We start from the raw sequence: 52999 nt of genomic DNA on the forward strand, positions 1-52999 counted from the left end.
AGGCGATCGAGTTGGGGCTCGATGAGCCGCGTGGGTGGCGCGTCGGGTCCGTGGGGGAGGCTGCCGAGCTTCTGGAGCGGGTGGTCGTTGACGGGCAGTTGCGGCCCTTGCGTGAGGTGATGCTGGGGTTCGTCAGCCTCGCGGACGGGCTGTTGTGGGGGAATGCCGCGTCGGCGCTGGCGGGGAGTCTGAACGTCGGGCCCGCGGGTGGGCGGGTTGCGCTGGTGCGGGAGTTGCTCGGGCGGGGGCCGCTCGCCGGTACGGGGGAGTTCGGGGACTGCGGGTTCATCCGGAACAACTGCTGCCTGTACTACCGCGTGCCGGGCGGGGGAATGTGCGGAGATTGCGGGCTTGCCCGGAATGTGAGATGAGAGCCCAAGCACTGAGACGTTTGCAGTAGAGTGCGCGCATGGCTTCGCGCAGCATTCGTCTGGCCGTCATCCCGGGAGACGGGATCGGCCCCGAGGTGGTCGCCGAGGGACTGAAGGTCCTCGACGCCGTGTCCGGCGACCTGACGTTCGAGCAGACCGTCTACGACCTGGGCGCCGCCCGCTGGCACCGGACGGGGGAGACGCTGCCCGACTCGGTCCTGGAGGAGCTGCGCGAGCAGGAGGTCATCCTGCTCGGCGCCGTCGGCGACCCCAGCGTGCCGAGCGGGACGCTGGAGCGCGGCCTGCTGCTGCGGGCGCGGTTCGAGCTGGACCACTACGTCAACCTGCGCCCGGTGAAGCTCTTCCCGGGGGTCGCGACGCCGCTGGCCGGGGTGACGACCGGCGACATCGACATGGTCGTGGTCCGGGAGGGCACCGAGGGCCCGTACACCGGCGTCGGCGGTGTGCTGCGGAAGGGCACGCCGCACGAGGTCGCCACGCAGGAGAGCGTCAACACCGCCTACGGCGTCGAGCGGGTCGTCCGGTACGCGTTCGATGTGGCCGCGTCCAGGCCCCGCAAGAAGCTCACGCTCGTCCACAAGGACAACGTCCTGACCTTCGCCGGTGACCTCTACCAGCGGACGCTCAAGCGGGTCGGCGCCGAGTATCCGCAGGTCACGACGGATTACGTGCATGTGGATGCGGCCACGATGTTCTTCGTCAGCCAGCCGCGGCGGTTCGACGTGGTCGTGACCGACAACCTGTTCGGCGACATCATCACCGACATCGGCGCGGCCATCGCGGGGGGCATCGGGCTCGCCGCGTCCGGCAACGTCAACCCCGACCGCACCGCGCCGTCGATGTTCGAGCCGGTGCACGGTAGCGCGCCCGACATCGCCGGGCAGGGCAAGGCCGACCCGACCGCCACGATCCTGTCCGTCGCCATGCTGCTCGACCACGTCGGCGAGGGCGAGGCCGCCCGCCGCGTCGAGCAGGCCGTCTCCGACGACCTGGCCGAGCGCGCCGCCCTGGGCGCCCGGACCACGTCCCAGATCGGCGACGCGATCGCGAAGCGAGTATCCGGCTAGGGGCACGCCGCCTCCGGCCAGACCGGGCGTGCCCTCGCGGCGCGCCCGGTCATCCGTATGCGCCGCGCACGGAGGAGCAGGTCTAGACGAAGTACGACAATAGGGACTAGGAAGCCGTAGCGGCGATGGGGCCGCCCCGGCGATCCGCGAGAGGACGAACCGCGATGAGCGACACCCTGGACTTCGAGATCACGCGTACCGAGCGGCCCGCGACCGCCGCCGAACGCGCGCGGATCCTGGCCGATCCCGGCTTCGGCCGGCACTTCACCGATCACATGATCACGATCAGGTACTCGGCGGAGCGGGGCTGGCACGACGCCCGACTCGAACCGTACGGGCCGATCCCGATGGACCCGGCCTCCCAGGTGTTCCACTACGCCCAGGAGCTCTTCGAGGGGCTCAAGGCCTACAAGCAGCCGGACGGCTCGATCGTCACCTTCAGGCCGTACATGAACGCGGCGCGGATGAACCGCTCGGCGAAGCGGATGGCGATGCCGGAGATCCCCGAGCAGCTGTTCGTCGACGCGATCGAGCTGCTCGTCCGGACCGACAAGGACTGGGTCCCCGACGCCGAGGGGCACAGCCTCTACCTGCGGCCCTTCATGTTCGCCACGACCCGCGCGCTCGGCGTCAACAGCCCGGCGAGCGAGTTCCTCTTCATGGTCATCGCCTCCCCGTCCGGCCTGTACTACCCGCGCGGCGTCAAGCCCGTCTCGGTCTGGCTGTCGCGGGACTACACCCGCGCCGCGCCCGGCGGCACCGGCGAGGCCAAGTTCGGCGGCAACTACGCCGCGTCCTTCGCCGGCCAGGCCGAGGCCGTCGCGGAGGGCTGCGACCAGGTCGTGTGGCTCGACGCGGTGGAGCACCGCTGGGTCGAGGAGGTCGGCTCGATGAACCTGATGTTCGTCTACGGGTCCGGCTCGCAGGCGCGCCTGCTCACGCCCGCGCTCACCGGCACGCTGCTCGCCGGCGTGACCCGCGACTCCATGCTCAAGCTGGCGCCCGACCTCGGCATCCCCGCCGAGGAGGGCAAGATCAGCATCGACGAGTGGCAGGCCGGCTGCGAGTCCGGCGAGATCACCGAGGTGTTCGGCTGCGGCACCGCCGCGATCATCAGCCCGGTCGGCCGGGTCAAGGGCCGGGACCGGGAGTGGACGATCGGGGACGGCGAGCCCGGCGAGGTGTCGATGCGGCTCCGCCAGGAGCTGGTCGGCATCCAGTACGGCACGCGTCCCGACCCGTACGGATGGGTCCACGCAATCGTCTGACCTGGGTGTTCGCGGGCCCCGGCGGCGTCCACGCCGGGGCCGCGCCGTCTCAGCATTCGAGACGGATGTCCCACATCCGCACACCGTGTGGCAGACTGTGCCCATCATGCGCCACAGCCTCGTGATTATCGGCTGGCGCGCCGGCAGCTAACGGGACATAGCCGGCGCGCAGACCTCTCACGTCCGTGAGGGGTCTTTTTTGTGCCCTGGCTGATCCCTCTGGGGGTTCCTCACATGCAAGGCGACGCTTTCCACGTCTACGACACCACTCTGCGCGACGGGTCGCAGCAGGAGGGGCTGAACCTCTCCGTGCCCGACAAGCTCGCCATCGCGCGGCACCTGGACGACCTGGGCATCGGCTTCATCGAGGGCGGCTGGCCGGGCGCCAACCCCAAGGACACCGAGTTCTTCAGGCGGGCTCGAACAGAGCTCGACCTGAGGCACGCGCAGCTCACCGCGTTCGGCGCGACCCGCCGGGCCGGAGTGAAGGCCGCCGACGACCCCCAGGTGGCCGCCCTGCGCGGCTCCGGCGCGCCCGTCGTGACCCTCGTCGCCAAGAGTCACGACAGGCACGTCGAGCTGGCCCTCCGCACGACGCTGGAGGAGAACCTCGCGATGATCCGCGACACGGTCTCCCACCTGCGTGCGGAGGGCCAACGAGTCTTCCTGGACGCCGAGCACTTCTTCGACGGCTACAAGGCCAACCGCGCCTACGCGCTGGAGGCCGTCCGCACCGCCGCCGAGGCCGGCGCGGACGTCGTCGCGCTCTGCGACACCAACGGCGGGATGCTGCCGGACGAGCTGGCCGAGGTCGTCCACGAGGTCGTCGGGTACGGGGTCCGGGTCGGGATCCACTGCCATGACGACTCCGGCTGCGCCGTCGCGAACACCCTCGCCGCGGTGAAGGCCGGGGCCACCCACGTCCAGGGCTGCGCGAACGGGTACGGCGAGCGCAGCGGCAACGCCAACCTGTTCACGGTCGTCGGGAACCTGCAGCTCAAGCGGGGCATGAGCCTGGTGTCGGACGCGCAGCTCGGCGAGATGACCCGCATCGCGCACGCCGTCTCGGAAGTCACCAACGTCGCGCCCGGCTCGCAGCAGCCGTACGTGGGGGTGTCGGCGTTCGCGCACAAGGCGGGGCTGCACGCGTCCGCCGTCAAGGTCGACCCGGACCTGTACCAGCACATCGACCCGTCCGCCGTCGGCAACGACATGCGGATGCTGGTGTCGAGCATGGCGGGGCGGGCGTCCGTGGAGCTGAAAGGCCGCGAGCTCGGCTACGACCTGTCCGGCGAGAAGGCCAGGACCGTCGTCGGCAAGGTGAAGGAGCTGGAGTCCACCGGCTACACCTTCGAGGCCGCGGACGCCTCCTTCGAGCTGCTGCTGCGCGAGGAGCTGACCGGCGTCCGGCAGCGGCACTTCGAGGTCGAGTCGTGGCGGTCGATCGTGGAGCGCCGTCCCGACGGGTCCATGGTCAGCGAGGCCACCGTCAAGCTGCACGCCAAGGGCGAGCGGATCATCGCGACCGGCGAGGGCAACGGCCCCGTCAACGCGCTCGACAACGCGCTGCGGATCGCGCTCGGCCGCCTCTACCCGGAGCTGGCGCGGCTGGAGCTGATCGACTACAAGGTCCGCATCCTGGAGGGGGCGCACGGCACCGACGCCCGGACGAGGGTGCTGGTCGAGTCCAGCGACGGCGAGCGCGAGTGGGGGACGGTCGGCGTCGAGGACAACGTCATCGCCGCGTCCTGGCAGGCCCTGGAGGAGGCCGTCACCTACGGCCTCCTGCGCGCCGGCTACGAGGCGGGCTGACCGGGAATCAACCGGGGCGGCCAGGCATTATCGGGGCATGAGCACCGAGATCACCGACAATGCCGGGAAGAGCCGCTACGAGATCAGGCTCGACGGGGAGCTCGCCGGGTTCGCCGTGTACGAGCGCGGCGAGGGCGCCGTCATCTTCACCCACACCGAGGTCGACCCCGCGTTCGAAGGCAAGGGCGTGGGCGGCTCCCTGGCCCGGGGCGCGCTGGACGACGTCCGCGCGAAGGGGCTGTCGGTCGTCCCGCTGTGTCCGTTCATCAAGAAGTGGATCGAAAGGCACCCCGACTACGAGGACCTCGTGCGGTCCTGACGGCTACACCGCCCTGAGCCGCGACTTGCCGCCCTCCAGCATCAGCCACGCCCACAGCGACGTCTCCTTCACCCGTACCCGGACCCGCGTGTAGCGGGCCGGGTCGACCAGGCCGGGCGCGGGCGTGATCACCGTGTCGAACACGAAGTCGGACGCGACGAAGGCCAGGTCGGCGTCGGTCTCGGCGACCCGCCGCTTCACCGCGGGCGCGTCCACCATCCGGCGCGTGGTGATGATGGCGCCGCCGGCCACGCCCTTCGGGCCGCGCCGCACGGGACCGACGTGCAGCGCGGCCCGCAGCTGGAGCCGCGTGGCGTCGGCGGCGCGCCGGTTGTGCCGCCGCAGCGCCGCCGCCAGATGCGCCAGCATCGGGTCCACGACCGCCTCCGTCGGTGTCGTCGCCGGGACGATCACGAGCGCCCCGTCGCCGCGGTCCTCCTGGTAGAGGCGTGACAGGTCGAGCGCGGAAGCCCCGAACGCCTCGCCCATCAGGTCGTACATGGCGTCCAGCACGTACCCGCGATCGGCGTCGGTGCGCACCGGCGAGCTGAACCCGGTGATGTCGGTGATGAGGATCGAGCAGTTTCCGAGCGCTCCCAGGGGCAGCTCCGGCGGGCCGTGCGGCTCGATCTGCCGCCGGTAGACCTGCTGTTCGAGGACGGCCCGGACCCGGGGGCTGCCCTCCAGGAGAGCCGCGAAGTCCCGCGCGCCGATCCGCAGCGCCTGGACGTCGCTCTCCGCCGTCACGGTGGCGGACCGGTCCCGCACGGTCAGCGCCGCCCGCTCGCCGACCAGCTCCCCGGCGCCCCGGAACGCGACGATCCGCTGCTCGGCGCCCTCCCGCACCCAGACCCGCGTCCAGCCGGACAGGATCACGATGACCTCGCCCGCCCGGCCGCCCTCCTGGCACAGGACCTCCTCCTTCCGGTACACGTGCCCGCGCGCCCGCGCGATGAGGGCGTGCCGCTCGTCGGCGGTCAGCGCGTCCCAGAACGTCTCCCCGCCGTCCGGCAGCACGTCGCGGGCGGGCATCACGGCGGGCAGCGTGGCCACCTGCGGGGGACCGGACGTCTCGTGCAGCGTCCCGGACCGCAGGTACTGGACGAGGGCGTTCGTCACGCTCACGGCGAGGCAGGACAGGAACGTCAGGAAGCCGGTGATCGCGGCGCTCACCGAGCCGCCCAGCGCGTATCCCAGCGCCACCGACAGGAGCGTCACGGGGACGGTGACGCGGGCGTCCATGGCGCCGGTGCCGGCGTGCGAGGCGGCCCGCCTCCGCGCCCGCGCCACCCAGCGGTTGGTGCTCACGGAGTCGTCCTTCCCCCGGGAGGCACGGCGATCTGCCGCCGTCCCGCTCCCGGCGTTGGTCATGCCCCACGTCTCCCCACTCCCAAGGTAGGACGATATACATCTAAAAGCCATACGAAGCCTGTATGAAAGCAGGTGACGGTTATGTAGCTTGATGGCGAGAATCATGCGATGCTGAGCATCGGAGGTTTCCGGGGAGCGAACCGAGGGAAACCTCACCCGTACCCCCTGTACGCGGGGCATGGGTTTGCCGACGGAGGACCGCACGATCGCCTGACCGGCCGATCCCGGCCGCACGGCGGACCGGGCTTCGCGCCCCCGGGATGGGAGAAAGCGCTCATGACGAACAACCGAGCAGCCTCCGACGCGCCGGGCACCGGCAAGGACGCGGCCGATCCGAGCCACCGCGCCGAGGCAGTTCCGCAGAACGAGCGCGTGACCATCAACCTGACCGGCAAGGCCGTCCAGGCCCTCCAGCGCCTCCAGGAGCAGACCGGCTACAACAAGACCGACTGCATCAACCGGGCCCTGATCATCGCCGGCGAGATCGAGAACATGTCCCGCGAACCCGGCGCCGTCTACTGGCGCAAGACCCCCGACGCCGACCTGATGCTCGTCCGCTTCGTCTGACCACTCCACCGGCGGACGGCCCGGAAGCCCGGCGCGCTCACCGAGTCAGGAACCGCGGTGCCAGACCTGGTCGGGCACGTCCCCGGCGATGAACCGGATTTTGTTTGTGCCGGGCTTGTAGACGGTGATGGAGCTCGTTGACGGCCTTCTTGATCGTGCTGGGCGACACCACCCGGCTCTCCGCCAGCTCCTTCTTCGTCGGTAACCGGGTGCCGGGGCCGAGCGTCCCGTTCTCGATCTTGGCTCTGAGGTCGGAGGCGATCTCGGAGTACTTGGAAACCCTGCCTGCCATGAAGTTCCTTCCTCGGCGGCGGGGGCGGGTGTCAGCGGAGGAGCGGTTCGATGATGCGATGGTGCCCTCTGCGTGCCACGGGAGCCAGGGGTTTCTGGAACAGGGCGCCTGACGGGGTGTTGTCGCTGGTCTCGCGGATCGCGACGTCCTGGAAGCCCTGGCGGCGGTAGTAGGCGTGGAGCTCGGTGTTGTCGGTCCAGACGTCGATCCTGATCAGTTCCGCGTTCGTCTGCTGGGACGCGCCCTTGCGCCCCGCCCACTCGATCAGCTCGGCGCCGAGGCCGAGGCCGGCGTAGTCGCGGCGGATGACCAGGCGGTGGAGGTAGACGGCCTCGGTCCGGCGTTCCTCCGGGGTCCAGAGCTCCTCGTGGCCGATCAGCCTGATGGAGACGGTGCCGATCGCGAGATCGCCGTCGAACAGGAGCCAGGTCTCCTTGTTGAGGAGGGCCTCGTACACGCGTTTCGTCCGGTCGTCCTCGCTCGGCCAGGGGATGGCCCACTGCGTGGTGTCCTTCTTCTCCCCCAGCCAGCGGGCGGCGTGGTCGATGAGGCCGAGGATGTCCTCCAGTTCGTCCGGACGGGCGAGGCGGATGTGGTAACCGGCGTGGCGGGCCCGGCTGCGCTGGCGGGCCATGGTTGGTGTGTCCACGTGCTTCTGATCCCGAGAAAAGAAACGAGCCCCCGCCTCCTAACTGCCGGGGGCCGAGGCTCCGAGCCTGTCGGGAAGGGGGGCGTGTGGGTAGGGGGTGAGACTGCCGCCATGGTCGGGCGGCGGCGATCTATCCGTTTCCGGCGCCGTCGTCCGGTGGGGATGCGTGCGGAGTGTCCTCGTTCGGCGCCAGACCGGGCTGCCTGAGGACGTCTTCGGGTACCTTTCCGTCGTTGTAGTGGAGCCGTGTCCGGTCGGCGGGCCAGACCGTCACGGTGAGGCGGAACGCCTTGCCGTCGGGGGAGTAGGCCGTCCGGACGGTCTCGAAGACGACGTCGGCCGCGGACTCGCCGAGGCCGAAGAACCGCTTCTCGTTGTCGTCCGGGACGCGGACCCTGATCTCGTCGTGGAAGCCGACCTCGCTGTAGCCGAGCTTCTCGCCCAGGTAGGCGACCGCGCCCTCGGGGATGTCGCGCGGCGAGAGGAGCCGGGACGCGCCGCTCGCGGCGAAATCGAGCGGGTAGAACGAGGTCTGCAGCGCCCACGGCCGGTCGTCGAGGAAGATCTCCTGGTGGCGGGAGATGAGCTCGGCGCCGGGGTCGGACTGGAGGTACCGGGCGATGACCTTGGTGCCCTCCTGGACCTCCACCTTGACCTGTGACACCGAGACGTCGCGGTGCACAGGGATGAAGGCGTCGCGGTTGTACCACTCGTCCGATCCGCTGCCCGGCGCGAGGCCCAGCGCCACCGCGGAGAGCGTCACGTGGACGATGTTGGGCCGGCCGACGACGAAGGTCCCCTTGCCCTGCTGGGACACGACGTATCCCTGCTGCTGCAGCCAGGACAGCGCGTCGCGGACGGTGTTGCGGGACGCCTTGTAGTGGGCTTCGAGCTCCTTCTCGGCGGGGAGGCGCCGCCGAGTCGTCCCCTCGCCGGGGGCGAGGTCGCCCGACTCGATGCGTCGGAGCAGGTCATCGGCGATGTCACGCCACCGGGCGGGTGTTCTGGCCATCGCTTTGATTCTCCCCCGAGGGAAGGCGGACGGTACCGGGGTAAACCCGGTCGGTCGTGGCCGCTCGTGGACGGCCACGACCGGAACTTCAGGCTCGGTAATTCCGCAGGGCGTCGAACAGACCGTCGCTCGCGTTCGCTTCACGGGTCGTCAGAGGCTTGGATGTGCCGCTTCCCACCATGGCGGCGAGGTCGAGCAGGGACAGCAGAACCCCACCGCCGAGGTGACGCGCGTCCTTGAGGACGGTGCGCTCGCCCTGGCGGCCGGACACGTAGGTGCCCACCCTCCAGCCGGTCCACTCATCCCACACGAGGGCGTTGTCGCCGAAGATGATGGTCGCGTCAACTGGCCCCATGGGGTCGAGGTGACTGCGATCCACTCGAATGCCCTGGCTCTGGAGGCTCGCCACCGCTTCGGTGATGTACCCGTGTGCGGTGTCCACCTGCTGGACCGGGTGGTGGGCTGGGTATGCGGAATCGGACATCTTGGTCCCTTGGGTGTGTGTTGATGGATGGACGAAGTCAGGAACCGCGTTCCCAGACCTCGTCGGGCACCTCGCCGGCGATGAACCGGATCTTATTGGTGCCGGGCTTGTAGACGGTGATGGTGAGACGGAAGGGCTCACCGTGTTGATCGTATGCGGTGCGTTTGTGCTCGATTACGGCGAGGCTGCCTCGGGAGAGCCCGAAGAATTTCAGCTCCTCCTCTTTCGGTGGGCGCGCGTTGAACTCGTCCTCGTAGCCGGTCTGCACATGGCCGCAGCTCTGCAGATAGGCCACGGTGCCCTCCTCGATGTCGACGGACTTGAGGAGCGCCTGTGCCTGGATCGCGAGATCGAGCTTGAAGTACGAGTGCTGGAGCGAGTTCGGCTTGCCGTCCACGAACCGCTCCTGGGACCGGCGGACCACCTGTGGCTTCTGCCGTGAGTCCGGTGGAACAGGCTCGATGCCGAGCGCCTTCATCTGCACGCTGTCGGCGTCCTCGACCTGGACTTCGGGCTTCGACGAATGCGCCCTGTGCTGCTGGCGTCGCGCCTCAGCGACGAAGGCCTTGCCCTCGCCACCGCCGAATCCGCGTCCGGGTGCGTTCTCCTCGCCCAGGTCCATGTGGTTCAGGGTGATGACGAAGGGCGGGGCGGGTTCGGCGACGAAGCTGCCCTTCTGCGGGAAGGTCTCGACGAGTCCTTCCTGGCGGAGCTCGTTGACGGCCTTTTTGATCGTGTTAGGCGACACGCCCCAGCTGTCCGCCAGCTCCTTCTCGGTCGGCAACTGGGCACCGGGGCCGAGCGCCCCGTTTTCGATCTTGGATCTGAGGTCGGAGGCGATCTCGGAGTACTTGGAGATCCTGCCTGCCATGATGGCCTCTCATTGCAATCAGAGTATCTAGTTGTGACGATCAGGTTTTGCCCTACTAGTTCCTGGCTACACCTCTAATAGGACGGAAGCCGAGAAAGCTGACGCAGAAGGTTCGAAGCACCTGATGCTACCGGGGCGATCACACTGTTTTCTAGGGATCGTCTCTGCCGAACAGCCTGATCGGGTTCACCCTCGGCACCCCAGCTGAGAGGAGCATGGCAATGATCAGTCCCCAGACCCTGCTGTGGATCTTGGGTCCCGCGGCACTGTTCCTGACTCTGGCGCTCTACGTCGCCCTGATGGGCTACCGCACGAGGGACCTGCAGTTCCGCAGCCGGATGGCGGCGCCGACCCCGGCGGTCGGAAGGCGGGGGCCCCTGGTGAACGTGGCGGTTCCGGCGGACCGGATGCCGCCGGCCGACCGTCCGGGGACCGCCTCTCGGGTCACCGCCGAGTAGGGCCGCTGACTCAAGGAGTCGATGTGGAGAACAGCCAGAAGGGCGCGGTGTGGAGTGCGCCGTCCACCTGTCCGTTCACGGGCGGAGAGGTGGACGGCCTCCAGGGGTCGGTCCCGTGCGATGTGCCGAGTCGCTTTGCCCACCCACGTCTCTTGCTCACCCCTGTTCCCGAGCCGCGCATGCCGCGCGAGCCTTGGCGGGGGACGCCGGGGATCCTGGTCACGGGCGTCGCCGTCATGGCGATCACGGCAGAGTTGGGCCGTCGCGCCGGGGCGCGGGCGAGGCTCACCGCGGTCTGCTCCGCCGGCGCCTGCGCGCTGGTGGTCGCTCCCCGGCTCGCTTCTCGCGCCGTTGCGGTAAGGCGGGGGTGTGCCGTTCGTTCGAATGAACGAGTAGGTTTCCGTACGTAGCGGCACTGTTACGGAGAAACTCCGCCAAAAGTGGCGAAACGGGTGGCGGATTTCTGGTGGAGGATCCACTATAAGGATCTGCACGGCACGTGCGAGGTTTCCGCGTGCCGCGTTCCGACGAACCGACCTGCCGGAGTGATCCTATGCCTGTCCGCCCCTGGAGTCCCGAGGATCTCGGGCGTCCGACGGACGGGACCTGGGCGGACATCGCCGTCGGCCTCGGGGAGATGTACGAGCGCGAGGACGACCTGGAGCAGGCCGCCGGCTGGTACCGGCGGGCCGCCGAGTCCGGCCGCGCCGACGCCGCGCTCCGCCTCGGCGCCGTGCTCGGCCGGATGGCCGACGCGGGCGCCGCCGCCGACTCCGCCGACGACCTGCTGGCCGAGGCCGCCCGCTGGCTCAGCGGCGCGCAGGCCGCCACCTCCCCGGACGCCATCGAGCTGATCACCGACATGCTCAACCGGCAGCTGCGGCAGGCCGCGCGCCGCGGGTTCGAACCGTCCCCGGCGGGATGACGCCTTCCGGCCGGGTGTGAACCGAACCGCCGCGCCCGTCGTCGGACTCCATGAGATCGACGACAGTGGAAGGTGGCCGAGTTGAGCGGCGAGGAGCCCGGGTACGTTCCCCCGGACCACAAGACGACCGCCGAGTTCCGCGTTCCCGGCAAATCGGGTGCGCCCGCGGACACGGCACCCGGAGCCGATTCGACCGTCGTCGACGGGCCCGTGGACGATCTCGCCGGCGTGGCCTTCCGGGAGCTCCCGTCCGACGACCCCGAGGACGATCCTGAGGAGACCTACCAGGACGAGCCGGTGGGGACCTATCCGGACGATCCGGTCGACGATCCCGAGGAGACCTTCCAGGACGCGCCCTACCAGGACCAGGACGCGACCTACCAGGACGTCCCGGCCGGTGGTGCGGAGGTGACGTTCGTCGAGGTGACGCCGGACGAGCCCGAGGAGGAGGCTCCCGTCACCGTGGCCGACGTCCCGGTGGAGCAGGCCGCCGTCCCGGCTCCGGGCGTCCCGATGGAGCAGCCCGCCGCGGCGGCTCCGGAGGCCCCGGTGGAGCAGGCCCCCGCGCACGCTCCGGACGTCCCGCTTCAGGGCGAGGCGGTGGCGTTCGAGTTCAGCTCCATCCCGGTGCCGGACTACGCGCAGGCGCCCGTCCCCGAGCAGGCGCCGGCGCCGGCACCCGCGGAGGCGCCCGTCCCCGACCAGATGGTCGCCCACGGGCAGCCGCCCGCCCCCGAGCAGCCGCCGGCCGAGCAGCCGGTGGCGCACGAGCAGCCGGCGCCCGCCGAGGCGCCCTGGACCGAGCAGTTCTCCTCGGAGGCGGAGCAGGCGAACTCCGGCGAGCAGAGCCCGGCGTTCGCCTACGCCATGCCCGGGACCCCGCCGGCCGGGCAGGGGACGCCCCCGCCGCCCCAGCCGCCCGCCCCGCCACTGCCGCCGCCCGCCGTCTCGCCGTCCGGCGGGCTGCCGGGCGGACCGCCCCGGTCCCGCTCCGGCCGCACGCTGATCGTGATCGCGCTGGTCGCCACGGTCGTGCTCCTCGCCATCGCCGCGGTCGCGGTGCTGATCGTCAACCGGGGCTCGGAGACCTCGGGGCAGGCCGAAGGGAAGACCTCCCCGGCGGCGAGCGCCCCGGCGACCGAGGGCGGCGGCACGGGCCCGGCGACGCCCGGCGGGCCCACGCCCAGCGGGTCGCCCGCGGCGCCGCCGAGCGGCGGACCGGCTTCGCAGCCGCCCGGCAGGCAGCCCGGGTCCCCGCAGCCCGGCTCGCCCCCGGTGACCACCGCACCGGTCGGCCCGCTGGTGAAGGGCAAGGGCATCACCTACCAGCTCGTCCAGCAGGACGAGGGGTACTTCGAGGGCAAGATGGTCATCACGAACCGCACCAGCAAGCCCATGAAGACGTGGAAGCTGACGTTCCAGGCGCCGCGGGGGAACGTGAAGAACATCTGGGGCGCGCGGCTCGTGCACGGCGGCTCGACCGTCGAGATCAAGAACCTGGAGGGCGCGCCCGCGATCCCGCCGGGCGGCACGTGGGACGTCCAGTTCGGCGCGGCCGGTCCCGCGTCCACCCCGAAGGGCTGCAAGCTGAACGGCAAGGCGTGCGGCTTCTGAGCGCCGTACTAGGCTCTCGACCATGCGTATCGCCAGGTTCTCCACCGACGAGGGCATGTCCTTCGGTGTGGTGGAGGAGAACACCATCGCCGTCATCGCGGCGCACCCGTTCGGTGAGCTGACCTTCACCGGGCAGCGCCTCCCGCTCGCCGACGTCCGGCTGCTCGCCCCGATCCTGCCCAGCAAGATCATCGCGATCGGGCGGAACTACGCCGACCACGTCCGCGAGATGGGCAACGAGCCGGCGGACGAGCCGGTGCTGTTCTCCAAGCCGTCCACCGCCGTGATCGGCCCGGGAGAGGCGATCACCTACCCGCGGAAGCTCACCGAGCGCGTCGACCACGAGGGCGAGCTCGCCGTCGTCATCGGCCGGATGTGCCGCGAGGTGCCGGCGGCCCGCGCCGCCGAGGTCATCCTCGGCTACACCTGCGCCAACGACGTCACCGCCCGCGACCTGCAGAAGAAGGACGGGCAGTGGACGCGGGCCAAGGGCTTCGACACCTTCTGCCCGATCGGCCCGTGGATCGAGACCGAGGCCGACCCCGGCGACCTGGCGATCACCACGACCGTCAACGGGGAGGTCCGCCAGGACGCCCGCACGTCCCTGCTGCTGCACGACGTCCCCGCGCTGGTCGAGTACGTCAGCCAGGTCATGACGCTCCTGCCGGGCGACGTCATCCTCACCGGCACCCCGGCCGGCGTCGGCCCGCTGGAGATCGGCGACGAGGTGACGGTCACCGTCGAGGGCATCGGCGACCTCACCAACCGGGTCATCGCCCGCGACTGAGGAGGCCAGGAGTGTCCGCCGGCTTCACCGACGAGGCGTTCTCGTTCTACGAGGGCCTGCAGGCCGACAACAGCAAGTCCTACTGGACGACCCACAAGGACGTCTACGAGCGGCACGTGCGCGAACCGCTGATCGAGCTGTGCGCCGTGCTGGAGGACGAGTTCGGCGCGGTCAAGCTGTTCCGTCCGTACCGGGACGTGCGGTTCAGCAAGGACAAGTCGCCGTACAAGACCCACCAGGGCGGCCACACCAGCGAGGGCTTCTACCTCCAGGTCGACGCGGACGGCCTCATGGTCGCCGGCGGCATGTACGCGCCGACCCCGGACCAGCTCCGCCGCTACCGCGAGGCCGCCGGCTCCGACACCCACGGCGCCGGGCTCCAGGCCATCGTGGACGACCTCCGCGACGCCGGGATGGAGATCGCGGGCGACCGGCTCAAGACCCGGCCCCGCGGCACGCCCCCGGACCATCCGCGGCTCGACCTGCTCCGGCACCGCTCCCTCTACGCCCACGAGGGCTGGCCCGCCGACCCCTGGATGGCCGACCCCGGCGAGGTGGCCGCCCGGGTGCGAACGTCCTGGCGGCGCCTGCGCCCCCTCGTCGACTGGGGCCGCGAGCACATCGGGCCGCCCGACTTCACACGGTGACCACGCCGCGCCGCCAATCGTTTTGGCCCTTCTCCCAAGGTCCTGTATTCTCATCGAGGCGCGAGCGACCAGGCCGGAGACGGCCCGGGAGCCCGTACCTCACTGGGGTATGGTGTAATCGGCAGCACGAGTGATTCTGGTTCACTTAGTCTAGGTTCGAGTCCTGGTACCCCAGCTGCGTCCGCCACTGGCGGACCACGCCCCCGTCGTCTAGTGGCCTAGGACGCCGCCCTCTCAAGGCGGTAACGGCGGTTCGAATCCGCTCGGGGGTACGGGGCGGGTCGGTGTGCTCATCGAGCTTCGCTCGATTTCGCCGAGCCCGCAGTGTCTTTCCAGGGGGCGACTCCCTGGAACCCCCGGGTGTTCGGGCTTCGCCCTCACGGGGGCTGGGGCGTACGCATAGAGGGTTTTCTTCTGCGACGTCCGAATATCGTTCTTCGTTTATTCGTTCCTGGCTTAAACCAGTTCGCTCGTGGGGTTCGTGTGTGCCTCGTGGGAATTGGGTCGAGGTGGTGGGGCGGGTCCGGTAAGGTGGGGGACGCCCGGGCGGGAGATCGCTGGGGTTCACAGTCCGGCCCCCGTCGTCTAGTGGCCCAGGACGCCGCCCTCTCAAGGCGGTAACGGCGGTTCGAATCCGCTCGGGGGTACCACGCGACCGCAGGCGCCGTCACCGGCGATCTGCGGTTTTTTCATGTTGCGGGCCCCCGCCGAGGTCGGCCTCGGCGGGGGCCACGCCGTGCTCAGTTGCCGGGAGCCAGGGAGATCACGGCCTTCGAGCCGTCGCTGGCGACCACCCGGAGGCTCAGGCCCTGCTCGGCCGTCGGGCCCGCCACCGAACCGGTGTAGGGCGGCTCCAGGAACTTCATGCTCCCGCTTCCGCCGTTCGGATAGGTGTACCGCCAGGTCAGGTCGGTGGGGGCGAAGGACAGGGTCTCAAGGCCGAAACGGCGGTCGAGCGGGATCTTCGTCCGCTTGGTGACCAGGATCTCGCACTTCCCATCACGGCAGGCGCTCGCCTTCGTCCCGTCCGCGGCCTTCGGGAAGCTCGGGGACGCGGCCGGGCTCTGCGCGGCGGCGGTGGTACCGGCAGGTGGTGACGTCGCCTCCGCGGAGTCACCGGACCCACCGCAGCCGGCGCAGGCCAGCGCGAGTGCGAGGCCGGCGGCGGTGGCCCGGGTTCGAGTGGGGTCAGGGGTCATGGGAGGTCAGTGTTCCAGCTTCGCGCGGGACCGGTCCCGGGAGCCGCCGGCGGTTGTGGGGAGTGCCGTACGGGTTCTGTGGGGCCACCAGAAGCGGTCGCCCGTGTCCAGGGCCAGGGCCGGGACGATGACCGAGCGGACGAAGAAGGTGTCCAGCAGGACGCCCAGGGAGACCAGGACGCCGATCTGCATCATCATCGTCACCGGCATGAGGCCGAGGACGCCGAACGTGGCGGCGAGGACGAGGCCCGCGCTGGAGATGACGCCGCCGGTCAGGCCCACGCCGCGCAGGACACCGGCATGGTGGCCCGCCTCGGCGACCTCCTCGCGGATGCGTGAGACGAGGAACAGGTTGTAGTCGACGCCGAGCGCCACCATGAACAGGAAGCCCATGAGGGCGACCTGGATGTCGACCGCGGGGAACCCGAACGCGTGCTGGAACAGCAGCCAGGACGCGCCGAGCGCCGCGAAGTAGGACGCGACGACCGTGCCGATCACCAGCAGGGGCGCGACGAGCGCGCGGAGCAGCGCGACCAGGATGAGCAGGACGACCCCCAGGATCAGCGGGATCACCACGCGGCGGTCATGCGACTGCGCGTCGGCGAGGTCGATCGCGCTGGCCGTGCTCGCCCCGATCGTCGCGTCCGGGATCGTGCGCCGGAGATCGCGGACGGTGCCCTTCGCCGCCTCGCTGTCGGGCGGAGAGGACAGGACGACGTCGAGCCTGGCCAGGCGGCCGTCGGTCGAGGGCTGCGGCGTCCCCACGCGGGCGACGCCGGGGTGCTGCCGGAGGGCGGCGGCCACGGGTGCCGGATCCTCCGCGATGACCTGGAGCGGGCGGCTCTGCCCGCCCGGGTAGTGCTCGGCGAGGACCCGTTCGCCGACCGACGAGGAGGGTGTCGTGGTCAGGAAGTGGGCGCGGTCCAGACCCGTGCTGATGCCGAGGCAGCCCGCGGAGAGGGCGGCGAGGACGGCCAGACCGCCGACCCAGACCAGGCGGGGACGGGCGGCGACGCGGTGGCCGATCCGGTCCCACAGGCCGCGGGTGGGGGCCGGGTCGCCATAGCGGGGGATGCGGGGCCAGAAGACCCACCGGCCGAGGACGACGAGCAGGGCCGGCAGCAGGGACATCACGACGACCAGGCCGCCGATGACGCCGAGGGCGCCGATCGGTCCCAGTGCGTAGTTGAACCCCATGCGGGCCGCGAGCAGGCACAGCAGGCCGAGCGACACCGTCGCGGCGGACGCGGTGATCGGGGCGGCGGCGCGGCGGAGGGCGACCGCCATCGCCCGGTGCCGGTCCTCGTGGCGGCGGAGCTCCTCCCTGTAGCGGGCGAGCAGGAGCAGCGCGTAGTCGGTGGAGATCCCGAAGACGAGCGCGTTGAGGATGGCGGACGTCCCGTCCGCGACGTAGAGCCCGGCGTGCTCACCGAGGAGGTAGACGGCGGCGCCGGTGACCTGGAGCGCGATCGCCGCGTTCACGATGGGCAGCAGCCACAGGACGGGGCTGCGGTAGGTGACCAGCAGGACGGCGGTGACCAGGACGATCGTGGCGAGCAGGACGCGCTTGTCGACCTTCTCGAACGCGTCCCCGACGTCCAGCGCGGCGCCGGCCCGTCCGGTCAGGTGGACGTCGAGGCCCGGCGGCGCGTCCACGCGTGACCGGTCGCGCAGCTCGGCCGCCTGGTCGGACAGCGTGTCGTCGTCCCGGAGCGGGACGGTCAGCATGAGCGCCTTGCCGTCGCCGGACGGGGCGGGCGCCGCGATCGGCCCGGCCGCGACCGCAGCGAGGGCCCGCCGGTCGGCGTCGGCCTTGGCGCGGTCGGCCGGGGTGATGCCGGACGGGCGGACGTAGGCGATGATGCCGGGCGCCAGCCCGCCGTCCGGGAACCGGGAGGCCAGCTCGTCGGCCCGCGTGGACTGGGCGCCGCGCGGCAGCTCCGCGGAGGAGTTCGCCTGGACGACGTCCGGCAGCCGGCTCGCGAGCGGGACGGCCACGGCCGTGACCGCGACCCAGAACAGCAGGACCGCCCATTTCAGCAGGCGTCGTTTGCGTGAGAGCAGCATGAGGTGCTCTCCTTTCCGTGGGGGTTCGCGTTGCGTGAGAACACGCCGTTCGGCGTGGTGATGCGGGCTTCCGCCCGCCCGGGCCGCGGAGGTGCAACTCGGCGGCCCGGGCTTCAGACCTCCGGGAACGCCAGGAATCTGGCGTGCAGGGTCCGCGCGTCCGGCGGCGGGTCGCCGTCGTCGCGCTTGTAGCGGTAGAGGAGCGCGATGTACTCCTCGAAGAAGGGGCGCACCTGCTCCGGCGTGAGCGTGACGGTGGAGACCGAGAAGAGCAGGGCGTCCGCCCAGGGGCCCATCCCGTCGCGTTCCCGCTGGTAGCGCGTGAGCATCTCCAGCTCGTTCGCGAACTCCAGCCGGGTCAGCTCCTCCACCGCCTCGCGCATGCCCGGCGACTGCTCGCTGTACGGGGGCAGCCGCCGGTCGCCGGGCACCGCCCGCCACCAGCGTTCCCGCCCGCGGGCCAGCTCCGGGACCTCCTCGACGAACCCGTACCTGGCGAGCTGCCGCAGGTGGTAGCTCGTCGAGCCGGTGCTCTCGCCCAGCTCGCGGGCGAGCGTGGTGGACGAGACGGGCCCGCGCCGCATGATCTCGGCGATCCGCTGCCGCAGCGGGTGCGCGAGCAGCCGCACCTGCTGCGGATCGGTGATCACCTCCGGGACCGGTTGCTCCTTCATAGGAGGGACGCTACGAGTTGCAAAGGGTCTTTGCAATGCCTCTTGGCATAGTTCACCGCAGGGGGTGAGGCGCCTGCGACCTGAGAGCGGGTCCCGGACTACCCCTGTGGTTCCGGCGCCACGGTTCTGTGTCCTTGGCTGACGAACGCGAATGTGGTCAACTTAAATCGCTGGTGACGGGGGAGGGAGCGGAATGCAGCGTCATGCCGAGGAAGTGCCGCCGGGGGCGTCGCTCGCCGAGAAGGTCGAGTGGCTGATCCGGAACCTGTGGCCGGCGGAGGCTCAGCCGCCGCGCAACAACGTCGAGACGGCCGCCGCCATCGCGCGGGCCACCGGCGAGGACATCTCGTCCACCACCGTGTGGAAGCTGCGTACCGGACGGCAGGAGAACCCGCAGCTGAAGACGCTGACGGCGCTCGCCACGTTCTTCGGCGTCCCGATCGGCTACTTCGGCTTCTCCAGCGAGTCCGACCCGATCGGCGACGATCTGACGCTGAAGGCGCTGCGCCGGGACGTCGAGCACGGCATCATCCGGCCCGAGGTGCTGCGCGCCCTCGTGGACCTGTCCCCGGAGGCGCGCTGGGTCGTGGACGAGATGATCCTCGCCGCCGCCGAGGCCGACCGCGAGCGGCACGCCTGACCGCGATGTTTCGATCACCGGCCGATCAGGTAGAGGCGGACTAGCGCCCGGTCCACCCGTACCCCGGAGGGGCAATGCCTCCGTACGCCGTCGTCCTCTCGGTCCTTGGGCTGGTGGGGGCCGTCGTGGCGGGGGTCTACGCCGTCTCCTTCGTGACGGCGCCCAGGGGGTTCGAGAGCGGGCCGTTCCTGTCGGGCGCGCGGCCGGCGGAGCACGCGCTGTCGCGGTACCACGTCCGCTGGTACACGGTGGCGATGCTCTTCCTCGCCTTCGACATGGAGATGGTCTTCATGTACCCGTGGGCGCTCGTCGTCGCGTCGATCGGCGTGAAGGCGGTCGTGGAGATGTTCGTCTTCCTGGCGCTGCTGCTGGTCGGCGTCCTGTACGCGTGGCGCGAGGGGGCACTGCGGTGGGCCTGAGCCGGTTCGCGGCCCCGCGGCCCCTCGTCGTGCAGGCGGCGGACGGGACGCGGGACCGGCTCGCGGCCGAACGGGCGATCCGGTCGCGGAGGCGGCGCCCCGCGCTGTCGCCGGGGGAGACGGGGATGCTCGTGGTGTGCGGGAACCCCGGCGACGCGCTGGCCGAGGCGATCGACGTCGTGTGGCGGGACATGCCCGAGCCGCGCGTCCTCGCCTCGCCGTCCGATCTGGAGGGGGTCGCCGGCGGCCCGCGGGAGGCCCTGGAACTGGACGCCGGGATGGCCGATCGGGCGGACGACCGGGACGGGTTACGGCTGGACGTCCTGCACGTCCCGCTCGGCCCCGTCCTGCCGTACTGGCCCGCGGGACTGCGGGTCGACCTGGAGTTGCAGGGGGACGTCGTCCAGGCCGCCGAGGCCACCCCGGTCGACACGGGCGGCGGGACGTTCTGGACGGAGGAGCGGCGGGCGGCCGGGCGCCTCGACAGCGTGTCGCGGCTGCTGCGCGTCGCGGGATGGGAGGCGGCCGCCGACCGCGCGGCCGTCCTGCGGGACGAGGCGTTGAGGGGCGCGCCCGGCGATGGGCTGACCAGGCGGTTCGCGGCGTTCGCGCGGACGGTCCGGCGCTCGTGGGCCCTGCGGTGGATGACGCGGGGCGTCGGCGACGTGCAGCGCCGGCTGGACGAATGGCTGCGGGAGACCGGCGCGTCCCTGGAAGGGAGCCCCTGCCCGCCTCGCGCTCCCTGGGGCGAGGTGCTGGAGGCCATGCCGTCGCTGCTGGAAGGGGCCGAGCTGGCGCAGGCACGGCTGATCGTCGCGAGCCTCGATCCGGATCTCGGGGCGGGCGCCGATGGCTGAGGTCCTCGCGCTGGGGGTGCTCGCGCTCGCGGCGGCCTCGCTGGACGGCGCGTTCGCGGGGCGTCCGGCCGAGCCGTTCCGCGAGGCCGCCCGCCTGCTGGCCTCGCAGCGGCGCGTGCCTGCTCGATCCGATGTGCCGCTGACCAGGATCGGGGTGATCTCGCTGCCGGTGGCGGCGGCGCTCGCGGCCCTCGTGGTGCCGCTCGGCGGGAGCGCGGCGGTCGGGACGAGCGTCGGCGTCGTCTGGTTCAACGCGATGGAGGTCGTGGCCTGGGCGTCGGTGTGGCTGGCGGGATGGGGCGTCAACTCGGCGTTCGGGCTCGTCGGCGGGTACCGGTTCCTCGCGCAGGGGCTCGCGTACGAGCTGCCGCACATGTTCGCGCTCATCACCGCGGCGCTCGCCGCCCACTCGCTGGACCTGCGGGTGATCGGCGGCGCGCAGGACGGGCTGTGGTTCGCGGTGTGGATGCCGGTCGCGTTCGCGATCTATCTGGTGTCGGCGTCGGCGATGGCGTTCTGGGGACCGTTCGACCACCCCACCGCCGGCGACGCGGCCGGGGGCGTCCTGGCCGAGCTGTCCGGACCCGACCGGCTCGTCTTCCTGGCGGGACGGTACGGGCTGCTGGCGGTGGCCGCGGCCGCCGCCGTCCCGCTGTTCCTCGGCGGCGGGGCCGGTCCGCTGCTGCCGGCGTGGCTGTGGTCGCTGCTGAAGGCGTGCGCCGTCCTGGCCCTCCTGGTGTGGACGCGCAGGCATCTGCCGGTGCTGCGCATGGACCGCGCGATGACCGCGGCCTGGACGGTCCTGATCCCCGCCGCCGTGCTGCAGATGCTCGTCGTCGCCATCGTCGTCGTGTGAGGAGGAGCCGTGGAGGCCGTCGCGTTCTGGGTGCTCGCCGTCGCCGCGGTGGGGTCCGGCGTCGCCGTGTTCGTCGTGGACTCGATGGCCCGCGCGACGTTCGCGCTGCTGGCGTCGTTCCTGTGCGCCGGGGGCGAGCTGCTGCTCATCGGCCTGCGCTATCTCGGCGTGCTGGTCGTCCTCATGATGATCATGGAGATGCTGGTGATGGCGGTCTTCATGATCATGTACATGATGAACCCGGCCGGGCTCATGCCGATGGCGATGCGGCACAACACGCGCGGCGCGCTCGCCATCGCCGGGACCGCGTTCGCGGCGCTGGCGGCCGGGATCCTCACGGTGCCGTGGCCCGAGCGGGAGGGACGGCCCCCGCCCGACCCCACCGTCGCGCTCGGCGAGGCGATCATGGGGCCGGCGATGCTCGTCATGATGGTGATCGGCGTCGCCATCCTGGCCACCATGATCGCGACCGTGGTGCTGGCCGCGCACCGGGGGCGGTACGGCGATGACGCTTGAGACGTTCCTGCTGCTCGCCGCGGCGCTGTTCTGCGTCGGGCTGTTCGGGGCGCTGTCCCAGCAGTCGATCGTGATGCTGATGATGGGCCTCGAACTCATGGTCAACGGCGTGCTGGTCGCGGCGGCCGGGTTCTGGTACTGGGTGTCGCCCGGCAGGGCGGACGGGCAGGTCCTGGTGCTCGTCGCGATCACGGTGATGGCCCTGGAGATGGCGATGGGCTTCGCGGTCGTCACCGCCCTCTTCCGCGCGCGTGATGTGGACATGACGGATGACGCTGGGGATCTCCGGGGGTAGATGTGCTTGCGGGGTGGCCGGGCGGCTTGGCGGTGGACGGGCTCTCCGCCGTGCTGCTGGTGACCCTGGCCGCCGTCCTGGCGGCGGTGCTCGTCCACGCGGCGGGGGAGAGGTTCGGCGCCCGGTTCCACCTGCTGATGCCGGCGTTCGCGGCGGCGATGGCGGTGACGGTCACCGCGACCGATCTGCTGCTGGTGCTGATGGGCTGGGAGGTCATGGGCGCGACGTCGTACGCGCTCATCGGCTACGCGTGGCCGGAGGCGGACCGGGTGCGGTCCGCGGACGTCGCCTTCCTGACCACGCGGGCCGCCGACCTCGGCCTCTACGCGGCGGCGGGGTTCGCCGTGGCCGGGGCGCATTCGCTGCGGTTCGACGACCTCGCCGGGGCCGAGGAGCCCTGGCGGGACCTCCTCGCGGCCGGTGTCGTCGTCGCCGCGCTGGGGAAGTCGGCGCAGCTGCCCTTCTCGTTCTGGCTGTCCCGGGCGATGGCGGGCCCGAGCCAGGTGTCGGCGCTGCTGCACTCGGCCACGATGGTCGCCGCCGGCGCGTACCTGCTGATGCGGCTGCATCCGCTGCTGGACGCGACCGGGTGGGCCGCCGGGCTGGTGAGCTGGGCGGGCGCGCTGACCGCGCTGGTCCTGGGGGCCGTCGCGGTGGCGCAGCGCGACCTCAAGCAGCTTCTCGCGGCGTCCACCTGCGCGCAGATCGGTTTCATGGTGCTGGCGGCCGGTGCCGGGGCCGTGGGGGCCGGCGCGGCCCAGCTCGTCGCGCACGCGGCCGTGAAGAGCCTGCTCTTCCTCTGCGCCGGTGTGTGGGCCCGGCGCGATCGGGTGGTCGATGTCGCGTTCGGCGTGGGGGCGCTCGCGCTGGCCGGCGTCCCGCCCCTGTCGCTGTGGGTGACGAAGGACGAGGTGCTGGGCGGCGCCATGGAGCGGTCGGGCGGTCTGCTCGCGGTCGGCCTCGCGGCGTCCGCGCTGTCGGCCGTGTACGCGGGCAAGGCCCTGGTGATGCTGCTGCGTCCGCCCGAGGGACCGCGGGTGCGGATCGTGGAACGGGTGCCGCTGGTGGCGCTGGCGGTCGCGGCGGCCTGCCTCGGCGTCCTCGGTGTTCCCGCCGTGGCGGACGGCTGGCGGCGCATGCTGGGGGCGGCGGGCGAGGCCGGACCTGAACCGTGGGTCCTCGTCCTCTCCGGTGCGCTCGCGGTGATGACGGTCGCCGGAGTGGTGGCGGCCCGGCGGGTTCCTGAGCCCGCATGGGCGCTGAACTGGCTGTACCTGGAGCGGGCCGTCACGGTGGGCGTGGTGCGTCCGGCGTTCGCGGCGGCGCGGGCGCTGGCCCGCTTCGACGACCGTGTCGTCGACGGCGCGGTGCGCGGTGCCGCGCGGGGCGGGCGGTCCCTGGCCGGGCTCGCGGGGCGCCGCGTCGAGTTCCGCGTGGACGGGCTGGTCGGTGCGGTCGGGTCCGCGGCCCGGACGCTGGCCGCGCTGGCGCGGCGACCCCAGACCGGGCAGGTCCACCTGTACTACGCCCAGGCCGCGGTGGTGCTCGCGGTGCTCGTCGTCGTCGCGCTCCTGGCCGGGTGAGCGGGATGCTGACACTCGTCATCTTCCTGCCGCTGGCGGTCGCGTGCGCGCTGCCCGCCGTCCCGCGACGCGCGGTGCCCGGGATCTGGATCGGCGCCTGCACCGTCGAGGTCGCGCTCGTCGCGGGCATGTGGGCCGTGCACGGGACGCGCGCCGGGGTCTCGTTCGAGACGGACGTGCGGTGGATCCCGTCCGTCCGGGCCGGCTACCACGTCGGCGTGGACGGCCTGTCGCTGCCGCTGCTGGCGCTCACCGCCGTCCTGTTCGCGGCCTGCGCGGTGTACTCGCTGCGTCAGCCGCACCGGGTGCGGGCGTTCGCGGCCCTCTTCCTGTTCCTGGAGACGGTGTGCCTGGGGTTGTTCGCGGCGCTCGACCTCCTGCTGTTCTTCGTCTTCTTCGACCTGTCGATCGCCGGCATGTACTTCGTGATCCTGCTGTGGGGGCACGGCGACCGGTCGCGGTCGGCGCTGAAGTTCTTCCTGTACACGTTCCTGGGCTCGCTCGTCCTGCTGCTGGGGTTCATCGGCCTCTACCTGGGCGCCGACCCCCACACGTTCGACATGGTCGAGCTGACCCGCACGCCGCCTCTGGAGGGGTCGCCGGGCCTGGCCGGCCTGACGCTCCTCGCCATCGGCATCGGGCTCGGGATCAAGACGCCGGTCGTCCCGTTCCACACCTGGCTGCCTCCCGCGCACACCGACGCGCCCGCCGCCGGGTCGGCGATCCTCGCGGGGGTCATGCTGAAGATGGGCACGTACGGGCTCGTCCGGATCGCCCTGCCGATGCTCCCGGACGCGTGGCGGCGCTACGCCCTCGTGGCGCTGGTCGTCGGCCTGGTGAGCGTCCTGTACGGGGCGCTGGTCGCGCTCGCGCAGGAGAACGTGAAGCGGCTCGTCGCGTACACGTCCGTGAACCACATGGGGTACATCGTCCTGGCCCTGGGCGCGGCGGGGTACGCGTCCGGCGGCGCGGACGCCCGGCGGCTCGCCGTGACCGGCGCGGTCACGCAGATGGTCAGCCACGGGCTCGTCACGGGCGCGCTGTTCCTGCTGTGCGGGGTGCTGTACGACCGCGCCGGAAGCTACGACCTCGGCCGGTTCGGCGGCATCGCCGGAAACGCTCCCGTATTCGCCTGGCTGACCGGGGTGGCCGCGTTCGCCTCGCTCGGGCTGCCGGGGCTGTCCGGGTTCATCGCCGAGTTCCAGATCTTCGCCGGGACGATCGGCGGCGGCGCGGCGGCGACGGCGGTCACCGGCGCCCTCGCCGTGCTCGGCATCCTGGTCACGGCCGCGCTGTTCCTGCGCGTCCTGCACCGGGCCGTGCTCGGGCCGCCCGGCGAGCTGACCCCGCTGGTCGGCGACGTGCGGTGGCCCGAGCTGGCGGCGCTCGCCCCGCTGCTGGCCCTCTCGGTGCTGATCGGCGTCGCGCCGCGCCCGCTGCTCGACACGATCGAGCCGCTGTCGGCGGCCGTCGTCGCGCTGGTGGGACGGTGATGAACGAGAACCCCGCCGACCTCGCCCCCGAGCTGTGCGTGCTCGCCGCCGCCGTTGTCGGGCTGGTCTACGGGATGTTCCTGCCCCGCGCCCGGCAGCGGCGCGTCGCGGTCGTCTGCGCGGCGGGACTGCTCGCGGGCCTGGCCGCCTCAGGGATCGCGGCGGCCGGCGACGACCTGATGGCCTTCGGCTCCTTCGCCGTCGACCCCATCACGCACGTCACCCGGATCGCCGTGCTCGGCGCGACACTGCCGGTCGTGGTGCTCGCGGCCGGGCGGGTGCACGGGCATCCGAGGGAGAGCGAGCACTACGTCCTGATCCTGCTGTCGGCGCTCGGGACGATGGTGCTCGGCGCCTCGGCCGACCTGCTCGTGGTGGTCGCCGCGTACCTGCTGGCGAGCCTGCCCGCCTATGCGCTCGCCGGGTTCGGCAAGGACGCCCCCGGGACCGAGGCCGCGCTCAAGTACTACCTGATGGGCGCGCTGCTGGGCGTGCTCATGCTCGGCGGGGTGACGCTGCTGTTCGGAGTGGGGCGCGGCACGGCGTACCCGGTGCTGCGGGCCGGGCTGGCGGAGGCGCCCCCGGCCGCCGTCGCGGCGGGTCTCGTCGCGCTGCTCGCGGGGCTGCTGTTCAAGGCGGGCGCCGTCCCCGGCCACTTCTGGGTGCCGGACGTCGCCGAGGGCGCCCCGCCGGCCGTCGCCGCCTACGTCACGACCGTCCCGAAGATCGGCGCGCTGGCCGCCCTCTACCGGTTCGGGACCGAGACGATGCCGGACGGCTGGCCCGTGCTGCTCGCGGTCGTCGCCGCGGCCACGATGACGCTCGGCAACCTCGCCGCCTTCGCGCAGGACAACGTCCGGCGGCTGCTGGCGTACTCGACCGTCGCCCAGGCGGGCTACCTCCTCGTCCCGGTCGCCATGGCGGACCGGAGCGACCTGGCCCAGCCCGCGCTGCTCTACTACGTCGCCGCCTACGCGGTGACGAACGTGGGGGCCTTCGCGGTCGTCCTCGCCGCCGGGCGGGACGACCTCGGCGGCTACGCCGGGCTGCTGCGCGGCTCGCCCCTCCTCGGCCTGTCCCTCGTCGTCTGCCTGCTCGGGTTCGTCGGTACGCCGCCGACCGCCGTGTTCGTCGGGAAGGTCCTGATGTTCGGCGCGGCGATCGACGGCGGCCACGCCTGGCTCGCCGCGGTCGCGGCCGTGAACACGGTCGCGAGCGTCTTCTACTACCTGCGCTGGATCGTCCCGCTGTTCCGGCGCCCCGCCCGCCGGCCGCGCCCGGCGCGCGGGGCGTCCGCGGTCGCCGTGACCGCCGCCGTGGCCTCGGTGGTCCTCGGCATCGGCAGCGGCCTGGTTCTGCCCTGATCGGGAATGGTGACCCAGGGGAGCCGGACGACCTGGAGGATTCGGCATGGACGACCTGGTGAGGCTGCTGTCCCGGGCGGACAAGCTGCTGCGGGCCGCGTCGGACGCCGCGCTGAGCGAGCACGGGGTGCGCATCGGGCAGAACCTCGTCCTGGAGGCCCTGTGGGAGCAGGACGGCCTCGCGCCCGGCGAGCTCGCCGCCCGGCTCGGGCTGACCACCCCCACGATCGTCAACACCGCCACCCGGATGGAGACCGCCGGCCTCGTGGTGCGGCGGCGCGACCCGGCCGACGCCCGGCTGGTCCGGCTCTACTTGACCGGCAAGGCCCTGCGGGCGCGGGAACCCGTCGAAGAGGCGCGGCGGCGGCTCGAAGAGCGAGTCGCCGCCGCGCTGACGGAGGAGGAGCGGCGGCACGTCCGCACCGCCCTGGAGAAGATCATCAAGGAGCTGGCGTAGGCGCGTCCTGGAAGCGGGGCGCCCGCATGTTCACCAGGCTGTCGAGCTTGTGGATCCGCTCGTCGTGGCCGATCTGGCGGAGCAGGTCCGCCACGGTGCCGTACCGTCCGTACTCCTCGGCGTACGTCGTGGGGGCCGCCACGTGCTCCAGCTCGGGATGCTCCGCCACGTAGGACATGTACTCGTGCTCGGCGTGGTCCTCGAAGTCGGCGTTGAGCCGGTAGCTCAGCTCGGGGCGCACCAGGAACAGCAGCCACGACACGTGGTAGTAGAAGAACGCCACGAGCCACGGTGCCAGCCGGTGCAGCAGGAACGACTGCTTCATGCCGTCCCGCTGGACGAGGTCCTGGAGGATCAGCAGGTGCCACTGCTCGTTGTCCTGCTCCTCGCGCGTCTCGACGATCCGCTCGTACACGCGCTTGGCGAGCGCCGAGCGGCGGCGGTGCCGCGACAGCGAGAAGTAGCCCATGCGTTCCCACGCCTGGTACGGGACGCGGGCGATGAACTCCAGCATCGTGAACTTCACGAGCGTGCGCTCGCGGCCGTAGACCAGGTCCATCTGCTTGAACAGCATCCGGGCGAGCAGCCCGTACTTCAGCCGCGGGCTTTCGAGGGTCTCGATCTGGGCGGCGCGCAGCTCCATCGGGGTGAGCTTCGGCGGGCCGCCGTGGACGGGGGCGTCGGGGCGGGTGAGGGTCTGCGTCGTGTTCGTCATGGGGACGATGCTGCGTGCACGGTCCGTACCCGGGCATCGGCCGCCGAGCGACACCTCCCCTACAGCGCCCCGATCACCGTCCGGTGCCTCCGGTACCGCCCCGGGCGTAGGGGACGACCCTGAGACGGCCTAGGGGGCGTACCGGCGCCCCGCTCCATCCAGTCCTCGCCCGGCACGAGCCCGGACATGAAGATCGTCAGTTCGCAGCCGACCGAGATGCCGATGCCGGAATGCGCGCGGCGGAGCCGTTCGGCCTCGCGGGCGACGGACGCGAGGAACCGCCCGCCGCCGTCCCGGCGAGCACCGTCCTGCGGCACGGCGGGTGCCGGGCCGAAGGTCGGTGTCAGGCGAGCAGGCCGTGCCGCTCGGCGAGGTCGAGCGCGGCCCGCGCCGCCGGAGCGAGCAGGTGCCGCTCGCCGGGGCCCACGTAGACGAACTCGTCCACCTCGCCGGTCGCCGCCATCGCGCCCCGGAACGCGGCCGTGAAGCACGCCATGCGCACGTGGGCGAAGTCGGGCTGGTCGTGCGCCGGGGCCCGGACGACGCCGAGCTCCCGGAAGGACGTCCGGTCGAGTTCGAGATCCAGCTCCTCGCGGATCTCCCGGGACAGCGCCGACCAGTCGTCCTCGCCCGGCTCGCGCTTACCGCCGGGGAGGTAGAGCAGGTCGCGGCCCCGCGCGCGGACCGCGAGCATCCGGCCGTCCGACACCTGGATCCACGCGACGACATCGAGATCTTCCACGGTGATCAGTGTCCCCCACGCGGCCGTCAGGGACGGATCGCGCGCAGGGTGAGGGTTCGTACACCGCCGAGACCGAGGGCGGCGGCGGCCGAGCCCTGGTTCACGGCCAGGCCCGGCCAGCCGGACGAGTCGATCCACAGCAGCGGGTCGCCTTCCGCGACGCCGCCGAAAGTCTCCTGGAACGTGACCCGGACGCTTCCGGGGGCGGGGTCCTCCCAGGTGACGTCCAGCGGGGTCCCCGGAGGCAGCTCGCCGAACGCGGCCGTCAGGTCGCCGCGCTCGGCGCCGAGGACCAGGCTGCCGAAGCGGTCGGTGTAGAGCACCGGGACGGTCAGCTCCCCGTCGCCCACGGCCGGCGGCGGGACGTCCAGCGGCAGCGGTTCCGCCCGCGCGCCGAGGTCGGCGACGTCGACGCCCGCGGCGATGTGCGCGGCGGCGGGGGAGAAGATGTCGCGGCCGTGGAACGAGGCCGACACCTCCGGCAGCCGGTAGGCGGGGTTCTCCAGCGCGTGCGCACGCACGACGCCGCCGAGCTTCCCCGCGGCCGGGACGAGCAGCCCGTTGTCGGGCCCGACCAGGACGTCCCCGCGCCCGGTCTCGATCGCGAGGGGCAGCCGCGGCGTGCCGACGCCCGGGTCGACGATGCCGACGTGCACGCCCACCGGGAAGTACGGCAGCGCCTGCCGCAGCAGCATCGCGCCCTCGCGGACGTCGAACGGCGTGATCTCGTCGCTGAGCACGAGCACCGTCGCCGCCGGGGCGATGGTGTGGACGACGCCCGCGCAGATCGCGGTGTACGCGGCGCCGAAGTCGGTGGCGAGGCTGACGAAGGGCCGGCTTCCGGGCATGCGGCGATGCTACCGGCGTGCCCGTATGCTCCGGAGCGTGCGCGCCGAAGCCCTCGATCCCGTCCTGCTGCGGACGTTCGTCGCCGTCGCCGACCTCGGCTCGTTCACCGCCGCCGCTGCCGCCGAGGGGTACACGCAGTCGGCCGTCTCCCGGCAGATCGCGGCGCTGGAGGACGTGTGCGGGGTGGAGCTGTTCGCGCGCGGGGCCCGGGGCGTCCGCCCGACCCCGGCCGCGGAGTACCTGCTGCCGCACGCGCGCGGCCTCCTCGACCGGCTCGCCGACACCGCCCGCGCGCTCGACGGGCTGCGCCGCCTCGACACCGGGACGCTGCGGATCGGCGCGTTCCCCACCGCGAACGCCGCGCTCGTCCCGCGCGCCCTCGCCCGGTTCCGGGCCCGGCATCCGGGCGTCCGGCCGCTGCTGCGCGAGGGCACCACGGAGCGGCTGCTGCCGATGCTGGAGGCCGGCGACCTCGACATCGCGCTGGTCAGCACGCACAAGATCCCCTCGATCGCCGCCGACGACCTGGTGACCCTGGTGGAGGACGTCCTGCTCGTCGCGCTGCCGGACGGCCACCGGCTCGCCGCGCGGGAGCGGGTCCGGCTGGCCGACCTGGCCGGCGAGCCGTGGATCGTGGCCGACGACCCCGCGGCGATCGCCGCGCTGCGCGCCCGCTGCGAGGCCGCCGGGTTCGTCCCGCAGACGCCGCTGCGGGTCGCCGAGTGGGTCTCCAAGCTGGGCCTGGTCGCGGAGGGGTTCGGCGTCACGCTCGTCCCGGCGCTCGCCGCGACCGCGATGGCGCGGGACGGCGTGGTGCTGCGCGCCGTGGCGGCCGGGCGGCCGCGGCGGACGGTCTACGCGGCGGTGGGACGGCACGCGCGCAGGTCCCCGGCCGTCACCGCGTTCCTGGACGACCTGCGGGACGTCGCCGGAGACCTGCGGCCCTGAGGGACGCAGCACGGTCTCAGAGGGTGAAGAGAAGGGCGACCGCTGCCAGCAGGATCGTCAGGCCCGTGGCGACCAGAACAGACACCGGGTCGGCCGCGCCGCCCTCCGGAAGGCCGCGGCGGGCGCGGAAGCCGGTCCGGTTGCGGCGGAGCATCAGGGCCGCACTGCCGCAGACGACGGCCGCCGCGCCGGCCGCCGCCGCCGTCGAGGGCGCGAGCCGGACGCACAGCAGGCCCGCGGCGACCAGCGAGAGCGTCGTGCGGGACCAGGCCAGCGAGGTCCGCTCGGGCTGCGCTCCGGGGTCCCGCAGTCTCACCGCTCGGTCACCTGGTGGCCAGCAGGGCGCCGAGCAGGACGACCGCGGCGATCGCCAGGCCGTAGGACATGACCGGGGCCAGGGCCGGCGGCGGGAGGGTCTCCGACCGGCGCAGGGCGCGCTCGGTGCGCAGCCAGCGGCGGAACGCCAGGGCCGCGACGCCGGCGCCGGCCGCGGCGAAACCCGCGGCGACGCCGACGCGCAGCGGCGCGTCGATCAGGTCGCCGGCGAGGGAGAGGCCGACCCCCGCCGCGATCAGGGCCAGGGCCGTCCGGATCCACGCCAGGAACGTGCGCTCGTTGGCGAGTGTGAAGCGCGGATCGGGGTCGCTGCCCTCGGCGAGCAGGCGGTCGGTCCACCTGCCGCCGGCGGGGTCCGGGGGCTGAGTCGCGGTCATCGCCGTTCATCATAGGCGACGAAAACACACCCAATTCCTCGGAAATGCCTGGTAGGAGGGGGTGGGAGGGGTCAGGAGCGGTCGAAGCGGCGGGCCGAGGCGTCCTCCAGGGCGAGCCGGTGCAGGGCCGTGAACACCTGCTCGTACAGGACGGTGGAGACGATCAGCGTGTGGACGGTCCGGGCCCGGGGCGTGCCCTCGGTGACCCGGCCGACCTCGTGCTCGGAGATCTCGCGCGCGGCGCTCACGTAGGGGCGCAGGTCCTTGAGCGTGATCGGGAAGCCGAGGCGGCGCAGCGCCACGAACGTGTGCGCGAGCAGGTCGCGGGCGGGGGCGCGCTCGCCGACCGTCCAGCCGAGCTCGCGGACGAGCGCGTCCACGTCCTCGCGGGCGGCGCGCCAGTGCGGGTCGTGCGGGGCGGCGGCGTGCGGGCCGATCGCGTGCTGGGCGGTGGCGACGAGGTCGTGCGGGCCGGTGCGGTCGTCCTCGACGGCCTTGATGATCTGGTGGATCGCCGCCACCGGCAGGTCGCCGACCTCGCGCAGCGCGCTGATCAGCCGGAGCCGCTCCAGGTGGCGGCCGTCGTACTCGGCGCGGGTCGCGCTCACCGCCGAGCCCTTCGGCAGCAGCCCCTCCCGGATGTAGAACTTGATCGTCTGGACCGTGAGCCCGCTTCGATCGCTGAGCTCGGAGATCTGCACCGTGGCACCCCCTTGACCGCGGGTCAAAGGTAGCGAGGCCGGAGCGCCGGCGACCGGCGTTATCCCAGGTCTGTCCAAGTTGTGGCGGTTTGCAGGTCCGCCGCCGAACGGCCCGCACGGAAGGCGCGCGGGGCGGGCGGCCGCTGGTCCGGCGTGATCGCGACCGTGACCGAGGCACCGGGTTCGGCCTCGGCGACCGCGAAGCCCGCGAGCCGCACCGTCCCGCCGTCCAGCGCGTAGAGCTGGACGACCTCCCGGCCGGCCCTGCTCCCGGTGTTGCGGACCGTCACCTCCGCGGCATCGCCCGAAAACGCGAGCGACTCGTACTCCCACGTCGTGTAGCCCAGCCCATGCCCGAACGGGTAGGCGACCTGGGCGGGCGTGTAGTACCGGTAGCCGATCGCGGTGCCCTCCGCGTAGTCGAGGACCCCGTCCTCGGACGGGACCGGGGACAGGACGCCCTCCTCGGACGCGGGGAACGTCGTCGGCAGCCGCCCGCCGGGCTCGGCGGCGCCGGTGAGGACGTCGGCGATCGCGTCGCCGCCCTCCTGTCCCGGCAGCCACGCCCACAGGACGGCCGCGACCTCGTCCCGCCGTCGCCGCGACGCCCGCCGACTGGACGCCCCGGACGAACGCGGCGCCGACGCGGGCGGTGAGCAGCGGGTCCTCGGAGTAGTTCTCGAAGTGCCGCCCGCCGAGCGGCGTCCGGTGCAGGTTGACCGTCGGCGCGAGCTGGACGTGCACGCCCCTGTCGCGCGCCTGGGCGCCGTTGAGCCGCCCGACCTGCTCCGCGAGCACCGGGTCCCACGTCGCCGCGAGCGCCGACGGGTTCGGGAACAGCAGGCTCGGCGCGCGCTCGTCCCAGGTCGTGCCGCGGACGCCGCTCGGGCCGTCCGACATCACGATCCGCCGCAGGCCGATCTTCGGCAGCGGGCGCAGCGTCCAGAACCCGTCGCCGGTGAGGAGGTGACCTTCTCCTCAAGGGTGAGGTCCGCGAGACGGGCGCGCAGGCGGGGGTCGACCATCCGCCGAGCCTATGCCGGGGGCGCTCAGGACGCCGTGCGGCGCATCCCCTCGGAGATCTTCTCCGCCGCGGCGGCGACGGGCCCGGCGTGCAGGCGGCCGGGGGAGCGGGTCAGGCGTTCGAGGGGGCCCGACACCGAGACGGCGGCGATCACCCGCCCGCCTGCGCCGCGGACCGGCGCCGAGACCGAGCCGACGCCCTGCTCGCGCTCCCCGACGCTCTGCGCCCAGCCCCGCCGCCGGACCGACGCGAGCGTGGTGGCCTCGAACTTGGCGCCGCGCAGCCCGCGGTGCAGCCGGTCGGGCTCCTCCCAGGCCAGCAGGACCTGCGCGGCCGAGCCGGCCGTCATCGGGAGCGCGGCGCCGACCGGGATCGTGTCGCGCAGGCCGCTGGTGCGCTCGGCGGCGGCCACGCAGACCCGGACGTCCCCCTGGCGGCGGAACAGCGACGCGCTCTCGCCGGTCAGGTCGCGCAGGTGGGCCAGGACGGGCTGCGCGATGGCGAGCAGCCGGTCCTCGCCCGCCGCGACCGCCAGCTCGGCGAGCCGGGGCCCGAGGATGAACCGCCCCTGCGTGTCGCGGTGCACGAGGCGGTGGTGCTCCAGCGCGACGGCCAGCCGGTGGGCGGTGGGGCGGGCCAGCCCCGTCGTCTGGACGAGCTGGGCGAGCGAGGCCGGACCCGCCTCCAGCGCGTTCAGGACGAGAACCGCTTTGTCAAGTACGCCGACTCCGCTAGAGTTGTCCATGTCTTGATATTGCCGTCTCGTAATTTGAGATGCAAATCGAGGTCACAGCGACCACGGGCGCACCGGCCCGACCGCGGCGGTGCGCCGACGATCATTACAGGTGAGGTGAAGGTGATGGGCCGAACACTGGCCGAGAAGGTGTACGACGCGCACGTCGTACGGCGAGCCGAGGGTGAGCCGGACCTCCTCTACATCGACCTGCACCTGGTCCACGAGGTCACCAGCCCGCAGGCGTTCGACGGGCTGCGGATGGCCGGCCGCCAGGTCCGCCGCCCCGACCTCACGATCGCCACCGAGGACCACAACGTCCCGACCACGGACCTGCTCAAGCCGATCGCCGACCCGGTGTCGCGCACCCAGGTCGAGACGCTCCGCAAGAACTGCTCCGACTTCGGGATCAGGCTGCACCCGATGGGCGACGACGGCCAGGGCATCGTGCACGTCATCGGCCCGCAGCTCGGCCTCACCCAGCCCGGGATGACCGTCGTGTGCGGCGACTCGCACACCTCCACGCACGGCGCGTTCGGCGCGCTCGCCTTCGGCATCGGCACCAGCGAGGTCGAGCACGTCCTCGCCACCCAGACGCTGCCGCAGATCCGGCCGAAGACGATGGCCGTGACCGTGAACGGCGCGCTGCCCGAGGGCGTCACCGCCAAGGACCTCATCCTGGCGATCATCGCGCGGATCGGCACCGGCGGCGGCCAGGGCCACATCATCGAGTACCGCGGCGAGGCCGTCCGGTCGCTGTCGATGGAGGGCCGCATGACGGTCTGCAACATGTCCATCGAGGCCGGCGCCCGCGCCGGGATGATCGCCCCGGACGAGACCACGTTCGAGTACCTCAAGGGGCGTTCGCACGCGCCGACCGGCGAGGACTGGGACCGGGCCGTCGAGTACTGGACGTCCCTGCGCACCGACGACGACGCGGTCTTCGACAAGGAGGTCGTGATCGACGCGTCCGAGCTGACGCCGTTCGTCACGTGGGGCACCAACCCGGGCCAGGGGCTGCCGCTCGCCGGGTCCGTCCCGGACCCGGCGTCCATCGACGACCCGGCCAAGCGGCAGAACGCCGAGCGGGCGCTTGAGTACATGGGCCTCACCGCCGGGACGCCGCTGCGCGACATCAAGGTCGACACCGTCTTCGTCGGCTCCTGCACCAACGGCCGCATCGAGGACCTGCGCGCGGTCGCGAACGTCCTCAAGGGCCGCCAGGTCGCCGACGGCGTCCGGATGCTCGTCGTCCCTGGCTCCATGAAGGTCAAGAAGCAGGCCGAGGAGGAGGGCCTCGACGCGGTCATCTCCGCGTCCGGCGCCGAGTGGCGCGAGGCGGGCTGCTCGATGTGCCTGGCGATGAACCCCGACAAGCTCACGCCCGGGGAGCGCAGCGCCTCCACGTCCAACCGCAACTTCGAGGGCCGGCAGGGACCCGGCGGCCGCACCCACCTGGTGTCGCCCGCCGTCGCCGCCGCCACCGCCGTCACCGGCCGCCTGACCGCCCCCAGTGACCTCGGCGAAGTCGCCGGGGGGTCTGGGGGGTCGTCCCCCCAGACCGACGCCGACCTGTAGAGGAATCCACCGATGGAAGCGTTCACCACCTACACCGGGCGCGCGGTGCCGCTGCGCCGCAGCAACGTCGACACCGACCAGATCATCCCGGCCGTCTGGCTGAAGCAGGTCAGCCGCACCGGGTTCGACAAGGGCCTGTTCTCCGCCTGGCGCGAGGACCCGGACTTCGTCCTCAACCAGCCCCGGTACGAGGGCGCCGGGATCCTCGTCGCCGGACCCGACTTCGGCACCGGATCGTCCCGCGAGCACGCCGTCTGGGCGCTGCAGCAGTACGGCTTCCGCGTCGTGATCGCGCCGCGCTTCGGCGACATCTTCCGCAACAACTCCACCAAGATGGGCCTGCTGCCGGTCGTGCTCACCGCCGAGCAGGTCGAGGCGCTGCAGGACGCGGCCGAGAAGGACCCCGCCCTGGAGGTCACCGTCGACCTGGAGAAGCGCGAGGTCCGCTGGGGCGCGGACACCGCCTCCTTCGAGATCGACGACTACACCCGCTGGCGGCTCATGGAGGGCCTGGACGACATCGGCCTGACCCTCCGCCACGCCGACGCCATCGCCGCGTTCGAGTCCGCCCGCAACCCGCTCCTTCCCACCACCGCGTAGGCGCCGCCCTCCAGGCCCGGCCCGTCCGAACCGGCGGGCCGGGCCTTCGGCGACCCCGGGTAAGCCGACGCGGACGCCGCACAGGGACAATTCCCTTAGTGTGCAGGGACGTCCGACCGTATGGGGGAAGCCAATTGGGCACCGTGCCTTGGGCCGGGCCGGAGTGGGACGATCCGGCTCTGACGCGCCTCGCGCAACAGCTGCGTGACGCTCACCGGGCCGTGGCGCCGCTCCCTCCGCAGGACCGGCAGCGGCTCATCCGGCACCTGCTGGCGATCACCGATCTGGCGAAACGGGACGCCGAACTGGCCGCCCGCAGGCTGGACGCGTTCCTCGCCGATTTTCAAGACGGCCCCGACGTCGGTTAGCGTGCGCAGTGACCGGATCCGGTCCGGTCGCCCGGCGAGACGGGGGCGAGGCCGACAAAAACGCCAGCGACACGCCAACTCGTGCGTGCAGGTGATTGTGTCCTTGCTGAGGGTCCCTTAGTTTCGTTCGGGCAAGGGGGGAACTAGAGGAGTAACCCATGAACAAGCGTGAGCTGGTCGACGCCATCTCTGACCGGCTGGGCAGCAAGAAGGCCGCAGCCGAGGCCGTCGACGCCATCCTGGAGGCGATCCAGAACGCCGTCGCCAAGGGCGACAAGGTCGCTATCACCGGGTTCGGTTCGTTCGAGAAGGCCGACCGGCCTGCCCGTACGGCCCGCAACCCCGCAACGGGCAAGACCATCGAGGTTCCCGCGACGTCCGTGCCGAAGTTCAAGGCGGGCGCCGACTTCAAGAACCTGGTGGCCGGCAAGAAGTAGCCACACCGCGCCAGCGCTCGGGACCGTGCCACAAGGCCCGGTTCCGGGCGCTGACGCTTTGTTCGGGCGGCTCAGGACGGGAGCGGGAAGGTCGACAGGGTCACCGCCGTGACCCGGTCCCCGTCCGTCGCGAGGTTCACCCGCTGGCCGAACCGCAGCAGCCGCAGCCCGCCCGCGGCGAACGCGTCCGCGTCGAACGGCAGCTCCGTCCCGTCGTCGAGCAGCACGCTCCCGGTCCGCGTCTCCGCGTCGAACGCCTTCACCGTCCCCTGCATGACCGGAACTCTAGGCCAACGACGGCAGCCGGGACGCGACCTCGGCGGTGCGGGGGCCGGCGCCGAGGGCCAGGGCGGCGCGGAGGTCGCCGGGGGTGTCGACGTCGCGGCGGACGCTGTCGGTCCCGGGCAGCACGATCTCGCGGGCGCCGCGGGCGCGGTGCGCGGCGCGCGAGTCGCCGCCGAACGCGGGGGAGAACGGGACGCCCGGCCGGGCCGTGTACAGCGTCGTGCCGACACCGGCCGCGTCCGGGACGAACGCCTCCGGCGCGGCGCCGGCGGCGTCGAGCACGCGGCCGAGGTCGCCCGGCCGCAGCGCGGGCAGGTCGGCCGACAGCGCCCCGACGCCCGCGTCCGGGGCCAGCTCGCGCCCCCGGCCCGCGCCGTGGACCAGGGCGGGGTTCAGGCCCGCGTCCGGGACGTCCGGCACGATCGTGGCGCCGAGCGCGGCCAGCTCGGCGGCGGGAAGGGGGTCGTCGGTGACGACGATCACGCCCCGGACCCGGTCGCAGCGCAGCGCCGCGGCGACCGTGTCGGCCGCCACCGCGAGCGCGAGCGCCTCCCGGTGCGGGCCCGCGGCCTCGGACATGCGGGTCTTGGCCTTGGCGAGGACCTTGACGGGGACGACGAGCGACCACCGGAGGGAGGGCGCGCCGGGCGCCGGCATGGACGGTGCTGGTGTAGACATGGCAACTCGACACTATGCGCACGCAACCGCGACACTTGAGGACACCCCACGTTCACCCCGGGGGACGGATAGAGAAGGGGGCGTCCAAATGAGCGAAGCGAAGCGGGGGGCGCGGGGGGCCGCCCCCTCGCAAGGAGCACGCATGAGCGAAGCGAAGCGGGAGGCGCGGGGGGCCGCCCCCTCGCGAGGAGCGACCACGGGCCACCGGTATTCGCCGGCATGGCGCAGGCTCACGATCGTCATCCTGCGCCCGCTGCTGTTCGGGCTGCTCAAGCGGGACTGGCGCGGCCGCGGCAACGTGCCCGGGAAGGGCGGCGTCATCATCGCCGCCAACCACATCTCCGAGTCCGACCCCCTCGCGCTCGCGCACTTCGTCTACGAGGCGGGCCGCTACCCGGTCTACCTGGCCAAGTCCACGCTGTTCGACGTGAGGTTCATCGGCGGCGTGCTGCGCGGCACCGGCCAGATCCCCGTGTACCGCGACCGCGCCGACGCGGCCCTCGCCCTGGAGGACGCCGAGAAGGCGCTGCTGGACGGCGAGTGCCTGATGTTCTACCCGGAGGGCAGCTGCACCCGTGACCCCGAACTGTGGCCGATGACCGGGCAGACCGGTGTCGCGCGGATGGCGCTGACGACCGGCGCCAAGGTCGTCCCCGTGGCGAGCTGGGGCGCGCACGAGCTCATGCCGTACAAGAAGGGCGAGCAGAGGGGGCTGGCGGGCAGCCTGAAGAAGGGCTTCCACCCGCTGCCCCGCAAGACGATGAAGGTGATCGCCGGGCCGCCGGTCGACCTGTCGGCCTACGAGGGGCGCCCGCTCAGCCGGGAGACGCTGCGGGCCGCCACCGACGACATCATGAGCGCGATCACCGCGCTGCTCGGCGAGCTGCGCGGCGAGGAGCCGCCCGCGGAGCGCTACGACCACCACCGGGTGCTCGAAGAGCGCCGCGGCGCCGCCGCCCCGCCGGCGGTCCCCGAGCCCGCACCGCCGGCCGGGTCGGAGTCCGGCGGGCGGCGGGCCGCGGAGCCGAAGGCGGCCGACTCGTGACCTTCCGTACCGCGGTGATGGGCGCCGGATCCTGGGGGACGACGGTCACCCGCCTGCTGCACGACGCGGGCGGCGAGGTCGTCCTGTGGGGCCGCCGCCCCGAGATCGTTGAGTCGATCAACGAGCGGCACGAGAACCCCGACTACCTGCCCGGGGTCCCGCTGCCGGAGGCCGTCCGCGCCACGCTGGACCCGGCCGAGGCCCTCAAGGGCGCCGACTTCGTCGCGCTGGCCGTCCCGGCGCAGACCCTCCGGCGCAACCTCGCCGGCTGGGTGCCGCTGCTCCCCCCGGAGGCCGTGCTCGTCAGCCTGATGAAGGGCGTCGAGATCGGGACGTCCAAGCGGATGTCGGAGGTGATCTGCGAGGTCGCCGACGTCCCGGAGGAGCGCGTTGCCGTGTTCGGCGGCCCCAACCTCGCCCGGGAGATCGCCGGCGGGGAGCCCGGCGCGGCCGTCGCCGCCTGCGTGGACGAGGACGCCGCGGTGCGCCTGCAGGCCGCGACCATGACCCCGTACTTCCGCGTCTACACCTCCACCGACGTGGTCGGCTGCGAGCTCGGCGGTGCGGTGAAGAACATCGTCGCGCTGTGCGTGGGCATGGCGGTCGGGCTCGGGTTCGGCGCGAGCACCCAGGCGGTGCTGATGACGCGCGGGCTCGCCGAGATCGCCCGGCTGGGCGCCGCGCTCGGCGCGGACGAGCACACCTTCGCCGGGCTCGCCGGGATGGGCGACCTCGTCGGGACGTGCATGTCGCCGCTGTCGCGGAACCGGACGTTCGGCGAGAACCTCGGCCGCGGGATGACCCTGGACGAGGTCGTCGCCGCCACCAAGCAGACCGCGGAGGGCGTCAAGTCGTCCGAGGCGGTGCTGGAACTGGCCCGCAAGCACAACGTCGAGATGCCGATCACCGAGGCGGTCACCGCGGTCCTGCACCACGGCATGCCGATCAAGGAGGCGGCGATCTCGCTGATCTCGCGGTCGCCGAAGCCGGAGCGGTACGGGGTGTGAGCATGATCGTCGCGCCCGTGGCCCGTGCGGGCTGATCACCGGTAGGGTCGGGCCTCATGTCCCAGGTTTCTAGGATCCGCGTGGCGGTGGTCTTCGGCGGGCGCAGCTCCGAGCACGCGATCTCCTGCGTCACCGCGGGCGCCGTCATGGCCGCCATCGACCGGGACCGGTACGAGGTGGTGCCGGTCGGCATCGCCCGCGACGGGCGCTGGGTGCTCCCGCCCGCGGACCTGCGGCTCGCGATCGAGGACGGCAGGCTCCCGGAGGTGACCGGCGAGGGCGGCGTCCTGGCGCTGCCGTTCGACCCGGAGAGCCGCGGGCTGATGGTGGTCGAGCCGGGCAAGGTGCCCTCGACCCTCGGCGACGTCGACGTCGTCCTGCCGCTCCTGCACGGCCCCTACGGCGAGGACGGCACGATCCAGGGCCTGCTCGACCTCGCCGGGATCCGCTACGTCGGCGCCGGGGTGCTGGCCAGCGCGGTCGGCATGGACAAGGGGTTCATGAAGCTCGTCTGGCAGGCCCGCGGCCTGCCCGTCGGCCCGTACGTCCTGGTCGGCGACCGGGAGTGGCGGCGCGAGCGCAAGCGCAAGATCGACGAGATCAAGGACCTGGGCCTGGCCGCCGGGACCCCGGTGTTCGTCAAGCCGGCCCGCGCCGGGTCCAGCATGGGCATCACCCGCGTCACCGACGAGGCCGGGCTGGAGGCGGCGGTCGAGGCGGCCCGCGAGCACGACCCCAAGGTCATCGTGGAGGCGGCCGTCGAGGGCCTCGAGATCGAGTGCGGCGTCCTGCAGGGCGTGGACGACGGCCCCGCCGAGGCGAGCCTGCCCGCCGAGGTGCTGATGGCCGGCGACCACGACTTCTACGACTTCGAGACCAAGTACCTCGACGGCTCCACCACCATGGCGATCCCGCCCGAGCTGCCGCCCGCCGCGATCGAGGAGGTCCGCCGCATCGCGGTGCAGGCGTTCGACGCGCTCGACTGCGAGGGGCTCGCCCGGGTCGACTTCTTCCACACGCCCGACGGCCGGTGGATCCTCAACGAGATCAACACGATGCCCGGCTTCACCCCCGCGTCGGCGTTCCCGCAGATGTGGGCGGCCACCGGGCTGGACTACCCGGCGCTGGTCGACCGGCTGATCCAGACGGCGCTGCGGCGGTCCACGGGGCTGCGCTGAGCGTCAGCCGTACGGCAGCCAGTCGCCGCCCTTGAGGGTGGACGCGTCGGTGGCGTGCGCTCCTGCGTCGGAGAACGTCCAGAGGGTTCCGCCCACGAGCAGGGAACGGTCGACGCCGTTGCGGCCGCTCTTCCCGGGATGGCGGACCGTGCCGGTCTCGGTGATGCGGGCTCCGGCGACCTTGAGGACGAGGGCCTCGGCCGCCCCGCGGCCGGGCCGCAGCACGGGGACGACCGTCAGGCCGCTCTCCGGCCAGTACAGGAAAGCGTGCGGGTCGAACTCCGCCTGGGAGCTCGCTCCGGGGAGCTTGTGGGTTCCGACCCGCCGCGGTTCGCCGGAGACGTCGAACAGGGAGATCTGGAGGCCGCTCGTCTGGCCGGAGGTGTCCGCGTCCTGCCCGACGCCGAGGAGTTTCCCGTCCGCCGCGGGGTGCAGGTAGGCGGAGTAGCCGGTGATCTTGAGTTCGCCGGTGAGGCGCGGGCGCCGCGGGTCCTTCAGGTCGAGCGCGTACAGCGGGTCGGTCCGCCGGAACGTGACGACGTAGGCGCCGGCGCCGATGAACCGGACCGAGTGGATCCGCTCGCCCTTGCCGAGCCCGTCGATGCGCCCGATCTCGGTGAGCGAGGCGTCTCGCTGGGCGAGGACGTACACCGAACTCTGGGACGACCTGTCGTTCGGAGCCTGCCGGCCGGTCGTCGTCGCGATCCTCAGGTTCCCCTCGTGCTCCGACATCGAGTACTGGTTGAGCAGGGAGCCCTTCACCGAACCCGCCGCCACGTAGCGGGGTCGTCCCGCGCCGCCGACGTCGAACTTGTAGATGTCCGTGCGCGGCTGCGCCCTCTTCCGCGGCGACCGCGTGAACGGCTCTGGAGGAGTGCCGGTGACGTACAGGCTCTTACCGTTGCCGTAGACGGTCGACCCCTCCGCGATCACCGCGATCGGCTGCGGATCGCCGAGGCCCTTCGCCAGATCGAACGTCAGCACGGTCAGCATCGACGAGCCGGCGTACGAGGACGGGCGGCTGACCTGGTCGCACGGTGCCCGGAAGGTCTGGCCGGAGTCCGTTTGGAAGGCGGGCAGCCAGGCTTCCAGCGGGGCGGCCCAGACGGCGTTCCGATTCTCCGACGTGGCCTTCTCCGCGTCGCCCCGGCCGGGGAAGTCGATGCGCGGGCGCGACTGCACCACGACCCGGACCGTCGAGCCGCTCTGGCGGGCGTCCAGGTAGCCGGCGGTGGACGTCATCGACCCGACGATCTTCGGCGCGCCCGCCACGTCGACCAGGGTCAGCCGCATCAGCTGCTCCGGCATGGGGAGCGGGCTGGCGCCCGGCCCCGGCCGGTCGAACGCGACGACCCGCTGCTGCCGGCTGATCACCAGGACGCGATTCCCGCTGAGGAGCAGTTGTCCGTTGCCGTACCGGGTCTCGCCCGGTAGCTCCAGCGTGTGCGTCACCGTGCGGGCCGCCTGGTCGATGACCCTGAGCCGCCCGCCCGCGAGCGCGATGATCCGGCGGCCGTCCGTCTTCACGAGGTCGGGCTCGTCCGCGCCCGGCTCGTGGGAGTTGGTGGTGGAGTGGGGCGGGGCCTGGCCCTGGGCTCGCGACTCGGCGCCGCCCGGGACCTTCCCCAGCGCCCAGGTCCCGTCGGCGGGGAGGACGGGCGAGTCGTCCAGCCCGGTCGGGCCCACCTTCTCGACCGTGGCCCGGTGCAGCTCGTCGAGGAGCTTGCCGCAGCCGTCATAGGCGACGAGGCGTACCGGCGATGCCGGAGCCGGCCCGCCGGGAGGCTCCGGAGAACCCGAGCACCCGGCCAGCAGGAGCATCGTCGCGGCCGGTGCGAGGAGGCGACCACGCATGGGCCTTGGACGCTCGCATCGCCGCCCGGGTTCCCGCGGATTCCCTCCGATTTCCCGGTGATCTCCGTCTAACGCGGCCGTCAGCGCTGAAATCGTCCGGAAACATCGTCGTGGACGTGCGCGGCGTCGAGCGGTTCCGCGTGACCGGGCCGATGCTGATGCCCGACCCGTCCCCGCGCGTCGCCTAGCCCTCCTTCCGCCGGCGCCTCTCGTGCTTGGCGATCAGCGTGTCGATCTGGACGCTCAGCCGGGAACCCAGGGGCCAGCCGACGTAGTGGGTCAGGAAGATGCCGATCTCGCGCAGCTCGTCCGGCGTCAGCTCCCCGTTGGCCAGCGCCGCCGGGATCTGGATGTCGAGGACGTCGTTCAGCCCCTGACCGGCCAGGACCCCGAGCAGGAGGAGCCGCCGGTCGCGCATGGTCAGGCCGGGACGCGTCCAGATGTCGCCGAAGAGGTGGTCGACGGTGATGCCGAAGAACTCGCCGGGCGCGTCCTCGATCTCCCAGCCGTAGACCTGCCGCATCATCTCCAGCCCGCGTTCGCGGCGCTCGTCCCCGCCCTCCGCGGGCGGACCGCCCTCACTCATCGCCCTCGCCCTCCAGCCCGAGCCCGGCACCGAACCGTTCGAGGGCGATGCGCGCCAGCGGAACGTCCACCCCCAGCTCCTCGGCCAGCTCCAGGGCGAGCGACAGGTCCTTCTCGCCGAGGTCCCGGGTGTGGCTGAGGATGTCGTACAGGTCGTCGTCCGGCTTCATGGGCGCGGTCGTCGGGCGCAGCATGATCGAGCCGGCTCCGCCGGTGATCGCGTCGGTGTGCCGGACGACCCGGCCGAGCTTGCGCAGCGACACCCCGGACGCCTCCGCCAGCCGCTGCGCCTCGGCGGCGGCCGTGAACGAGATGAAGTGCAGCATGTTGCGGGCCAGCTTCGTCCGGGTGCCCGCGCCGACCGGGCCCATGTGCAGGACGAGGTCCGCCCACGCGCCGAACGGCCCGCGGCAGCGCTCGAACGCCTCGTCCGTGCCGCCGACCATCACCGCGAGGCTGCCCGCGCTCGCGCCCATGAACCCGCCGCTGACCGGCGCGTCCACCACCTCGATCCCGTACCGGCGGGCCCGCGCGGCGAGGTCCTCGGCGGTCGCCGCGCGGATCGTCGAGTGGATCGCGAGGACCGTGCCCGGACGGGCGCTCGCGATCGCCTCCTCGCCGACCTCGGTCACCTGGGCGTCGTCCCGGACCATGATCGAGACCAGGTCCGCGTGCGCCGCCACGTCGGCGACGCCCTCCGCCGCCCGCGCGCCCGCCTTCACCAGCGGCGCCATCGCCTCGGCCCGCGCGTCGTACACGACCAGCCCCCCGCCGGGCAGGTGCCCCGCCATCGGCGCGCCCATCTGGCCGAGCCCGACGAACCCCACCTTCATGAGCGGAACACCTCGCCACCATCGACGTTGACGATCTGACCGGTGATCCATGCGGCCTCGTCCGACAGCAGGAACAGGCACGCGCCGACCAGGTCCTCGGGGGAGCCCATCCGCTTGAGCGCCATCTTGTCCTGGACGATCTTCTGCGCCATGTCGCCGGGGACGACCGCGCGGTTCGCCTCGGTGTCGATCGGGCCCGGCGCGATCGCGTTCACGCGGATGTTCATGCCGCCCAGCTCGTGCGCGAGCTGCTGCGTGAGCCCGTTGACGCCGACCTTCGCCAGCCCGTAGAAGCCGGAGTACTGCCACGCCGCCGTCGACGACTGGTTGACGATGGAGCCGCCCCCGCGCTCCTGCATGTGCGGGTAGCAGGCCCGCGCGCACAGCAGCGCGCCGTCCATGTTCACCGACATGAACTTCTTGTAGTAGTCCCAGTCGACGGTGAAGAGGAAGTCCAGCTTCATCGTGCCGAAGATGGCGGCGTTGTTGACGAGGTGGTCGATGCCGCCGAACCGCTCCTTGGCCGCCGCCGCCATGGCCTCCACGGACGCGGGGTCGGAGACGTCCGTCCGCACGAACAGGCCCTTGATGTCGTCGGCGACGCCCTGGCCGCGCTCGTCCACGTCCGCGACCACCACGCGCGCGCCCTCGGACGCCAGCGCCCGCGCGTACGCCTCGCCGATCCCCTGCGCGGCCCCGGTGACGACCGCGACCCTTCCCTCGAACCTCACAAGCCCTCCGCGATCGCCTGGGTCTCCAGATACTCCTCGAAACCGGCCACGCCCATCTCGCGGCCGATGCCCGACTGCTTGTAGCCGCCGAACGGGACGTCCGCGCCGTACCAGACGCCGCCGTTCACGCTGACGGTGCCGGTGCGGAGCCGCCGCGCGACCCGGCGGGCCCGCTCGGCGTCGCCGCCGTGCACCGCGCCCGACAGCCCGTACGGCGAGTCGTTCGCGATCCGCACGGCGTCGTCGTCGCCGTCGTGCGGCAGGATCACCAGCACCGGCCCGAAGATCTCCTCGCGAGCGGTCCGGCAGTCGTTGGTCAGCCCGGTGATCAGCGTCGGCTCGATCCAGAAGCCCCGGTCGCGTCCCTCCGGGCGGCCGCCGCCGCACGCGAACGCGCCGCCCTCCTTCAGGGCCAGCTCCAGATAGCCCTCGATGCGCATGCGCTGCCGCGCCGAGATCACCGGGCCGCAGACCGTCCGGTCGTCCCGCGGGTCGCCGGCGCCGAGCTTCGCCAGCGTGCCCGCGGTCACCTCCACGGCCTCGTCGTAGCGGTCGCGCGGCACGAGGATCCGGGTCGTGATCGCGCACCCCTGCCCGGCGTGGGCGACGCCCGAGAACGCCGCGTACGAGCACGCGGACCGCAGGTCGGCGTCGTCCAGCACGATGAACGCCGACTTGCCGCCGAGCTCCAGGAACACCCGCTTGAGCGTCGCGGCGGCGCCCGCCATCACGTCCCGTCCGGTCGCCGTGGACCCGGTGAACGACACCAGATCCACCCGCGGGTCCCGGCCGAGGCGCGCGCCCAGCTCGTGGTCGGAGGAGGTGACCACGTTCACCACGCCCGGCGGGATGTCGGTCTCCGCCGCGATGACCTCGCCGAGGACGGCCGCGCACCAGGGCGTGTCCGGCGCCGGCTTCAGGACCACGGTGTTGCCCGCCGCGAGCGCGGGGCCCAGCTTGGCGAGGTTGATCTGGTGCGGGAAGTTCCACGGCGTGATGGCGCCGACGACGCCGACGGCCTCCCGCCGCACCCGCCGGTGGCTCGGCATCCCCATCGGCTCGGCCCGGCCGAGGTCGCGTTCCCAGGCGTAGCCCTCGACCAGGTCGGCGAACCAGCCGAGGTCGTCCACGGGCGCGTCGAGCTGGGCGCCGAACGTCAGGAACCGGGGCGCGCCCACCTCCTCGATCGTCAGTTCGCGCAGCTCGTCCGCGCGGCGCCGCAGCCCGTCCCGGAGCTGCCGCAGGCACCGGGCGCGGAAGGCGTGGTCGGACGCCCACGCGGTCTCGTCGAACGCGCGCCGGGCCGCCCCGATCGCGCGGTCCAGGTCGGCGGCGGTGGCGTCGGCGGCGGTGCCGAGCACCTCCTCGGTGGCGGGGTTGATCGTCTCGAAGGCGCCGCCCGTCCCGGGGACGAGCCGCCCGTCCAGCAGAAGCAAGCGATCGGTTGTTCTGGACACGTGTCCAGACTACAGTTCAGCCCCCGGGCGGACGCAAGGACCAATCCGGCGGGCCCCGGGCGGCCGTGCCGGAGCCGTGGCGGAATGATCGCGTTCGGTGGCCCCGGGAGCCGTCCGGATATGCCAGGCTTGGGAGGCCCGTTTCCCGTCCCGAGGAGAGCGTCCGTGCCGCACCCCGACCTGCCGGAGCGCATCGGCCCCTACCGGGTCGTGGACCGCCTCGGCGAGGGCGGCATGGGCACGGTGTTCGTGGGGCTGGACACCTCCGGGCGCAAGGTCGCCATCAAGGTGATCCGGCGCGAGTTCGCCGCCGACCGCCAGTACCGGGCGCGGTTCCAGGCGGAGGTCGCGGCGGCGCAGCGGGTCCGGCCGTTCTGCACGGCGCCCGTCCTGGACGCCGACCCCGCCGCCGAGCCGCCCTACCTGGTGACCGAGTTCGTCAACGGGCCGAGCCTCGACGCCGCCGTGGCGAAGGAGGGGCCGCTGCGCGGCGCCGACCTGGAGGCCGTCGCGGTCGGCATCGCGACCGCGCTGACCGCCATCCACGACGCGGGCGTGGTGCACCGCGACCTGAAGCCCGCCAACGTGCTGCTGTCCACGTTCGGCCCGCGCGTCATCGACTTCGGCATCGCCCGCTCCCTGGACGGGACGCGTCTCACCGCGACCGGCGGCATCGTCGGCACCCCCGCCTTCATGGCCCCCGAGCAGCTCGACGGGCGCGGCGCGACCCCGGCCTCCGACGTGTTCGCCTGGGGCGCGACCGTGGCGTTCGCCGCGAAGGGCGGACCCTGCTTCGGCGGGAACTCGATCCCGGCGATCATCCACCAGATCGTCAGCGGCGAGCCCGACCTGAGCGGCCTGGACGGGACGCTGCTCGGCGCCGTCCAGGCGGCGCTCGCCAAGGACCCGGCGCGCAGGCCGTCCGCCCAGTCGCTGCTGGACGGCCTCATCTCCAGCGGCGTCCGCCAGCAGCCCGACCGGTCCCGGACGTCCGCGCGGGAGCCCGTCCAGCAGCGCACGCAGGCGCCGTCCCAGCAGTCCCGGCCCGCCCAGCAGGCGCCCGCCCAGCCGTCCACGCAGGCCCGGGGGCCGCAGACGTCCTCGATCGTCCCGCCGCCGGCGTCGCCGCTCGCCGCGGGGGAGGCGGAGGCGCTCGTCGAGCGGCAGTACCGGCAGGCGGCGCAGGCCGGCGACCCGGCCGCCATGCGCAACCTCGCCGCGCTGCTCAACGGGCAGGGCCGCACGGCCGAGGCGGAGTCCTGGAACCGCTACGCCGACGCGATCGCCGCCCGCCCCGCGGCCTACCCGCAACAGCAGCAGCCGGCGGGGTACCACGGCCAGCCGACGCAGCCGCCCCACCAGTACGCGGCCGGGTACCACCCGCACGCCAAGCCGCCCATGAACAGCCTGGCGATCTACGCGGTCTCCATGGGCGCGGTCGGGCTGATCACGTGCGGGCTGCCGTCCATCCCCGCGATCGTCGCCGGGCACATGGCGTGGGTCCGGCTGCGGCGGTCCGGTGAGCGCGGGATGGGGCTCGCGGTGACCGGCATCGCCCTCGGCTGGATCATGGTCGCGTTCTGGGCGCTGATCGCCTTCGGCGCGGCCCTGCCGGACGAGCCCTGATCGGAAAACCCCTGATCGGAAAATACGTTGCGGCGCCTCGCGGCCGGTGGCACCGTAGACGACGTCAGCCCGTCCAGGACGGAGCAGCGAGAGGAGGACCGGCCATGGCTCTGGAGCAGTATCGACTTCGACTGCCCTCGGCGTCGCACGCCCGCCCCGGCCGGTATCCCGTCTCCTAGAGACCCTCGGCCGAGCCGCCGCGAGTGACGCCACCCTCGCGATCTTCTTGCGGCTCTACTCCAACCGGTAGAGAGGCCACTCTCAGGAAGTGGATGTTCCGGGTTCGAATCCCGGGAGCCGCACGCCTGCCTCCGTAGTCCAACGGTAGAGACAGCGGCATGAGGTGCCGTGTGCTGGGGGTTCGAATCCCTCCGGAGGTACGACGCGGGCCGCACGGCCCGCACAGGGGGCGGCGCCGACGCTCGGAGAGTCGGGCCTGCCTGTAAAGCAGGTGTCTCAGACTGAGTGGGTTCGAATCCCACCCGCCCTACACAGCCCTTCAGAGCGTCCGGACGGAGCCCAGCACGGGGTTTCTAGGGGCCGTCACCCACGGCTTGCCGCGCCGGGTGTACGACAGGCCGGGGACGTCGGCGGTGACGAGCCAGGGCCGCTCGGCGTCCGTGTCGGCGTCGACGACCTGGGCGGTGCAGAAGCCGCCCACCCGGCGCGCGGCACCCCGGTTGTTGCCAACGAGGCGTTTCTGAACTAATGTCTGGACACGTGTCCGGAAACCAGCGGCTGACGACCGAGCCCACCCGCCGCCGCCTCACCGAGCGGCAGGCCGACACGGTGCGGCGGCTGACCGACGCCGCCGTGGTGGAGGTCGGCGAGACCGGCTACGAGGGGCTGACCGTCCGCAACGTGGCCCGGCGCGCGGGCGTGGCCCCGGCCACCGCCTACACCTACTTCGCGTCCAAGAACCACCTGATCACCGAGGTGTTCTGGCGCCGGCTCGGCGCCCTGCCCCCGGTGGAGGCGGACGGGACGCTGCTCCAACGCGTGGTGGAGACGCTGCGCGAGATCGCGCTGCTGGTGTCGGACGAGCCGGAGCTGGCGGCGGCGTGCACCACCGCGCTGCTCGGCACCGACCCCGACGTCCGGGAGCTGCGGGAGCGGATCGGCGTCGCGATCCGCGAGCGGCTCCGCGCGGCGCTGCGCGACCACGACGACCCGAGGATCCTCGGCGCGCTGGAGCTGGCCTACACCGGCGCGCTGGTGCACGCGGGCATGGGCTACACGTCCTACGCCCGCATGGCCGACCGGCTCGCCGAGATGGCGGAGCTCATCCTGCCCCCCGAGTGAGGTGACGGCCGTGGACCCTGCCGCGCAGGCCTCCTACAGCCCCTTCGACTACGCGGTCCATGAGGACCCCTACCCCGTCTACGCGCGGCTCCGCGAGGAGGCGCCCCTGTACCGCAACGACGAGACCGGCTTCTGGGCGCTGTCCCGGCACGCCGACGTCGCGGCGGCGTTCCGCGACCACACCACGTTCTCCAACTCCCACGGCGTCTCGGTCGAACCGAGCGCCTGGGGCCCGCACGCGAGCCGGACGATGTCGTTCCTGGCCCTCGACCCGCCGCGCCACACGCGCATGCGGGCGCTGGTGTCCAAGGGGTTCACCCCGCGGCGCGTGAAGGAGATGGGCGACGGCATCCTGGGGCTGACCCGGCGCCACCTCGAACCGGCCCTCGACAAGCGCGAGTTCGACTTCGTCGGCGACTTCGCCGGGCTGCTGCCGATGGACGTCATCTCCGAGATGATGGGCGTCCCCGAGGCGGACCGGGCGGAGGTGCGGCGGCTCGCCGACACGGTCGTCCACCGGGAGGAGGGGCTGAACGACGTCCCGCCCGCCGGGATGGACGCGGCGCTCACCCTCGCCGGCTACTACCAGGACATGGTGGCCGAACGCCGCCGCAGGCCGTCGGACGACCTGACGTCCGCGCTGCTGGAGGCCGAGGTCGACGGCGACCGGCTGGACGACACCGAGGTCATCGCCTTCCTGTTCCTGATGGTGGTCGCCGGGAACGAGACCACCACCAAACTGCTGGCCAACGCGCTGTACTGGGGGTCGCTGAACCCGGACCAGGCCGCCAAGCCGCTCCGCGACCCGGCCCGCGTGGACGACTGGGTGGAGGAGACGCTCCGCTACGACACCTCCAGCCAGATGCTCGCCCGCAAGGTCGTCAGGGACGTCGAGCTGCACGGGACGCGGGTGCCCGCGGGCGACCGGATGCTGCTGCTCGTCGGGTCGGCCAACCGCGACCCCCGCGCCTTCGAGGACGCCGACGCCTACGACCTCGACCGCGACACCTCCCGGCTCGTCAGCTTCGGCGGCGGGAGGCACTTCTGCCTCGGCGCCAACCTGGCCCGGCTGGAGGCCCGCATCGCGCTGACCGAGCTGGTGCGGCGCGTCTCGTCCTACGAGGTCGACCATGACGGCGCCGAGCGGGTGCACTCGGTGAACGTCCGCGGGTTCGCCTCGCTGCCCGTCCGCGTGGAGGTGCGCTAGTGCCCCGGTTCGATCCCCATCCCGAGCGGCGGACCGCCGTGGTCACCGGCGCGTCGTCGGGCATCGGCGCCGCGACCGCCACCGCCCTGGCGCTGGCCGGGCATCCGGTCGCGCTCGGCGCGCGGCGCCTGGAGAAGTGCGAGGAGCTGGCCGCGACGATCCGGGCCGGCGGGGGAGAGGCGTTCGCCCACCCGCTGGACGTCGGCGACACCGACTCGGTCAAGGCGTTCGCCGCCGCCGCGCAGGACGCGCTCGGGCCGGTCGAGGTCGTCGTGTCCAGCGCCGGAGACCTCGCCGCCGGACGCCTCCACGAGATCGATTCCGCCGACTTCCTCGCGCAGGCGCAGGTCCACCTCGTCGGCGCGCACCGCCTCGTGTCGCACTTCGTCCCGCAGATGGTGGCGCGGCGCCGCGGCGACATCGTGTTCATCTCCTCCGACACCGTCCCCGCCCCGCGCTCCTGGACGGGTGCCTACGTCGCGGCCAAGAGCGGCGTGGAGGGCATGGCCCGCACCATGCAGATGGAACTGGAGGGCACGGGGGTGCGGGCGTCCATCGTCCGGCCCGGGCCCACCGCGACCAACATGGGCATGACCTGGGACGCCGAGACGACCGGGGCCGTGCTGGAGGACTGGGTGAAGTGGGGCCACGCCCGGCACCCGTACTTCCTGCGCCCGTCCGACGTCGCCGCCGCCGTCGCCGCGGTCGTCGCGACCCCGCGCGGCGCCCATCTCCGGCTCGTCGAGGTACAGCCCGAAGCCCCCTTGGAGGAATCATGACCGCTCTGGTGGAGCCGCGCGTCGTGTCGGGCGGGCCCGACCACCTGGAGGAGCTGCGCCGCGATCCGATCGGGCTGATGCGCCGCGTCCGGGACGAGTGCGGCGACGTCGGCGAGTTCGTCCTGGCCGGGCGGCGCGTGGTGCTGCTGTCGGGCGCCGAGGCCAACGAGTTCTTCTTCCGCGCCCCCGACGAGGAGCTCGACCAGGCCGAGGCGTACCCCTTCATGACGCCGATCTTCGGGGAGGGCGTGGTGTTCGACGCCACCCCCGAGCAGCGCCGCGAGGCCCTGCACAACCAGGCGCTCAAGGGCTCCTACCTGAAGGGGCACGCCGCGACGATCGCCGCCGAGGTCGACCGGATGGTGGCCGGCTGGGGCGACGGGGGCGAGATCGACCTGCTCGACTTCTTCGCCGAGCTGACGATCTACACCTCGTCCGCGTGCCTGATCGGCCGCAAGTTCCGCGAGCAGCTCGACCGCCGGTTCGCCGACCTGTACCACGACCTCGAGCGCGGCACCGACGCGATCGCCTACGTCGACCCCTATGCCGACATCGAGAGCTTCCGGCGGCGGGACGTGGCCCGCGAGGCGCTCGTCGGGCTCGTCCAGGAGATCATGGACGGCCGGCCACCGGACCCGCCGAAGGAGGACCGCGACCTCCTCGACGTCCTCATGTCGATCAGGGACGCCGACGGGACGCTGAAGTTCGACGCCGACCAGGTCACCGGCATGTTCATCTCGATGATGTTCGCCGGGCACCACACGACGTCCGGCACCGCCGCCTGGACGCTGATCGAGCTGCTGCGCCACCCGGACGTGCTGGACGGCGTCGTCCGCGAGCTGGACGAGCTGTACGCCGACGGCCGCGAGGTGTCGTTCCAGGCGCTGCGCGCCATCCCGCGGCTGGAGGCGGCGATCAAGGAGGCGCTGCGGCTGCACCCGCCGCTGATTCTGCTGCTGCGGGTCGCGCAGTCCGACCAGGAGGTCCTCGGCCACCGCATCCCGGCGGGCACGATGGTCGGCTGCAGCCTCGCCGTCTCCAACCGGATCGAGTCCGACTTCCCCGACCCGGACGCCTTCCACCCCGAACGTTACGCCGCGCCCCGCGAGGAGGACCTGCTCAACCGCTGGACGTGGGTGCCCTTCGGCGCCGGGCGGCACCGCTGCGTCGGCGCGAACTTCGCGATGATGCAGCTCAAGGCGATCTTCTCGGTGCTGCTGCGGGACTGGGAGTTCGAGCCCGCCCAGCCGCCGGAGACCTACCGCAACGACCACTCGAAGATGGTCGTCCAGCTTGCCCAGCCGTGCGCTGCGCGATACCGCCGGAGGACCGATGACCGCAGCGAAGCGAGGATCGTCGGGCCGGGGGCCTGGGGGGCGCCGCCCAGAGAGGAAGGGCGCCGGTGAGGATCGAGGCCGACCTGGACCTGTGCCAGGGGCACGCCATGTGCGAGCTGGAGGCGCCCGACGTCTTCGAGGTGCCGCGCAAGGGGAAGGTGCGGGTCCTCGACGCCGAGCCACCGGACGACCAGCGCGCCGAGGTGACCGCCGCCGTCCGCTACTGCCCGACCCAGGCCCTCAAACTGCTGGAGGCATGATGCCGTCGTTCCCGCGCGCAGAGCTCGACGCGATGGTCGAGCACTGGCTGGCCGAGAACCGCCGCTGCGAGGAGGCGGGCGACTGGCGCCCGCTCGCCGAGCTCTACACCGAGGACGCCACCTACGGCTGGAATGTCGGCCCCGACCAGGATTTCATGGCCGTCGGCCGGGACGAGATCCGCGACCTCGCCCTCGGGTCGGAGATGGGCGGCCTGGACGGCTGGACGTACCCGTACCAGAGCATCCTGATCGACGAGGTCAAGGGCGAGGTCGTCGGCTTCTGGAAGCAGGTCGCCGACGCCCGCCGCCCCGACGGGACGCCGTACGAGGTGCTCGGCATCGGCGGCTCGTGGTTCCGGTACGCGGGGAACCGGCGGTGGTCGTGGCAGCGCGACTGGTTCGACCTCGGCAACGTCACGTCGGTGTTCGTCGAGATGATGAAGGCGGACGTGCTGTCGGACGGCATGAGGCG

62 protein-coding genes, 6 tRNA genes and 1 pseudogene (2 of these 69 only partly in view) are annotated in these 52999 nt (G+C 72.6%); 42 read left to right on the top strand and 27 right to left on the bottom strand.

Annotated features, from left to right (window positions below; all coding sequences use genetic code 11):
* The 5 genes from ABGB11_RS26055 to ABGB11_RS26075 all read left to right on the top strand — a co-directional run.
* Positions 1-371: the 3' portion of a (2Fe-2S)-binding protein gene (locus ABGB11_RS26055; RefSeq protein ID WP_347636714.1), read on the top strand. It extends 307 nt beyond the left edge of the window; only the last 371 of its 678 coding nucleotides appear in the window; its start codon lies beyond the left edge, outside the window; its stop codon occupies positions 369-371.
* 38 nt (positions 372-409) lie between these two features.
* Positions 410-1459: a 3-isopropylmalate dehydrogenase gene (locus ABGB11_RS26060; protein WP_347636715.1), complete on the top strand. Its 1050-nt coding sequence runs from the start codon at positions 410-412 to the stop codon at positions 1457-1459.
* Between the two features lie 164 nt (positions 1460-1623).
* Positions 1624-2727 carry a branched-chain amino acid aminotransferase gene (locus ABGB11_RS26065; protein ID WP_347636716.1) on the top strand — a complete coding sequence of 368 codons (1104 nt, stop codon included), beginning with the start codon at positions 1624-1626 and terminating at the stop codon, positions 2725-2727.
* 234 nt (positions 2728-2961) lie between these two features.
* Positions 2962-4539: a citramalate synthase gene (cimA, locus tag ABGB11_RS26070; protein ID WP_347636718.1), complete on the top strand. Its 1578-nt coding sequence runs from the start codon at positions 2962-2964 to the stop codon at positions 4537-4539.
* Positions 4540-4576: 37 nt separating this feature from the next.
* Positions 4577-4858, top strand: a complete 282-nt coding sequence (locus ABGB11_RS26075; RefSeq protein WP_347636719.1) for a GNAT family N-acetyltransferase — start codon at positions 4577-4579, stop codon at positions 4856-4858.
* A 3-nt stretch (positions 4859-4861) separates the two neighbouring features.
* On the opposite strand, the gene ABGB11_RS26080 is transcribed toward ABGB11_RS26075, so the two are convergent.
* Complete coding sequence (locus ABGB11_RS26080) at positions 4862-6166, bottom strand: cyclic nucleotide-binding domain-containing protein (RefSeq protein WP_347636721.1); 1305 nt, start codon at positions 6164-6166, stop codon at positions 4862-4864.
* A gap of 339 nt (positions 6167-6505) precedes the next feature.
* Here ABGB11_RS26080 and ABGB11_RS26085 point away from each other — a divergent pair, with 339 nt between their 5' ends.
* Positions 6506-6796, top strand: coding sequence for a hypothetical protein (locus ABGB11_RS26085; RefSeq protein ID WP_347636722.1), 291 nt, complete (start codon positions 6506-6508; stop codon positions 6794-6796).
* A 37-nt stretch (positions 6797-6833) separates the two neighbouring features.
* Here ABGB11_RS26085 and ABGB11_RS26090 read toward each other — a convergent pair whose 3' ends face one another.
* The 5 genes from ABGB11_RS26090 to ABGB11_RS26110 all read right to left on the bottom strand — a co-directional run bounded on the left by ABGB11_RS26090 (position 6834) and on the right by ABGB11_RS26110 (position 10104).
* Positions 6834-7088: a GntR family transcriptional regulator gene (locus ABGB11_RS26090; RefSeq protein ID WP_347636723.1), complete on the bottom strand. Its 255-nt coding sequence runs from the start codon at positions 7086-7088 to the stop codon at positions 6834-6836.
* A gap of 31 nt (positions 7089-7119) precedes the next feature.
* Positions 7120-7737, bottom strand: coding sequence for a GNAT family N-acetyltransferase (locus ABGB11_RS26095; protein WP_347636725.1), 618 nt, complete (start codon positions 7735-7737; stop codon positions 7120-7122).
* Positions 7738-7867: 130 nt separating this feature from the next.
* Positions 7868-8749, bottom strand: coding sequence for a GntR family transcriptional regulator (locus ABGB11_RS26100; protein WP_347636726.1), 882 nt, complete (start codon positions 8747-8749; stop codon positions 7868-7870).
* Positions 8750-8837: 88 nt separating this feature from the next.
* Positions 8838-9233 (bottom strand): hypothetical protein, encoded by a 396-nt coding sequence (locus tag ABGB11_RS26105; RefSeq protein WP_347636727.1) that lies wholly within the window; start codon positions 9231-9233, stop codon positions 8838-8840.
* A gap of 37 nt (positions 9234-9270) precedes the next feature.
* Positions 9271-10104 (bottom strand): GntR family transcriptional regulator, encoded by an 834-nt coding sequence (locus ABGB11_RS26110; RefSeq protein ID WP_347636729.1) that lies wholly within the window; start codon positions 10102-10104, stop codon positions 9271-9273.
* Between the two features lie 221 nt (positions 10105-10325).
* On the opposite strand from ABGB11_RS26110, the gene ABGB11_RS26115 reads away from it, so the two are divergent.
* The 8 genes from ABGB11_RS26115 (at position 10326) to ABGB11_RS26150 (ending at position 15185) form a co-directional block, all read left to right on the top strand.
* The gene (locus ABGB11_RS26115) at positions 10326-10562 is read left to right on the top strand and encodes a hypothetical protein (RefSeq protein WP_347636730.1); all 237 of its coding nucleotides are present in this window, start codon (positions 10326-10328) and stop codon (positions 10560-10562) included.
* A 553-nt stretch (positions 10563-11115) separates the two neighbouring features.
* On the top strand, positions 11116-11487 hold the full coding sequence (locus tag ABGB11_RS26120; protein ID WP_347636731.1) for a hypothetical protein: 372 nt from the start codon (positions 11116-11118) through the stop codon (positions 11485-11487).
* 81 nt (positions 11488-11568) lie between these two features.
* The gene (locus ABGB11_RS26125; RefSeq protein WP_347636733.1) at positions 11569-13101 is read left to right on the top strand and encodes a cellulose binding domain-containing protein; all 1533 of its coding nucleotides are present in this window, start codon (positions 11569-11571) and stop codon (positions 13099-13101) included.
* A gap of 22 nt (positions 13102-13123) precedes the next feature.
* On the top strand, positions 13124-13888 hold the full coding sequence (locus tag ABGB11_RS26130) for a fumarylacetoacetate hydrolase family protein (protein ID WP_347636734.1): 765 nt from the start codon (positions 13124-13126) through the stop codon (positions 13886-13888).
* An 11-nt stretch (positions 13889-13899) separates the two neighbouring features.
* The gene (locus ABGB11_RS26135) at positions 13900-14535 is read left to right on the top strand and encodes a DUF2461 domain-containing protein (protein ID WP_347636735.1); all 636 of its coding nucleotides are present in this window, start codon (positions 13900-13902) and stop codon (positions 14533-14535) included.
* A gap of 103 nt (positions 14536-14638) precedes the next feature.
* A tRNA-Gln gene (locus ABGB11_RS26140) sits at positions 14639-14710 on the top strand.
* A gap of 24 nt (positions 14711-14734) precedes the next feature.
* Positions 14735-14807, top strand: a tRNA-Glu gene (locus ABGB11_RS26145).
* Positions 14808-15109: 302 nt separating this feature from the next.
* Positions 15110-15185: transfer RNA gene (locus tag ABGB11_RS26150), tRNA-Glu, on the top strand.
* A gap of 90 nt (positions 15186-15275) precedes the next feature.
* Here ABGB11_RS26150 and ABGB11_RS26155 read toward each other — a convergent pair.
* The 3 genes from ABGB11_RS26155 to ABGB11_RS26165 form a co-directional block, all read right to left on the bottom strand.
* Positions 15276-15734, bottom strand: coding sequence for a hypothetical protein (locus ABGB11_RS26155; protein ID WP_347636737.1), 459 nt, complete (start codon positions 15732-15734; stop codon positions 15276-15278).
* Positions 15735-15740: 6 nt separating this feature from the next.
* On the bottom strand, positions 15741-17801 hold the full coding sequence (locus ABGB11_RS26160; RefSeq protein ID WP_347636738.1) for an MMPL family transporter: 2061 nt from the start codon (positions 17799-17801) through the stop codon (positions 15741-15743).
* 113 nt (positions 17802-17914) lie between these two features.
* A complete protein-coding gene (locus tag ABGB11_RS26165) occupies positions 17915-18475 on the bottom strand; it encodes a helix-turn-helix domain-containing protein (protein WP_347636739.1) in 561 nt (186 codons plus the stop codon).
* Positions 18476-18668: 193 nt separating this feature from the next.
* Between ABGB11_RS26165 and ABGB11_RS26170 the strand changes: the two genes are divergently transcribed.
* The 10 genes from ABGB11_RS26170 to ABGB11_RS26215 all read left to right on the top strand — a co-directional run bounded on the left by ABGB11_RS26170 (position 18669) and on the right by ABGB11_RS26215 (position 26955).
* Positions 18669-19115: a helix-turn-helix transcriptional regulator gene (locus ABGB11_RS26170; RefSeq protein WP_347636741.1), complete on the top strand. Its 447-nt coding sequence runs from the start codon at positions 18669-18671 to the stop codon at positions 19113-19115.
* A gap of 74 nt (positions 19116-19189) precedes the next feature.
* Positions 19190-19534, top strand: coding sequence for an NADH-quinone oxidoreductase subunit A (locus ABGB11_RS26175; protein WP_347636742.1), 345 nt, complete (start codon positions 19190-19192; stop codon positions 19532-19534).
* Positions 19525-20391 (top strand): hypothetical protein, encoded by an 867-nt coding sequence (locus ABGB11_RS26180; protein ID WP_347636743.1) that lies wholly within the window; start codon positions 19525-19527, stop codon positions 20389-20391. Before ABGB11_RS26175 ends, ABGB11_RS26180 begins: the two co-directional genes overlap by 10 nt.
* Positions 20384-21247: a complex I subunit 1 family protein gene (locus ABGB11_RS26185; protein WP_347636745.1), complete on the top strand. Its 864-nt coding sequence runs from the start codon at positions 20384-20386 to the stop codon at positions 21245-21247. The genes ABGB11_RS26180 and ABGB11_RS26185 overlap by 8 nt, the downstream gene beginning before the upstream one ends.
* Positions 21248-21256: 9 nt before the next feature.
* Positions 21257-21763: an NADH-quinone oxidoreductase subunit J gene (locus tag ABGB11_RS26190; RefSeq protein ID WP_347636746.1), complete on the top strand. Its 507-nt coding sequence runs from the start codon at positions 21257-21259 to the stop codon at positions 21761-21763.
* On the top strand, positions 21753-22058 hold the full coding sequence (gene nuoK, locus ABGB11_RS26195; RefSeq protein ID WP_347636748.1) for an NADH-quinone oxidoreductase subunit NuoK: 306 nt from the start codon (positions 21753-21755) through the stop codon (positions 22056-22058). The genes ABGB11_RS26190 and nuoK overlap by 11 nt, the downstream gene beginning before the upstream one ends.
* A 32-nt stretch (positions 22059-22090) precedes the next feature.
* Positions 22091-23641: a proton-conducting transporter membrane subunit gene (locus ABGB11_RS26200; protein ID WP_347636892.1), complete on the top strand. Its 1551-nt coding sequence runs from the start codon at positions 22091-22093 to the stop codon at positions 23639-23641.
* A gap of 5 nt (positions 23642-23646) precedes the next feature.
* Entirely contained in the window at positions 23647-25134 is a 1488-nt protein-coding gene (locus ABGB11_RS26205; RefSeq protein WP_347636749.1) for an NADH-quinone oxidoreductase subunit M, read from the top strand.
* Entirely contained in the window at positions 25134-26498 is a 1365-nt protein-coding gene (locus tag ABGB11_RS26210) for an NADH-quinone oxidoreductase subunit N (RefSeq protein ID WP_347636750.1), read from the top strand. Before ABGB11_RS26205 ends, ABGB11_RS26210 begins: the two co-directional genes overlap by 1 nt.
* Before the next feature lie 46 nt (positions 26499-26544).
* The gene (locus ABGB11_RS26215) at positions 26545-26955 is read left to right on the top strand and encodes a MarR family transcriptional regulator (protein ID WP_347636752.1); all 411 of its coding nucleotides are present in this window, start codon (positions 26545-26547) and stop codon (positions 26953-26955) included.
* Here the strand turns inward: ABGB11_RS26215 and ABGB11_RS26220 are convergent.
* The 4 genes from ABGB11_RS26220 to ABGB11_RS26235 are packed head-to-tail and all read right to left on the bottom strand — an operon-like array spanning position 26939 to position 29260.
* Positions 26939-27670, bottom strand: coding sequence for an alternative oxidase (locus ABGB11_RS26220; protein WP_347636753.1), 732 nt, complete (start codon positions 27668-27670; stop codon positions 26939-26941). The two genes, ABGB11_RS26215 and ABGB11_RS26220, sit on opposite strands and share 17 nt — an antisense overlap.
* Before the next feature lie 59 nt (positions 27671-27729).
* Positions 27730-27987: a hypothetical protein gene (locus ABGB11_RS26225; RefSeq protein WP_347636754.1), complete on the bottom strand. Its 258-nt coding sequence runs from the start codon at positions 27985-27987 to the stop codon at positions 27730-27732.
* A 26-nt stretch (positions 27988-28013) separates the two neighbouring features.
* The gene (locus ABGB11_RS26230; RefSeq protein ID WP_347636756.1) at positions 28014-28412 is read right to left on the bottom strand and encodes an NUDIX domain-containing protein; all 399 of its coding nucleotides are present in this window, start codon (positions 28410-28412) and stop codon (positions 28014-28016) included.
* Positions 28413-28438: 26 nt separating this feature from the next.
* A complete protein-coding gene (locus ABGB11_RS26235; protein WP_347636757.1) occupies positions 28439-29260 on the bottom strand; it encodes an SAM-dependent chlorinase/fluorinase in 822 nt (273 codons plus the stop codon).
* Between the two features lie 37 nt (positions 29261-29297).
* Here ABGB11_RS26235 and ABGB11_RS26240 point away from each other — a divergent pair, with 37 nt between their 5' ends.
* Positions 29298-30209, top strand: coding sequence for a LysR family transcriptional regulator (locus ABGB11_RS26240; protein ID WP_347636758.1), 912 nt, complete (start codon positions 29298-29300; stop codon positions 30207-30209).
* Positions 30210-30225: 16 nt separating this feature from the next.
* Here the strand turns inward: ABGB11_RS26240 and ABGB11_RS26245 are convergent, their stop codons facing one another.
* The 6 genes and pseudogenes from ABGB11_RS26245 to ABGB11_RS26270 form a co-directional block, all read right to left on the bottom strand.
* On the bottom strand, positions 30226-30525 hold the full coding sequence (locus ABGB11_RS26245) for a DUF202 domain-containing protein (RefSeq protein ID WP_347636760.1): 300 nt from the start codon (positions 30523-30525) through the stop codon (positions 30226-30228).
* Between the two features lie 7 nt (positions 30526-30532).
* Complete coding sequence (locus ABGB11_RS26250) at positions 30533-30922, bottom strand: DUF202 domain-containing protein (protein WP_347636762.1); 390 nt, start codon at positions 30920-30922, stop codon at positions 30533-30535.
* A 71-nt stretch (positions 30923-30993) separates the two neighbouring features.
* Positions 30994-31623: a MerR family transcriptional regulator gene (locus ABGB11_RS26255; protein ID WP_347636894.1), complete on the bottom strand. Its 630-nt coding sequence runs from the start codon at positions 31621-31623 to the stop codon at positions 30994-30996.
* Positions 31624-31682: 59 nt separating this feature from the next.
* Complete coding sequence (locus ABGB11_RS26260) at positions 31683-31913, bottom strand: hypothetical protein (protein WP_347636901.1); 231 nt, start codon at positions 31911-31913, stop codon at positions 31683-31685.
* A 361-nt stretch (positions 31914-32274) separates the two neighbouring features.
* A pseudogene (locus ABGB11_RS26265) lies at positions 32275-32523 on the bottom strand (glycoside hydrolase family 3 N-terminal domain-containing protein); the annotation flags it as partial.
* A 149-nt stretch (positions 32524-32672) separates the two neighbouring features.
* Positions 32673-33392: an IclR family transcriptional regulator gene (locus tag ABGB11_RS26270; protein ID WP_347636763.1), complete on the bottom strand. Its 720-nt coding sequence runs from the start codon at positions 33390-33392 to the stop codon at positions 32673-32675.
* 114 nt (positions 33393-33506) lie between these two features.
* Here ABGB11_RS26270 and leuC point away from each other — a divergent pair, with 114 nt between their 5' ends.
* The 4 genes from leuC (at position 33507) to ABGB11_RS26290 (ending at position 36363) form a co-directional block, all read left to right on the top strand.
* Positions 33507-34958 (top strand): 3-isopropylmalate dehydratase large subunit, encoded by a 1452-nt coding sequence (leuC, locus tag ABGB11_RS26275; RefSeq protein ID WP_347636764.1) that lies wholly within the window; start codon positions 33507-33509, stop codon positions 34956-34958.
* A 12-nt stretch (positions 34959-34970) separates the two neighbouring features.
* On the top strand, positions 34971-35558 hold the full coding sequence (gene leuD / locus ABGB11_RS26280; protein ID WP_347636766.1) for a 3-isopropylmalate dehydratase small subunit: 588 nt from the start codon (positions 34971-34973) through the stop codon (positions 35556-35558).
* Positions 35559-35701: 143 nt separating this feature from the next.
* Positions 35702-35926 (top strand): hypothetical protein, encoded by a 225-nt coding sequence (locus tag ABGB11_RS26285; protein ID WP_347636896.1) that lies wholly within the window; start codon positions 35702-35704, stop codon positions 35924-35926.
* A 158-nt stretch (positions 35927-36084) separates the two neighbouring features.
* Positions 36085-36363: an HU family DNA-binding protein gene (locus tag ABGB11_RS26290; protein ID WP_021598708.1), complete on the top strand. Its 279-nt coding sequence runs from the start codon at positions 36085-36087 to the stop codon at positions 36361-36363.
* Positions 36364-36434: 71 nt separating this feature from the next.
* Here the strand turns inward: ABGB11_RS26290 and ABGB11_RS26295 are convergent, their stop codons facing one another.
* Positions 36435-36638, bottom strand: a complete 204-nt coding sequence (locus ABGB11_RS26295; RefSeq protein ID WP_347636767.1) for a hypothetical protein — start codon at positions 36636-36638, stop codon at positions 36435-36437.
* A 10-nt stretch (positions 36639-36648) separates the two neighbouring features.
* Positions 36649-37326, bottom strand: coding sequence for a 2-phospho-L-lactate guanylyltransferase (cofC, locus tag ABGB11_RS26300; RefSeq protein ID WP_347636769.1), 678 nt, complete (start codon positions 37324-37326; stop codon positions 36649-36651).
* A 142-nt stretch (positions 37327-37468) separates the two neighbouring features.
* Here cofC and ABGB11_RS26305 point away from each other — a divergent pair, with 142 nt between their 5' ends.
* The 3 genes from ABGB11_RS26305 to ABGB11_RS26315 are packed head-to-tail and all read left to right on the top strand — an operon-like array spanning position 37469 to position 40556.
* Positions 37469-38371 (top strand): lysophospholipid acyltransferase family protein, encoded by a 903-nt coding sequence (locus tag ABGB11_RS26305; RefSeq protein WP_347636770.1) that lies wholly within the window; start codon positions 37469-37471, stop codon positions 38369-38371.
* A 17-nt stretch (positions 38372-38388) separates the two neighbouring features.
* The gene (locus tag ABGB11_RS26310) at positions 38389-39378 is read left to right on the top strand and encodes an NAD(P)H-dependent glycerol-3-phosphate dehydrogenase (RefSeq protein WP_347636898.1); all 990 of its coding nucleotides are present in this window, start codon (positions 38389-38391) and stop codon (positions 39376-39378) included.
* Positions 39379-39434: 56 nt separating this feature from the next.
* Positions 39435-40556 (top strand): D-alanine--D-alanine ligase family protein, encoded by a 1122-nt coding sequence (locus ABGB11_RS26315; RefSeq protein ID WP_347636771.1) that lies wholly within the window; start codon positions 39435-39437, stop codon positions 40554-40556.
* Between the two features lie 3 nt (positions 40557-40559).
* Here ABGB11_RS26315 and ABGB11_RS26320 read toward each other — a convergent pair whose 3' ends face one another.
* From ABGB11_RS26320 to ABGB11_RS26340, 5 genes are all read right to left on the bottom strand, one after another.
* Positions 40560-42410: a beta-propeller domain-containing protein gene (locus ABGB11_RS26320; protein WP_347636773.1), complete on the bottom strand. Its 1851-nt coding sequence runs from the start codon at positions 42408-42410 to the stop codon at positions 40560-40562.
* 184 nt (positions 42411-42594) lie between these two features.
* Complete coding sequence (locus tag ABGB11_RS26325) at positions 42595-42996, bottom strand: carboxymuconolactone decarboxylase family protein (RefSeq protein ID WP_347636774.1); 402 nt, start codon at positions 42994-42996, stop codon at positions 42595-42597.
* Complete coding sequence (locus ABGB11_RS26330) at positions 42989-43828, bottom strand: NAD(P)-dependent oxidoreductase (protein ID WP_347636775.1); 840 nt, start codon at positions 43826-43828, stop codon at positions 42989-42991. The genes ABGB11_RS26325 and ABGB11_RS26330 overlap by 8 nt, the downstream gene beginning before the upstream one ends.
* Positions 43825-44559 (bottom strand): SDR family oxidoreductase, encoded by a 735-nt coding sequence (locus tag ABGB11_RS26335; protein WP_347636777.1) that lies wholly within the window; start codon positions 44557-44559, stop codon positions 43825-43827. Before ABGB11_RS26335 ends, ABGB11_RS26330 begins: the two co-directional genes overlap by 4 nt.
* A complete protein-coding gene (locus ABGB11_RS26340; protein ID WP_347636778.1) occupies positions 44556-46016 on the bottom strand; it encodes an aldehyde dehydrogenase in 1461 nt (486 codons plus the stop codon). The genes ABGB11_RS26335 and ABGB11_RS26340 overlap by 4 nt, the downstream gene beginning before the upstream one ends.
* Positions 46017-46181: 165 nt before the next feature.
* On the opposite strand from ABGB11_RS26340, the gene ABGB11_RS26345 reads away from it, so the two are divergent.
* From ABGB11_RS26345 to ABGB11_RS26360, 4 genes are all read left to right on the top strand, one after another.
* Positions 46182-47642: a protein kinase gene (locus ABGB11_RS26345; protein ID WP_347636779.1), complete on the top strand. Its 1461-nt coding sequence runs from the start codon at positions 46182-46184 to the stop codon at positions 47640-47642.
* 228 nt (positions 47643-47870) lie between these two features.
* Positions 47871-47944 (top strand) — tRNA-Leu (locus ABGB11_RS26350).
* A gap of 5 nt (positions 47945-47949) precedes the next feature.
* A tRNA-Leu gene (locus ABGB11_RS26355) sits at positions 47950-48022 on the top strand.
* A 26-nt stretch (positions 48023-48048) separates the two neighbouring features.
* Positions 48049-48132: transfer RNA gene (locus ABGB11_RS26360), tRNA-Tyr, on the top strand.
* Between the two features lie 9 nt (positions 48133-48141).
* On the opposite strand, the gene ABGB11_RS26365 is transcribed toward ABGB11_RS26360, so the two are convergent.
* The gene (locus ABGB11_RS26365) at positions 48142-48303 is read right to left on the bottom strand and encodes a hypothetical protein (RefSeq protein ID WP_347636780.1); all 162 of its coding nucleotides are present in this window, start codon (positions 48301-48303) and stop codon (positions 48142-48144) included.
* Between the two features lie 59 nt (positions 48304-48362).
* Here ABGB11_RS26365 and ABGB11_RS26370 point away from each other — a divergent pair, with 59 nt between their 5' ends.
* The 6 genes in view from ABGB11_RS26370 to ABGB11_RS26395 are tightly spaced (at most 10 nt apart) and all read left to right on the top strand, a layout consistent with a single transcriptional unit that may run on beyond the window.
* Positions 48363-48944, top strand: coding sequence for a helix-turn-helix domain-containing protein (locus ABGB11_RS26370; protein ID WP_347636782.1), 582 nt, complete (start codon positions 48363-48365; stop codon positions 48942-48944).
* 10 nt (positions 48945-48954) lie between these two features.
* On the top strand, positions 48955-50151 hold the full coding sequence (locus tag ABGB11_RS26375; protein ID WP_347636783.1) for a cytochrome P450: 1197 nt from the start codon (positions 48955-48957) through the stop codon (positions 50149-50151).
* Positions 50151-50930, top strand: coding sequence for an SDR family oxidoreductase (locus tag ABGB11_RS26380; protein ID WP_347636785.1), 780 nt, complete (start codon positions 50151-50153; stop codon positions 50928-50930). Before ABGB11_RS26375 ends, ABGB11_RS26380 begins: the two co-directional genes overlap by 1 nt.
* Positions 50927-52336 (top strand): cytochrome P450, encoded by a 1410-nt coding sequence (locus ABGB11_RS26385; RefSeq protein WP_347636787.1) that lies wholly within the window; start codon positions 50927-50929, stop codon positions 52334-52336. The genes ABGB11_RS26380 and ABGB11_RS26385 overlap by 4 nt, the downstream gene beginning before the upstream one ends.
* Entirely contained in the window at positions 52333-52527 is a 195-nt protein-coding gene (locus ABGB11_RS26390; protein ID WP_347636789.1) for a ferredoxin, read from the top strand. Before ABGB11_RS26385 ends, ABGB11_RS26390 begins: the two co-directional genes overlap by 4 nt.
* Positions 52524-52999, top strand: the 5' portion of a protein-coding gene (locus tag ABGB11_RS26395; protein ID WP_347636791.1) for a nuclear transport factor 2 family protein. 79 nt of this gene lie beyond the right edge of the window; the window shows 476 of its 555 coding nt (coding positions 1-476); its start codon is at positions 52524-52526; its stop codon lies off the right edge, out of view. The genes ABGB11_RS26390 and ABGB11_RS26395 overlap by 4 nt, the downstream gene beginning before the upstream one ends.

The organism is Actinomadura sp. B10D3, assembly GCF_039871695.1.
GTDB lineage: Bacteria > Actinomycetota > Actinomycetes > Streptosporangiales > Streptosporangiaceae > Spirillospora > Spirillospora madurae.

Coding starts and splice junctions, on each gene's coding strand:
- ABGB11_RS26215 (WP_347636752.1), top strand. CDS start 26,545: ATGGACGACCTGGTGAGGCTGCTGTCCCGGGCGGACAAGCTGCTGCGG.
- ABGB11_RS26310 (WP_347636898.1), top strand. CDS start 38,389: ATGGGCGCCGGATCCTGGGGGACGACGGTCACCCGCCTGCTGCACGAC.
- ABGB11_RS26330 (WP_347636775.1), bottom strand. CDS start 43,828: ATGAAGGTGGGGTTCGTCGGGCTCGGCCAGATGGGCGCGCCGATGGCG.
- ABGB11_RS26320 (WP_347636773.1), bottom strand. CDS start 42,410: ATGCGTGGTCGCCTCCTCGCACCGGCCGCGACGATGCTCCTGCTGGCC.
- ABGB11_RS26060 (WP_347636715.1), top strand. CDS start 410: ATGGCTTCGCGCAGCATTCGTCTGGCCGTCATCCCGGGAGACGGGATC.
- ABGB11_RS26075 (WP_347636719.1), top strand. CDS start 4,577: ATGAGCACCGAGATCACCGACAATGCCGGGAAGAGCCGCTACGAGATC.
- ABGB11_RS26185 (WP_347636745.1), top strand. CDS start 20,384: ATGGCTGAGGTCCTCGCGCTGGGGGTGCTCGCGCTCGCGGCGGCCTCG.
- ABGB11_RS26170 (WP_347636741.1), top strand. CDS start 18,669: ATGCAGCGTCATGCCGAGGAAGTGCCGCCGGGGGCGTCGCTCGCCGAG.
- ABGB11_RS26250 (WP_347636762.1), bottom strand. CDS start 30,922: ATGACCGCGACTCAGCCCCCGGACCCCGCCGGCGGCAGGTGGACCGAC.
- ABGB11_RS26130 (WP_347636734.1), top strand. CDS start 13,124: ATGCGTATCGCCAGGTTCTCCACCGACGAGGGCATGTCCTTCGGTGTG.
- ABGB11_RS26105 (WP_347636727.1), bottom strand. CDS start 9,233: ATGTCCGATTCCGCATACCCAGCCCACCACCCGGTCCAGCAGGTGGAC.
- leuC (WP_347636764.1), top strand. CDS start 33,507: ATGGGCCGAACACTGGCCGAGAAGGTGTACGACGCGCACGTCGTACGG.
- ABGB11_RS26155 (WP_347636737.1), bottom strand. CDS start 15,734: ATGACCCCTGACCCCACTCGAACCCGGGCCACCGCCGCCGGCCTCGCA.
- ABGB11_RS26175 (WP_347636742.1), top strand. CDS start 19,190: ATGCCTCCGTACGCCGTCGTCCTCTCGGTCCTTGGGCTGGTGGGGGCC.
- cimA (WP_347636718.1), top strand. CDS start 2,962: ATGCAAGGCGACGCTTTCCACGTCTACGACACCACTCTGCGCGACGGG.
- ABGB11_RS26325 (WP_347636774.1), bottom strand. CDS start 42,996: ATGAGTGAGGGCGGTCCGCCCGCGGAGGGCGGGGACGAGCGCCGCGAA.
- ABGB11_RS26160 (WP_347636738.1), bottom strand. CDS start 17,801: ATGCTGCTCTCACGCAAACGACGCCTGCTGAAATGGGCGGTCCTGCTG.
- ABGB11_RS26235 (WP_347636757.1), bottom strand. CDS start 29,260: ATGCCCGGAAGCCGGCCCTTCGTCAGCCTCGCCACCGACTTCGGCGCC.
- ABGB11_RS26120 (WP_347636731.1), top strand. CDS start 11,116: ATGCCTGTCCGCCCCTGGAGTCCCGAGGATCTCGGGCGTCCGACGGAC.
- ABGB11_RS26290 (WP_021598708.1), top strand. CDS start 36,085: ATGAACAAGCGTGAGCTGGTCGACGCCATCTCTGACCGGCTGGGCAGC.
- ABGB11_RS26385 (WP_347636787.1), top strand. CDS start 50,927: ATGACCGCTCTGGTGGAGCCGCGCGTCGTGTCGGGCGGGCCCGACCAC.
- ABGB11_RS26315 (WP_347636771.1), top strand. CDS start 39,435: ATGTCCCAGGTTTCTAGGATCCGCGTGGCGGTGGTCTTCGGCGGGCGC.
- ABGB11_RS26065 (WP_347636716.1), top strand. CDS start 1,624: ATGAGCGACACCCTGGACTTCGAGATCACGCGTACCGAGCGGCCCGCG.
- ABGB11_RS26090 (WP_347636723.1), bottom strand. CDS start 7,088: ATGGCAGGCAGGGTTTCCAAGTACTCCGAGATCGCCTCCGACCTCAGA.
- ABGB11_RS26165 (WP_347636739.1), bottom strand. CDS start 18,475: ATGAAGGAGCAACCGGTCCCGGAGGTGATCACCGATCCGCAGCAGGTG.
- ABGB11_RS26295 (WP_347636767.1), bottom strand. CDS start 36,638: ATGCAGGGGACGGTGAAGGCGTTCGACGCGGAGACGCGGACCGGGAGC.
- ABGB11_RS26210 (WP_347636750.1), top strand. CDS start 25,134: ATGAACGAGAACCCCGCCGACCTCGCCCCCGAGCTGTGCGTGCTCGCC.
- ABGB11_RS26115 (WP_347636730.1), top strand. CDS start 10,326: ATGATCAGTCCCCAGACCCTGCTGTGGATCTTGGGTCCCGCGGCACTG.
- ABGB11_RS26085 (WP_347636722.1), top strand. CDS start 6,506: ATGACGAACAACCGAGCAGCCTCCGACGCGCCGGGCACCGGCAAGGAC.
- ABGB11_RS26270 (WP_347636763.1), bottom strand. CDS start 33,392: ATGGACAACTCTAGCGGAGTCGGCGTACTTGACAAAGCGGTTCTCGTC.
- leuD (WP_347636766.1), top strand. CDS start 34,971: ATGGAAGCGTTCACCACCTACACCGGGCGCGCGGTGCCGCTGCGCCGC.
- ABGB11_RS26205 (WP_347636749.1), top strand. CDS start 23,647: ATGCTGACACTCGTCATCTTCCTGCCGCTGGCGGTCGCGTGCGCGCTG.
- nuoK (WP_347636748.1), top strand. CDS start 21,753: ATGACGCTTGAGACGTTCCTGCTGCTCGCCGCGGCGCTGTTCTGCGTC.
- ABGB11_RS26100 (WP_347636726.1), bottom strand. CDS start 8,749: ATGGCCAGAACACCCGCCCGGTGGCGTGACATCGCCGATGACCTGCTC.
- ABGB11_RS26305 (WP_347636770.1), top strand. CDS start 37,469: ATGAGCGAAGCGAAGCGGGAGGCGCGGGGGGCCGCCCCCTCGCGAGGA.
- ABGB11_RS26110 (WP_347636729.1), bottom strand. CDS start 10,104: ATGGCAGGCAGGATCTCCAAGTACTCCGAGATCGCCTCCGACCTCAGA.
- ABGB11_RS26220 (WP_347636753.1), bottom strand. CDS start 27,670: ATGACGAACACGACGCAGACCCTCACCCGCCCCGACGCCCCCGTCCAC.
- cofC (WP_347636769.1), bottom strand. CDS start 37,326: ATGTCTACACCAGCACCGTCCATGCCGGCGCCCGGCGCGCCCTCCCTC.